This window comes from Micromonospora sp. AKA38 (genome assembly GCF_027925725.1).
GTDB lineage: Bacteria > Actinomycetota > Actinomycetes > Mycobacteriales > Micromonosporaceae > Micromonospora.
This window is the reverse complement of record NZ_BNEI01000010.1, coordinates 171606-229276: the sequence shown is the minus strand read 5'-3', so window position 1 is coordinate 229276 and position 57671 is coordinate 171606. Positions and strand designations below refer to the sequence as shown.

The following is a 57671-nucleotide window of genomic DNA, read 5'->3' as shown; positions in this document are numbered from 1 at the left end:
GGCCAGGTTCTGGCTGCGGACGCCGAACGCGTCCATGTCCGCGCGGGACACGTCGTACACCTGGGCCAGGTTCTCCGCGGTCTGCCCCATGGCGAGGTAGATGTCCGGCAGCCGGCCGGCCTCCCGCGGATCGGTCCACACCTCGGCGCCGGCCTGCGTGCGGGCCTGCGAGCGCTCGCGTGCCTCGGCGAAGCGCGGGTTCTCCCAACCGCCGCCGACCAGCGCCTGCGCCTCCGACGGCAGCGTGTCCGAGTTGCCCCGGGCGTACCGGGAGACCATCTCCACACCGGCGGAGACGAACACGTCGCCCTCACCGGCCCGGATCGCGTGCATCGCCATCCGGGTGGTCTGGAGCGAGGAGGCGCAGTAGCGGGTCAGCGTGGCGCCGGGCAGCCCGTCCAGGCCCAGCAGCGTGGCGACCACCCGGGCCATGTTGAAGCCCTGCTCACCGCCGGGCAGACCGCACCCGAGGTAGAGGTCGTCGATGGTGGTGGGATCGAGCGCCGGCACCTTGTCGAGGGCGGCCTGGACGATGGTGGCGGCGAGATCGTCCGGGCGGACCTCGCGCAGGGAACCCTTGAACGCGCGGCCGATGGGGGACCGGGCGGTGGCGACGATGACGGCGTCGCGGGGCGACTCAATCGGCATGAACCAACGTTAACCCGCGGGTAACTTGCGGTGGAAGCCGCGCCCCGGGCGGGAAATGTCACCCCGCCGGCGGCCGGCGGTGGTGCCGGAACGCGACCGCGGCGGCGGCCTCGACGGCCGGGAGCAGTGCGTGCGCCCAGACCCGGTAGCCGTCCGCGGAGGGGTGGAAGCCATCGTGGCAGAGCGTGCCGGCGTCGGCCCGGAACACCGGGCCGGTCTCGGTGCCCAGGTCGACGACGGTGCCGCCGGCGTCCAGCACGGCCGCCGTCTGGGCCCGCGCCATCCGCCGCCCGGACCAGCCGAGCACCTGACGCAGCGGAGCGGCGACGGCGCGTACCGCGCCGAGGTCGGGGCAGGTGCCGACGACGACCTCGATGTGGGCCTCGCGCAGCCGGCGGACCGCCGAGCCGAGGTAGGCCGCCGCGTCGGCCGGACGGCCCATGGCGGTGGCGTCGTTCGCCCCGATCAGCACCACCGCCACGTCGGGCCGCTCGCCGAGCAGCGCGCGGGCCACCTGCGTGGCCAGGTCGGTGGCGCGGGACCCGGAGACACCGACGCTGGACAGGTGCACCCGCCGGCCGGTCGGCCCCTCGGCGAGCAGGTGGGCGAGCTGGCCGCCGATGGTCTCCTCGAACCGGTCGACGCCCACCCCGATCGCCGACGAGTCGCCGAGCAGCACCAGCCGCAGCGGCGGCGCGTCGGCCCGGCCGACCGTGGCGCGCAGCACCAGACCCAGCTCGGGCTGGGCGTACTCCCGGCTGCGGGCGGCGATGGCCTGGCCGGCGAGGACCGCCGCGCCACCCACCGTGCCGGCCAGCAGCGACAGCGCCGCGGCCCGGCCCCACCGGGCCGCCGTCCCGTTCCGTCCGCTCATGCCGGCACCCTGCTTCGCTCGCTCATGCCATTCCCTCCAGCGTGGCCGAGTCGGTGGCGGTGCCGCTGGGCGGCATCGCGCCGACGCCGAAGAAAGCTCGCCGGCGGAGCTGCGCCCACCGCCCGCCCGGCCCGCGGTCGCGGCCCCGGAGCTGGGCGCCGCTGACCTCCGTGCCGGCGTGCCGGGCCGCCTCGTGGGCCGCCTCCGGAAGCGACCGTACGCCTTCCAGCCCGGTGCGCGAAGGACGGCGTTCCGGCACCGCGCCCAACGCGGAGAGCACGGTGGGCAGCAGCGCCGCCGCGGCCATCGCGTACCCCTCCGCGGAGGGGTGGAACCGGTCCCAGGCGAACATCCGACCGGGCTCGGCGGCGAACCGCGGCCCCAGCAGGTCACCGAGGGAGACCGTCCGGCCGCCCGCCTCCACCACGGCCACCGTCTGGGCGGCCGCGAGCTGGCGGCTCCAGCGTCGGGCCAGCCAACGCAGCGGCGGCTGGATCGGCCGGATCGTGCCCAGGTCGGGGCAGGTGCCGACGACCACCTCGCAACCGGCGGCGCGCAGCGTGCGGACCGCGTCGACCAGGTAGCGCACGGCCAACACCGGCGGGGTGCGGTTGGTGACGTCGTTGCCGCCGACCAGCACCACGGCCACGTCCGGTGCGACCTCCAGGGCGGACTCGACCTGCGGCTTCAGCCCGGCCGACAGCGCGCCCACCACGGCGAACCGGTGCAGCCGGACCGGGCGGTGCAGCCGGCGGGACAGCCCGGTGGCCAGCAGCGAGCCGGGCGTCTCCCGGCGCCGGTGCACGCCGTAGCCGGCCGCGGAGGAGTCGCCCAGGATGACCATGGTGATCGGCTGGCCGGGGAACCGCGCGCCGTAGACGCCGTCGCAGCGTGGTGGCGGCGCCTCGGCCATCGGGATGGTGCGGCGGGCCTGCCGGGCCTGGCCGAGCAGCACTCCACCGGTGGCAGCCGTGGCCGCCACCGTGGCGCCCGTGCCGATCGCCGCGAGGCGGGCGATCTGCCGGGCGCGTCGCCAGCGGGCCGGCGCGACGGAACCGACGTCCCCCATGAACCGACAGTATCGCGCCGGTACGACGACCGCTGTCCTTGATCGGGCGGCTGGGAGCCGGCCGTTCTGGGTACCGGTGGGGGTGGGCTTGCCCCGGGGCCGCACCCTGGTCGGGCGAAGAGAGGCGGAATCATGGGGAAGACGTTGAAGCGCAGCGCCGCGTTCGCCGCGTTGGCCCGGGCGTTGGCGGCCGGGGCGCGGGGCGGGCCGTCGCTGGGTGCCCGGCTGGCGGCGCTGCCGCGCATGATCCGGGCCACCGGGCGGGGGGAGTACGACGGCGGGCTGCGCCTGGCGTTGATGGCCGGCGCGGCGGCGTACGTCGTCTCCCCGATCGACCTGCTGCCGGAGATCCCGCTGGCGATCTTCGGGCTGGCCGACGACGCCGTCATGGTCACCTGGCTGGCCGGCAGCGTGCTCGCCGAGACCGAACGGTTCCTGGAGTGGGAGGCACGCCGCAGCTCCGTCATCCCGGGGCAGGTGGCCCCCTGACGGCACGTACGCTGGGCGGCGAACCGGCTGACCGGCCGCCCTCCGACGGCGGCGCTACGAAGGGCACAACGAGGTGCGGTACTACGACAACGTCGTCGAGCTGATCGGCAACACCCCGCTGGTTCGCCTGCGCAACGTCACCGAGGGCATCCAGGCGACCGTGCTGGCGAAGGTGGAATACGTCAACCCGGGCGGTTCGGTCAAGGACCGGATCGCGCTGCGCATGGTGGAGGACGCCGAGAAGGCGGGCATCCTCGGGCCGGGCGGCACGATCGTGGAGCCGACCAGCGGCAACACCGGCGTCGGGCTGGCCCTGGTGGCCCAGCTCCGGGGCTACCGCTGCGTGTTCGTCTGCCCGGACAAGGTCAGCCAGGACAAGCAGGACGTGCTGCGGGCGTACGGCGCCGAGGTGGTGGTCTGCCCGACCGCCGTCGCGCCGGAGGACCCGCGCTCCTACTACAACGTCTCCGACCGGCTGGCCCGGGAGATCCCCGGCGCGTGGAAGCCCAACCAGTACAGCAACCCGGCCAACCCGCGCTCGCACTACGAGACGACCGGCCCGGAGCTGTGGCGGCAGACCGACGGGAAGATCACCCACTTCGTCGCCGGCGTCGGCACCGGCGGCACCATCTCCGGCATCGGTCGCTATCTCAAGGAGGCGTCCGAGGGCCGGGTGAAGGTGATCGGCGCGGACCCGGAGGGCTCGGTCTACTCCGGCGGCACCGGCCGGCCCTACCTGGTCGAGGGCGTCGGCGAGGACTTCTGGCCGGAGACGTACGACCGGTCCGTCGCCGACGAGATCGTCGAGGTGTCCGACAAGCAGTCCTTCGAGATGACCCGCCGGCTGGCCCGTGAGGAGGGGCTGCTGGTCGGCGGCTCCTGCGGCATGGCGGTGGTGGGCGCGCTGGAGGTGGCCCGCAAGGCCGGCCCGGACGACGTGGTGGTGGTGCTGCTGCCGGACGGTGGCCGGGGCTACCTCTCGAAGATCTTCAACGACCGCTGGATGGCCCGGTACGGCTTCCTGGACGACGCCGGCGCCGAGCCGACCGTGGCCGACGCGCTCGGCGGCAAGCCGGGTGGCCTGCCCGAGCTGGTGCACGTGCACCCGACCGAGACGGTCCGTGACGCCATCGACTACATGCGCGAGTACGGCGTCTCCCAGCTTCCGGTGCTCAAGGCGGAGCCGCCGGTGGTGACCGGCGAGGTGGCCGGCTCGATCGCCGAGCGGGACCTGCTCGACGCGCTCTTCACCGGCCAGGCCCACCTGCACGACACGATCGAGCGGCACATGGGCGAGCCGCTGCCGATGATCGGCGGCGGGCAGCCGGTCAGCGAGGCGGTGACGCTGCTGGAGAAGGCCGACGCGGCGCTCGTGCTGGTCGACGGCAAGCCCAAGGGTGTGCTGACCCGGCAGGACCTGCTGGCCCACCTCGGCGCGCGCTGAGCGGGGTGCGGGGCCCCGGCGACGGGGCCCCTCACACCTCCCGCGCGTAGCGGAGCCGGGCGACCGACCGGGGGCCGATCCGGTCGGTGCTCCGGGTGCCGGTGGCGTGCCAGCCGCCGCGCTCGTAGAAGCGGCGCGCGGACGCGTTGTCGGCCAGCACCCACAACGCCGCCCGGGTCCACCCACGGGCGCGCGCCGCGTCCAGCGCGTCCAGCATCAGCGCCCGGCCGGTGCCCCGGCCCCGCTCGTCCGGGTCGAGATGCAGGGCGTGGAGCAGCCCGGTCGCCGGGTCACCCTCGTCGTCCGGCCCGAGATAGCTGAAGCCCACCAGCCGTCCGTCCCGCTCGGCCACGGTCATCCGGTGGTCCGTTCCCTCCCAGGTCAACCGTTCCACCCAGTAGCGGCCCATCGCCTCGGGGGTGGGATCCGTCAGCGCCTCGGGGGGCAGGAACGACGAGTACGCCGCCACCCGGGAGCGCTGGTGCAGGGCGCCGACCGCCAGCAGGTCGGTCTCGGTCGCGGGGCGTAGGGAGACGGTCACCCGGGCGACGGTACCCGCCGGGGCGGCACCGGCACCGTCTGGAGGTCCTCGGCGATCACCAGGTCGCCGGCGAAGTGCTCGCGGGCCTCGTCGTGGAAGCGGCGCGGGTCGGCGTACCGCTGGGAGAAGTGGGTGAGCACGAGCGTGCGTACCCCCGACTCGGTGGCCACCCGCGCGGCCTGGCCGGCGGTGAGGTGGCCGACCTCGGCGGCGAGCGCGGCCTCCGACGCCAGGAACGTCGACTCGATGACCAGCAGGTCGGCGTGCTCGGCCAGCGCGTACACGCCGTCGCAGAGCCCGGTGTCCATCACGAACGCGAACCGCTGCCCCGGTCGGGTGACGCTCACCTCGTCGGAGGTGACGCGGCGTCCGTCGACGTCCAGGTGGCCCTCGCGGAGCAGTCTGCCCACCGCCGGACCGACGATGCCGTACGCGGACAGCCGCTCCGGCAGCATCCGGCAGCCGTCCGGCTCGACGAGCCGGTAGCCGTACGTCTCGACGGGGTGGCGCAGCCGGCGGGCCTCCAGCGTGCCGACGCCCAGCGTGATCCGTTGCCCGTCGGCGTCGATCGGCTCGACGGCCAGCTCGGCGGTCTCGTGGAAGCTGGACGCGTGCCGCAGCCGGGCGAAGTAGTCGGCGCCGCCGGCCGGGAAGTGCACGGCCACCGGGTGCGGCACGCGGTCCAGCGAGAGGCGCTGGATCATGCCGGGTAGCCCGAGGCAGTGGTCGCCGTGGAAGTGGGTGACGCAGATCCGGGTCAGGTCGGTGGCGGTCACGCCGGTGTGCAGCATCTGGCGTTGGCTGCCCTCGCCCGGGTCGAAGAGGATCACCTCGTCGTCCCAGCGCAGCAGGTAACCGTTGTGGTTGCGGGCCCGGGTGGGGGCCTGACTGGCCGTGCCGAGCACCACCAGCTCACGCATCGACACCGCATCCTCCGGCTGACATGGAACGACCCCCGGGGCTTCCGCGCTCGCGCGCGGGCCGGCTGGACTGGGCCGGCACCCCGGGGGTCGGGTGGCTGTCGTGGTTTCGCCGCACCGCTGCCACACGGTCTCGACGATCGTGCTGTCCGCCTCGCGGCGGACGATGTTTCACTGTCGAGGACAGCGGCTAGCGGACAGCCACCTCACGAGTCCGATTGCTATACAAGTCTGGACCACCTCCTTTCCCGTGTACCGCCACGCTATCCACTTCCCGGCGGCATCGGCAACGAATTTCGATCACAGACGTTCACTCCACGCCGATCGGGCCCTCGCGCGGGCCGTCCTCGTGCGCCGGCTGCACCGCCAGCGACGGGAAGTCGGCCAGGTCGCCCTCCGGCTCGGCGTCCCACTCCGGGAAGACCAGCGGGCTCTGGAGGTAGAGGCAGAGCAGTTGGGTGAGGTGGTGGAGGCCGTCGAGGTGGGTCCGCTCGTGGCCGTGGGTGGCGTCCACGCCGAAGCCGAGCAGCGCCACCCGGGCGTGCGCACCGGCCTCGACCGCGGACGCCGCGTCCGAGCGGTAGTAGTCGAAGACGTCGCGGACCAGGTCGACGCCGTGCTCCTTGGCGATGGCGGCCAGGTTGCGGGTCAGGTGGTAGTCGAACGGCCCGACCCCGTCGCCCATGGCCAGCGTGGCGGCGGTCTCCCGGGACTGCTGGCCGGGTGCGACCACCGCCGCGTCCACCGAGACGATCTCCGCCACGTCCGGGTCGAGCCCGTGGCTGGCGCCGTGGCCGATCTCCTCGGTGACGGTGACCAGCAGGTGCGCGGTGACCGCCGGTGTCACCTCGGCGTCGACCATCGCCTTGAACGCGGTCAGCACCGCGGCCACCCCGGCCTTGTCGTCCAGGTGCCGGGACTTGACGTACCCGGTCGGGGTGATGGTCGGGTTGGGCAGCAGCGCGACGAAGTCCCCGGCGTCGATGCCGAGCGCCCGCAGGTCGGCCTCGTCGTGCACCGGCTCGTCGACCCGGACCTCGACCAGTTCCCAGCCGACGCCCTGGAGGTCGACCGCCTCGTTGTAGCGGTGCCCGCTCGCCTTCAGCGGCAGCACCTGGCCGGTGACCACCCGGTCCAGGTCGTCGGTGAAGATCCGCACGTGGGCGCCCTCGGCGAAGCGGGCGCTGTGCGTGCCGATCGGGTTGATCTCCAGCCGCCCGTTCTCCTTGAGCCGCTTCACCATGCCGCCGATGGTGTCGGTGTGCACCACGACGGCCCGGTCCGCGCCGGTCGGCCGGGGCCCGGGCAGGCAGGCGCTCAGCGCCCCGCGCCGGGTCAGCGTGGAGCTGATCCCGAGCGCGGAGAGCCGTTCGCCCACGTACTGCTGGATGTGGTCGGTGCGCCCGGACGGGCTGGGGATCTCCAGCAGTTCCACCAGCACCTGGCGCAGGTATTCGAGGTCGAGCTTGAGCGGTTGGGGTTTGCGTGCGGTCATGCCCCTGAGCCTGCCGCACCGGCCGGCGACCAGAGTCGCTGCGGTGCCCGCGTGCCCGGGAAGAGGAGGTCGACGAAGCGTTCGGCGGTCGGCTGCGGCTCGTGGTTGGCCAGCCCCGGCCGTTCGTTGGCCTCGATGAACACGTGCTCCGGGGCGTCCGGCGCGGGCACCAGCAGGTCCAGCCCGGTGACCGGGATGTCCAGCGCCCGGCTGGCCGTCACGCACGCCTCGGCGATCACCGGGTGCAGCTCGGCGGTCACGTCGTGGATGGTGCCGCCGGTGTGCAGGTTGGCCGTCCGGCGGACCGCCAGCACCTGACCCTCCGGCAGCACGTCGTGCATCTGGTAGCCGGCCTCGGCCACCACCTCGCGGGTCATGTCGTCGATCGGGATCCGGGACTCGCCACCGGTGGCGGCGGCCCGGCGGCGGCTCTGCCGCCCGATCAGCTCGGTGACGTCGTGCACGCCGTCGCCGGTGATCTGCGCCGGCCGGCGGACCGCGGCGGCCACCACCTCGTGGTCGATCACCACCACCCGCAGGTCCTCGCCCGCGCGCAGCTCCTCGATCAGCACGTCCGGGCAGAACCGCCGGGCCAGCTCGACGGCCGCGGTCAGCGCCTCCGGCGTCCGGACGCCGACGGTGATCCCGTTGCCCTGCTCGCCGCGTGCCGGCTTGACCACCACCGGGCCGACGTCGGCCAGGAACGCCAGGTCGTCGGGCTCCCCGGTGGCGGTGCGCCCACGCGGCACGGACAGGCCCGCCTCGGTGAGGATGCGCCGGGTCACCCGCTTGTCGTCGCAGCGGCTCATCGCCACCGCCGAGGTCAGCTCCGACAGCGACTCGCGGGTGTGGATGGTCCGGCCGCCGCTGGTCAGCTTCAACTCACCCCAGTGCGGGTCGGTCACCTCCACCCGGATGCCGCGCCGCATCGCCTCGTCCGCGACGATCTTCGCGTACGGGTTCAGCTCGTCGTAACCCGCGGGCATGGCCGGCAGGAACAGCCGCTCGTTGATCGGGTTCTTCCGCTTCACGCAGAGCGTGCCGGTGCGGTGGAAGCCGAGCCGCTCGTAGAGCCGGATCGCGCCCGAGTTCTCCGCCAGCACGGACAGGTCCACGTACGCCCGGCCGCGCGCGTCGAGCTGGTCGGCGAGCGCGGTCAGCAGCGCCTGGCCGGTGCCGGGCGGCGCGGTGTTGAAGTCCACCGTCAGGCACCAGAGGCTGGCGCCCTGCTCCGGGTCGGCGAAGACCGCGACATGGTCCACGCCGGTGATGGTGCCGACCACCTCGCCGGCCGCGTCCTCGGCGACCAGGTGCAGGAACCGGTCGGTGGCGGCGTTGTCCACCAGCACCTCGACCGGGGCGGTGACCATGCCGTTGCGGGCGTAGATCCGGTTCACCGCGTCCGCGTCGTCGGCGTCGCGCAGCGGCCGGACGGTCAACCCGGGGATGTCCTCGCCCTCGGTGGCGGCCGGCCGGTGCTCGCCCAGCGGCAGCCGGTAGGTCAGCGACGGGTCGATGAACAGCTCGTCCGGCAGCCGGGAGACCAGCACGTGCGGGTCACGCAGGTAGATGCAGATGTCCCGGGCGCCGTTGGCCTCGGAGCGCAGCACGTCGGCGACGTGCACCTGGTCGGTGAAGGTCTGGCCGAAGACCAGCCGGCCCCAGCCGCAGTCCAGCACCACGCCGGAGGCGTCGGTGGCCACGGCGGTGGACGGCAGCGCCGGCTCCGGCGTACCGGGGGCGACCGGGTCACCGCCCGGGCCGGTGCGTTCGCGACGCCGGCCCAGCACCCGTTCCCGGTCGGTGCGAGCCGTGCCGGTGGCGAGGGTGTCGGTCACGGTCAGTCGATTCCGTGGCTCTGGAGCCACATTTCCAGAAGTCCCAGTTGCCACAGCTTGTTTCCGTTCAACGGGGTCAGTTCGGCGTTCGGGTCGACGAGCAGCGCGTCGACGTAGTCGGCGCGGAACAGGTCACGGCGGCGCGCCTCGGGGGCGCTGAGCGCGTCGCGTACCCGGTCGAGGAGCTTGCCCTCCAGATGGGTGAGGCCCGGGACCGGGAAGTAGCCCTTCGGCCGGTCGATGACCTCGTGCGGCAGCACCCGGCGGCCGATCTCCTTGAGCACGCCCTTGCCGCCCTGGGCCAGCTTCAGCTCCGGCGGGCAGCTCGCGGCCAGCTCGACGAACTCGTGGTCGAGGAACGGCACCCGGGCCTCCAGCCCGTGCGCCATGGTCATGTTGTCGACCCGCTTCACCGGGTCGTCGGTCAGCATGACCTGCGTGTCGATCCGCAGGCCGGCGTCGACCGCGGTCTGCGCGCCCGGCCGGCCCAGGTGCGCGGCGACGAACTCGCGCGCCGGGTCGCCGTCGGCCATCCAGTCGGGGTTGAGCACCCGGGCCAGTCCGGCCGCGTCGCGGTCGAAGAACGCCTTCGCGTACGTGTCGAGCGCCGCCTCGCGGTCCACCCCGGCCAGCGGCGGGTACCAGTGGTAGCCGCCCAGGATCTCGTCCGCGCCCTGGCCCGACTGGACCACCTTCACGTGCCGCGCGACCTCCTGGCTGAGCAGCCAGAACGCCACGCAGTCGTGGCTGACCATGGGCTCGCTCATGGCCGCCACGGCGGCCTCCAGCGGCGGCAGCAGGTCGCCGGTGGGGACCCGGATCTGGTGGTGGTCGGTGCCGAACGTCTTCGCCACCAGGTCGGAGTAGACGAACTCGTCGCCCTCCCGGCCGCCCACCGCGTCGAAGCCGATGGAGAACGTGGCCAGGCCGGAGCGGGCCTGCCCCTCGCCGGCCAGCAGCGCGACCACCAGGCTGGAGTCGAGGCCGCCGGAGAGCAGCACACCCACCGGCACGTCGGCCACCATCCGGCGGCGTACCGCGGTGGTGAGCGAGTCGAGCAGCGCGTCCTGCCAGTCCCGCTCGGACCAGCCGGCCCGCTCGGTAGCCCGGCCGAACGTCGGGTCCCAGTAGACCCGCTCGCGGGTGGTGCCGTCCGCCTCGTACACCCGGACGGTGGCCGGCGGCAGCTTGGTGACGCCGGCGAGAATGGTCCGCGGCGGCGGCACGATGCTGTGGAAACTGAGGTAGTGGGCGAGCGCCACCCGGTCGATGGTGGTGTCGACGCCGCCACCGGCCAGCAGCGCCGGCAGGGTGGAGGCGAAGCGCACCACGCCAGGGCTCTCGGCCAGGTACAGCGGCTTGATGCCGAGCCGGTCCCGGGCCAGCACCAGGCGGCCGGTGTCCCGTTCGCTGATCGCCACCGCGAACATGCCGACCAGGTGGTCGACGAAGTCGAGCCCCCACTCGGCGTACGCCTTGACCACGACCTCGCTGTCCCCGGCGGAGAAGAAGCGGTGCCCCTTGGCCTGCAACTCGGCGCGCAGCTCGCGGTAGTTGTAGATGCAGCCGTTGAAGACCCCGGTGAGGCCCGCGGCGGCGTCCACGATGGGTTGGCCGCTGGCCGCGGACAAGTCGATGATCTTCAGGCGCCGGTGTCCCAGCGCGGTCGGGCCCTGCGACCAGATGCCGCTGTCGTCGGGCCCTCGGTCACTCATCGTGGCCGCCATCCGTTCCACGGCCGAGACGTCGGCCCGTGAACCGTCACGACGGAACTCTCCCGCAAGTCCGCACATACGAGCCAATGCTGCCAGAGCTTGTTGCAGTTCGCCTGTTGAGACGATGACGAACGTGTGACAGCTTGCTACGATGCGCCGTCACCGACGGTGGTTGCCTGTCATGGTTTCGGTTCCTGCCCGCGCGGGACGGATGCCGGAAATGCGCCGAGCCCACGGTGTGACGAACCCCGCAGGCCGGTTTCCATCTTGCCTGGCTTCCGGTGTCTTCGGTCGGGTCGGTGCTGCTGGTGGTAGTCCTCGGAGAAGGAGTGCCGATGCCGCCAGGCGGCAAATTCAGCCGAGAATCTGGCGACGCCAGTCGGCAAAGCGCTCCCGCATGGCCGCCAAGTCAGCGGATGGGAAGCCGTAGCGGTCGAATTGTTGGCCACGGCATCATCCGGGTGCAGAACCGGCCCGACCGCCAAGGTCACCGGCGGATGTGCGCGCCAATCCGCTGACATCTCGAGTTTGCCTGCAGGAACGAATCCCGAGAATGCCATGCGGTGAAGAGGTCGACGTCACCGCTCATCCGGTTGCCCATGCCATGAGCGCTGACCGCGTACCCGCCGGCCAGCGCGAAGCCGAAGCGACCCGCAGCCCCGAGGGCGATCTCGGTGATCCTCCGGTGGCGGGACAGCATCGGTCTCAGGCGGCCGAACGACGACTGTCGCGGAGGGCCGGGAACCGGCTTTCCCACGTTCGGCGGACAGAGAGAGGAAGCCACATGGTCGGCCAGAGGCGGACCAGCATTTCCTGATCCAGGTATGTTGCGAGGTCCTCTGCGCTCGTCGCCTCGTTGAGCACCGCGCGATAGAGGTCTCTGATCCGGCCCGGTTGCGCCAGGTCGTACCTGCTGTTTCCCGACCACTTCAAGTGCCTGGGCAGGCTGACGACCCCTTGGGTCGGTCCGCAGAGAGCCTCCAGGCGGTCGGGCACGATGACCGGCTTGGCGTACCCGCTGGGGCGGGCTTCGCTCTCGCCGTTCATCGTGCCCTCCTCGTCGTCGGATCCAGATTAGCGAGCGGGCCTAGCTCCCGGTGCGGGCCACGCCGACCGGGCAGCTCAGCCCGTTGGGCCCGTGGTTGCAGTAGCCGTTCGGGTTCTTCGTCGGCGCCAAATACTGCTGGTGGTAGTCCTCGGCGAAGAAGTAGTCGCCCAGCGGCGTGATCTCCGTGGTGATCTCACCCTTGCCGGCGCGCGCCACGATCGGCGCGAACGCGTCCCGCGACGCCGTGGCGGCGGCGAGCTGCTCGTCGGTGGTGGTGTAGATCGCGGAGCGGTACTGGGTGCCCACGTCGTTGCCCTGGCGCATGCCCTGGGTCGGGTCGTGGTTCTCCCAGAAGACCTTGAGCAGGTCCTCGTAGCTGATCGTCGACGGGTCGTAGACCACCTGGACCACCTCGGCGTGCCCGGTCATGCCCGAGCAGACCTCCTCGTACGTCGGGTTGGTGGTGTACCCGCCCGCGTAGCCGGCCGACGTGGTGAGCACGCCGGGCAGCGTCCAGAACAGGCGCTCGGCGCCCCAGAAGCAGCCCATGCCGAAGACGGCGACCTGCGCGCCCTCCGGGAACGGGCCCTTCAGCGAGGACGGCAGCACCTCGTGCCGGTCGGCGATCGGCATGGCGAGCGGGCGGCCCGGCAGGGCCTGGTCGGGAGTGATCATCTCGGCCTTCATGCGGCGGAGGAACACGGTGGGTCTCCTCTCGTGGCTTTCCCAGCGTGTAACAGCGCCGGTCCCCGGTTCCTTACCCGTTCGGGCGACCGTCAGGCGGGACGGCCGCGCCGGTAACGGCTCTTCGTGTAGTCGTTCACCCACTTCTGGCTGCTTCGCCACGTGCCGTCGTCCGCCTTGACGGCTCTCAGTCGACCTCTTATGGCGGCAACACGAAGGGCGTTCTCGGTCAGGTCGGCCGTGGCCAACGCGGGAAGCGGCAGCAACTTCACCGGACCGGCCACCGCGGGCATGACGAAGCGGTAGAGGTTCGCGGTGACGCTGCGGGCGATCAGCTCTCCCAACAGCCCGGGGTCGCCGACGTCGGCCCGGCGCATGGCGCGTAGATAGGCATCCCGGTCCCGCTTGTAGATGATGGCGGGCGGATAACCCAGTCTGCCGAGAAGGAGGCTCAGCACCAGGCGGCCTGTTCGGCCGTTTCCGTCGAGGAACGGATGAATGGCTTCAAAGTCGTTGTGAACCACCGCCAGCCGTTCGGCAAGGGGCGTATCCGTCTTCGCTCGCAGTTCCGCGACACGGTCGAGCCAACTCCGGATCCGCGCATCGACCTCCGGCCAGGACGGCGGCTTCATCCCGCCGGGGAAGCGTGCGATCTCGTGCCGTCGGAAGTTGCCGGGCCCTTCGAGGTCGGTGGCGTGCGGGTGCGGGTCCACCGTCCAGACCGGGGTCATCGCGACGTGGTGGATGTGCCGTACCTCCTGAAGTGAGAGCAGTGCTTCGGACTGCCACTCACCGGGCTCCAACGCTTGGCCGTAAACCCATCGGGCCGCGTCGGCGTAGCCCCGGACCTCCATGTAGTCCCGCAGCGGTTTGGCCCCGACGGCGCGACCCTCGTCGAGAAGCTTCTCGACCTCCTGGAGAACGAGGGTGTTCCCCTCGATGGCGGTGCTGTTGTGCGCCTCTTGGTGCCAGATCTCCGCCCAGATGTCTTCTGCCTCGGCGGGTGTCGGTAGCCCGCCCAGCCGGTCTCGCAGTTCGCGGACTGCCTCCTCCATGCGCTGGTACACGGCGGCGCGGGAAGGGCGCCCAGGGCCGGACATGACCTGCTCCAATTTTGTTCGTTTCGGGGAATCAAAACGTACCGAACAAATTTGTCGACTCCGGGGAGACTCGCCGAGCACCTGCTCCCCGGGCTGGCAGCCTCTCAGCCGCCCAGCGCAGCGGAGATCCGCCCGGCGAAGCCGGTCGCCTCGGCGTCGTCGGCGTAGCGGGTCCGGGGCCAGAAGAAGCCACGCAGCCCGTCGCCCCTGGTCCGGGGCACCACGTGGGTATGTAGGTGCGGGACGGACTGGGACACCTTGTTGTTCATCGCCACGAACGTCCCACCGGAGCCCAGACCGGTCTCCACCGCCGCCGCGATCCGCTGCACCAGCCGGAAGTAGCCGGGCAGCGCGTCGCCCGGCAGGTCGGTCAGCGCCACCAGGTGGGTGCGGGGCACCACCAGCACGTGTCCCTTGAACACCGGCCGGGTGTCGAGGAACGCCACCCCGTCCGGCTCGTCCGTCACCACGAAGCCCGGTACCTCACCGGCCACGATCCCGCAGAACACGCACCCAGCCATCCGCCCAGGCTAGGCCCACCCCACCGGTCCCGCCCGGCGTGCCCACCCCCGTCCCACGGTGTCGATCATGAAGTTGGCGGCGGCACTCCGGACCCCGACCACCGTCAACTTCATGGTCAACGCGGGTGGGTTGGTCAGGGCCGGTCCAGGTAGCTGTCCCAGTCGTCGTCGGGGATGCCGTTGGGGCCGGTCTCGCCGTTGGCAAGGCGCGTCCGGATGTCCGCCTCCCAGCGCAACGCCCACGTGCGCAGTTCGTCGACCTGGGGCTCCGTGAGGCCGTATGAACGGAAAGTTCGGATGTCCCGCTCAATCACGCCACCCAACCGATCGGCCAACTCATCCAGCGAGAAGCCCACGGTGTGGTGGGCGCCGAGGCGCTCCAGCTCGGACCACGCGAGTCGCCCGTTCGCGGCGCGGACATCTATGTAATCCCGGTGGGCGGCGCGGTCATGCAGCGCGCGGACCTTGAGCCCGACAGCGTCCTCGAAGGCCAGCACCGGGCCCAGAGCCATTCGGGCGGGTGGCGCGAGCGCCTCCTTGAGCAGGTCGACCTCGCATGACGACACATCGTCCGAGATCAGCAGGCGAGCCATCCGAGGTGTCGACTCGATGATCCGAGCGGAGAAGCCGGCTGCGACGTAAGCGGCGGCGAGGCGGTCCGTCACGGCAGGGAGCGGCATCGCGACGGCCGTGGCGAAGTCGATGTCCTGGGAGGGCCGGTTGACCAGGTCGTGGGCCCATATGGCGTAGCCCCCCGCGAGCATCAAACCCAGGTCGTCGCCAGCGGCAAAACCGATCTCCAGCAGACGACGGTGCAGCTCGTCCATTATTCGGCGGCGAGGGCGGGCAGTCGTCGCTCCCAGAGCCGCGTCACCCGGCGCGCGGTCAGCCGCCGGATGCGGGGCCAGTCCTGGCGGAGTAGCGCGGCGTTGACGTAGTTGACGATGTCGCCACGTTGGCCGCAGTCGAGCAGCAAGCAGTAGAAGGTCAGTCGTTCGTGCGCATCGCCGATGTCGTAATCGGTCGGACCCGACCAGGCCAGCCGCACGGGCAGGCTGACCCGACCCGATCGCGGACCGGCCAGCATCTCCATCGACGCGGGGATCCGATCGACGACGCCGTGCAGGCGCGAGGGCAGCGCTTCGGTCGAACTCACCGGCCCAGTATGGCCGACCGGGCGACGACCTCCCGGTTGTGACCCGCGCCGGGTTCCCGGCGGCCGAACGGAGCGGCGGACTAACGTCTCGGGCATGAGTCACGGCTTCGAGACGCTCGCCATCCACGCCGGCCAGGACCCGGAGGCCCGCACCGGCGCGGTGATCCCTCCGATCTACCAGACCAGCACGTACGCCCAGGACGCGGTCGGCGCGCCCCGTGAGGGCTACGAGTACAGCCGCTCCGGCAACCCCACCCGGGACGCGTTGCAGGAGTGCCTGGCCGCGCTGGAGGGCGGCCCGATCGGGCTCGCCTTCGCCAGCGGCCTGGCCGCCGAGGACACGCTGCTGCGGACCGTCTGCAAGCCGGGCGACCACGTGGTGATCCCGGACGACGCGTACGGCGGCACCTACCGGCTGTTCGCGAAGGTGGCCGAGCGCTGGGGCCTGGACTACACCCCGGCGAAGGTCTCCGACCCGGCCGCGGTCCGGGCCGCGATCCGGCCCGGCGTGACCCGGATCGTCTGGGTGGAGACGCCGACGAACCCGCTGCTCGGCATCGCCGACATCGCCGCCCTGGCCGCCGTGGCGCACGACGCCGACGCGTTGCTGGTGGTCGACAACACGTTCGCCTCGCCGTACCTGCAACAGCCGATCGCGTTCGGCGCGGACGTGGTGGTGCACTCCACCACGAAGTACGTCGGCGGGCACTCCGACGTGGTCGGCGGCGCGCTGGTCGCGGCGGACCGCGGGCTCGGCGAGGAGTTGCGCTACCACCAGAACGCGATGGGCGCGGTCAACGGCCCGTTCGACGCCTGGCTCACGCTGCGCGGCATCAAGACCCTCGGGGTACGGATGGACCGGCACTGCGACAACGCCGAGCGGATCGCCGCCTTCCTGGACGGCAACGCGAAGGTCGCCCAGGTGCTCTACCCGGGCCTGCCGTCGCACCCGGGTCACGAGGTGGCCGCCAAGCAGATGCGCCGGTTCGGTGGCATGATCTCGTTCCGCGCGGCGGGCGGTGAGGAGCACGCCGTGGAGATCTGCAACCGGGCCCGGCTGTTCGTGCTCGCCGAGTCGCTCGGCGGGGTGGAGTCCCTGATCGAGCACCCGGGCCGGATGACACACGCCAGCGCTGCCGGCTCGCCGCTTGAAGTTCCCGGCGATCTCGTGCGACTGTCTGTCGGCATCGAGACGGTCGACGACCTGCTCGCCGATCTGGAGCAGGCACTGGGCTGACCGCTGGACGGGAGGGTGGCAGTGCCGGACATCTTGCCGACGACCTGGGTCGGGGCGACCGCGAAGCAGATCGCCCGCGCGGTACGCCGCGGCGACGTCTCCGCCACCCAGGTGGTGGCCGACCACCTCGACCACGTGTCACGGGTCGACGCCGAGCTGGCCGCGTTCCGCACGGTCCGTGGCGGCGAGGCGATCACCGAGGCGGAGAAGGTCGACGAGCAGGAGGAACTGGCCGACCTGCCGCTGGCCGGGGTGCCGGTGGCGGTCAAGGAGAACACGCCGGTGGCCGGCCTGCCCACCTGGAACGGGTCGGCCGCGATGCGTACCCCGGTGGCGGAGGCCGACCACGAGGTGGTCCGGCGGCTGCGCGGCGCGGGCGCGGTGATCCTCGGGGTGACCCGGATGCCGGAACTCGGCCTCTGGGCCCTCACCGACGACGACACCGGCGTGACCCGCAACCCCTGGGACCGGACGCGTACCCCCGGCGGCTCCTCCGGCGGCGCCGCCGCCGCGGTGGCCGCCGGGTTGGTGCCGATGGCGCACGGCAACGACGGCCTCGGCTCGATCCGCATCCCGGCGGCCTGCTGCGGTCTGGTCGGGCTCAAGCCCGGCCGGGGCGTGGTGCCCTGCCAGCTCGGCGCGGACGACTGGTTCGGTCTCACCGAGCACGGCATGCTGACCGGGACGGTGGCGGACGCGGTGGTCGGCTTCTCGGTGCTGGCCGGCCGCCGGCCGGACAAGCTGGTCCCGCCGCCGCGGCTGCGGGTGGGCGTCTCGCTGCGCTCGCCGGTCCGGGGCGTCTCGCCGGACGCGCCGAACCGGGACGCGGTGGCCGCCGCCGGCCGGCTGCTGGCCGCCGCCGGGCACGACACCGTCCCGGCCGACCCGGTCTACCCGACCCGGCTGGGCCTCCAGGGCATCGCCACCTGGTTCGCGGCGGCCGCCGCCGACGTGCGGGCCGCCGGTGTGGCGCCACGCCAGCTCCAGCGGCGCAGCCGCCGGCACGTCGCGCTCGGCGAGTGGGCGCAGCGCCGGGGGTACGTCAGGGAGGCCGACCGGGCCGCCTGGCGCGAACGGTCGGTGCACTTCTTCGACGACCAGTCGGTCGACCTGCTGCTCACCCCCGCGCTGGCCGGGCCGCCGCCGGAGGCAGCCGGCTGGTCCGGCCGCTCCTGGCTGGCGAACATGTCGACGAACATCCGGTACGCCCCGTACGCCGCGCCGTGGAACATCGCCGGCCTGCCGTCGATCGTGGTGCCGGTCGGGCGTCGCCCGGACGGGCTGCCGGTCGGGGTGCAGTTCGTCGGCCCGCCCGGCTCCGAACTGCTGCTGCTCGGGGTGGCCGGCCAGTTCGAGATGCAGGCGCCGTGGCAGCGGCACGCCCCCGGCTATCCCCGCGTCGGAACGGGGTCACCGGCCGTCGCATGATCGTCTAACGTGTGCGCGTCCCTGTCGCGCGCACTCCTCCGGACGGTCCCGATGCACTGCCAGACCTGCGGGGACGCCACCTCGCCCGCCTTCGACGAGTGCCAGCGCTGCGGCACCCGCCACGGCCAGCCCCCGGTCCTGCCCGGCGTGCCCACGTACCCGGTCCGGGGCCTGGGGTCGGCCCTCTGTGTCGCGGTCGGCGCGACCGCCGCGCTGTTCACGCTCTCCGCGCTCTTCCCGCTGCTCGGCGTCCGCCTGGCCCGCTCGGCCGCCGAGCAGCTCGACCGGGACGTGCTGCTCGGCGCGGTGCTCGCCGAGGTCCTGCTCACCCTGCCGTTCATCCTGGCCGTGCTGGTGGCCGCCACGCTGGTGGTGATCTGGACGTGGCGGGTGCGCAAGAACCTGGACGCCTTCTCCGGCGCCGCGCCGACGCAGAGCCCCGCCTGGGCGATCGCCGGCTGGCTGGTGCCGTTCGCCAACTTCGTCGTGCCGGCCCGGGTGGTGGCCGAGGTGGCGCGGTTCAGCCTGTGGCGCCGCCGCACGCCGTGGCTGGTGCCGCTCTGGTGGGCGGCCTGGCTGGTCTTCTCCATCGGGGAGCGGGTGGTGGCGCAGCTGGAGGAGCAGCGGTACGAGCGGCTGACCGAGTGGCCGCGCAGCGAGGCCGAGTTCGCCACGTACGTCACGTTCTACCGGGAGTCGCTCGCGCCCCGCCTGCTGCCGGTGCTCGCCTGCCTGGTCGCCGCGATCTCTTTCGTCGTGCTGGTTCGCCGGGTCTCCGTCGCCCAGCAGGACCGGATCGCGCGGGCCCGACCGGCGTTCCCGGGCTGGCCCGGTCAACCCGGCTGGCCGGGACATTCCGGCTGGTCAGGGCAGTCCGGTCAGGCTGGCCGGCCCGGTTGGCCGGCGGCCGGGGCGGCCGGCCCCGCGCCTGTCGTGGGGCCCGCGCCCGGTGCGCCCGTGGCGACGTCGCCGCAGCTTCCGCCCGGTGCGGGTGGCACGATCGGGGCATGACGGAACTGGTCGGTCTCGCCGACGTACAGGCCGCGCGGGAGCTGCTCGCCGGCGTCACCCGGACCACCCCGCTGGAGCCGTTCCGGCCGCTCAGCGCCGCGTTCGGTGGGCCGGTCATGCTCAAGTGCGAGAACATGCAGCGCGCCGGGTCGTACAAGGTGCGCGGCGCGTACGTACGGATCTCCCGGCTCTCGGCGCAGGACCGGGCCCGGGGCGTGGTGGCGGCCAGCGCCGGCAACCACGCCCAGGGCGTGGCGCTCGCCGCCGGCCTGCTCGGCGCGGAGGCCACCGTCTTCATGCCGGTGAACGCGCCGCTGCCGAAGGTCTCCGCGACCAAGGGGTACGGCGCCCGCATCGAACTGGTCGGCACCACTGTCGACGAGGCGCTGGTCGCGGCGCAGACGTTCGCGGAGCGGACCGGCGCGGTGTTCATCCACCCGTTCGACCATCCGGACGTCATCGCCGGTCAGGGCACGGTGGCGTTGGAGATCCTCGAACAGTGCCCGGACGTGCGCACCATCGTGACCGGGGTGGGTGGCGGCGGCCTCGTCTCCGGGATCGCGGTGGTGGCCAAGGCGCTGCGCCCGGACATCCGGGTGATCGGGGTGCAGGCGGCGAGCGCCGCCGCCTTCCCGCCCTCGCTGCGGGCCGGCGAGCCGGTGCGGCTGCCCGCCTTCTCGACGATCGCCGACGGCATCGCCGTGGGGCGTCCCGGCGAACTGACGTTCACCCACGTCCAGCGGCTGGTCGACGACGTGGTCACGGTCTCCGAGGAGGACATCTCACGGGCGTTGCTGACGCTGATGGAGCGCGGCAAGCAGGTGGTGGAGCCGGCCGGCGCGGTCGGCGTGGCGGCGCTGCTGGCGGCCGTCGTGGAGGTGGAGTCGCCGGTGGTGGCGGTGCTCTCCGGCGGCAACATCGACCCGTTGCTGATGCTCCGGATGATCGAGCACGGGCTGGCGGCGACCGGGCGTTTCCTGCGCATCACGGTGCGCTGCACGGACCGGCCCGGGCAGCTCGCCTCGCTGCTGGGTGAGATCGCCGGGCACCGGGCGAACGTGGTGGACGTGGTGCACCAGCGGGCGAACCCGCACCTGCGGCTCGGGGAGGTGGAGGTGGCGCTCTCGGTGGAGACCCGCGGGGTGACGCACTCGGACAAGCTGATCAGCGCGTTGCGGGCCAGCGGCTACCAGGTGGATCTGGTCGGCGCCGTGTGAGATCGCGAACGCCCCGGCCGGATGATCCGGTCGGGGCGTTCGAGTGGAGTGGCTCGGGTCCGAGGAGCCTGTCAGCCTCGGTCGGGTCGGACCCGAGCCGGCCGGCGCGGGTCCGCCAGCGGGATCAGCCGGAGTACGGCTCGAAGGACACCACCGTCACCTTGATGTCGGCGCCGCTCGGCGCCGTGTAGGTGCAGGTCTGGCCGGCCTTGCCACCGAGGATCGCCTTGCCGAGCGCGGACTCGGGGCTGTAGACGGTCAGCTCGGTGGTGGAGGCGATCTCGCGGGAGCCGAGCAGGAAGGTCTCGGTGTCGTCGGCGTCGTCGTCGAAGTAGATCGTCACGACCATGCCGGGCGACACCGCGTCGGCATCCGGTGCCTCACCGACCTTGGCGGTGCGGAGCAGCTCCTTCAGGTAGAGGATGCGTCCCTCGGCCTTGCCCTGCTCCTCGCGGGCGGCGTGGTAGCCACCGTTCTCCCGCAGGTCGCCCTCCTCGCGCCGGGCGTTGATCTCGGCGGCGATGACCGGCCGGTTGGCGATCAGCTCGTCGAGCTCGCCCTGCAGGCGGTCGTACGCGTCCTGGGACAGCCAGGTGGCGGGCGCCTCGTTTCCGTTGGTGGACACAGGCGATCTCCTCGGTTGGTGCGGACTGGCTGACAGGTGAACTACCAAGCTACCAGTGCCGTGCCCGTCCGGGTGCGCTCGATCACCCGGGGTGCCGGCGGCGGGACCCACCCGGGTGCGAGGTCCGGCGGCTCGCCGGTGCTCCGGCTCAGGCCGGTCGGCAGCGCAACACCTCACCGATGAACGGCCGGGCGCTGGTCGGCACCTCCTGGCTGGCCCGGACGTGCCGCTGGCCGGGCCCGGCGGTCACGGTGGCCTCGACGTGGCCCACCTCGGCGCCGTCGTGCGAGCGGGCCCGCAGCAGGCAGGTGGCCGCGCCGCCCGGCGGCACGGTGACCCGGAAGTCGACCACCACCCGGGAGTCGGTGATCCCGGTGTAACTGATCATCTCGCCCCGGTACTCCGGGTCGCCGTACTGGGTGTAGAGCTTCGCGGCAGCCAACCCGAGCACGGCCAGCACGACCGCCACGGTCAGCGCGAGCAGAAGCGGCCGGCGGCGACCCGGCTCCCGGCGGCGGCCGTAGCGGCCGGGCGGGAAGACCGGCGTACCCGGTACGACTGTGGCGTGCGTCTCGCTCACCGGCGGGTATCTCCTGGCGTTGTTGTCGGCGGCATCGGCAAGAATGGCAGGGTCCATCTTCCCAGCCCGGCGCTGAGCCAAGGATGGCAGGTCGGCCCCGACCGGTCCGAGTGGTCCCGGCCACTCCGACGGGGTGCCGGCCGGCCAGCACGGGGGCTTTCGCGGGCGCGGGGGGAGATTCCGGCAGGTCAGCCGGTCGGCCCGGGTGGGTCGGCCGGTGGGCACAGACGAGGAGCGCCCAAGGTGGCAGAGCAGCTGCGTCTCATGGCGGTGCACGCCCATCCCGACGACGAGTCGAGCAAGGGCGCCGCCACCATGGCGAAATACGTCGCCGAGGGGGTGGAGGTGCTGGTCGTCACGTGCACCGGCGGCGAGCGGGGCAGCGTGCTGAACCCCAAGATGGACCGGCCGGACGTGTGGGCCAACATCGGCGACATCCGCCGGGCCGAGATGGACGCCGCCCGCGCCATCCTCGGCGTCGAGCAGGCATGGCTCGGCTTCGTCGACTCCGGGCTGCCCGAGGGCGACCCGTTGCCGCCGCTGCCGGAGGGATGCTTCGCCCTCCAGGAGGTGGAGGCCGCCGCCGCGCCACTGGTGCGGCTGATGCGGCAGTTCCGCCCGCACGTGGTCACCACGTACGACGAGGAGGGCGGCTACCCGCACCCGGACCACATCATGACCCACAAGGTCACCGTGGCCGCGTTCGAGGCGGCCGGCGACCCGGAGCGCCACCAGGAGCTGGGCGAGCCCTGGCAGCCGCTCAAGCTCTACTACGACGTGGGCTTCTCCCGCGCCAAGATCATGAGCCTGCACGAGGCGATGCTCGCCGCCGGCCGCGAGTCGCCGTACGGGGAGTGGATGAAGCGCTGGGAGGACCGCCCCGACAAGGGCGACCGGATCACCACCCGGGTCGACTGCGCCGCCTACTTCCCGGTCCGCGACGACGCGCTGCGCGCCCACGCCACCCAGATCGACCCGGACGGGTTCTGGTTCCAGGTGCCGATGGACCTCCAGCAGCGCGCCTGGCCCACGGAGGACTTCCAACTCGCCCGTTCGCTGGTGGACAGCCCGCTCCCCGAGTCGGACCTCTTCGCCGGCGTGCGCGAGACGTGCCGTGCCCACTGACGTCGGCGCGGGCTACCCTGGTCGTCAGCCGCACATCGGAGGAACACCATGCTGACCACCGCCCAGGTGCTCGCGGAGAACAACTTCGGTGACACCCGCACGGGTGGTCTGGCCGGTCCGATGGGCCTCTTCCTCATCGTCGCGCTGGCCACCGTCACCGTCCTGCTGATCCGCAACATGAACGCCCGGCTGCGCCGGCTGCCGGACCGCTTCCCGCACCAGGCCGAGCCGGGACGGGTCGACGCGGCGGTCGTCGATCCGACAGGGGGGACTGTCGAGCAGGATTCACCGACGAATACTCCCAACGGCTCCCAGCAGCACCGCAACAGCTGAACACCACGTGAATCACGCCCAAGTCGGTCGTCGACCCCTGTTGCGACCACCGGCTTTGGCTTAGCCTTCCGCCGGGGGGACCGTCAGGCCCCGGACCCTGCGCGGAAGGGGGGCGTCGATGTCGAGGACAGTCACGGGCCCCGACCGTGCCCCGATCCCGGGCCGTCCCGGGGCGGGGCCGTGACCTCCGAACCGGCCGACCGTCCCCCCGACCGGCTCGGCCTGCGCGGCACCCCGTTGAGCGTCGTGCTGCTGACCGCCGCGGTCGCGGTCACCGCGCTGCTGGCCGCGGTGCTCGGTCTCGCCGTACCGGCGCACCTGCCGGTCGATGACCCGCTGCCCGGGCCGGCGCGGTTCGGCCTCGCCGCGGTCACGTTCGCCGTCGCCCAGCTCGCCCGCCTGCGCTTCCGCACCGCGGCCGGCATGGTCAGCATCACCTGGGGCGAGGCCGCGCTCGTGGTCTGCCTCTGGCTGGTGCCCGCCGGCTGGCTCCCGGGCGCGGCGCTGCTCGGCGCCGGCGCCGCCTGGACCACCATGTCGCTCGTCGCCGACCGCCGCCCGGTGCTGGAACTGGTCCGCATCGCCGGCTCGCTCACCGCCGCCACGGCGCTGGCCGGGGCCGTCGCGAGCGCGCTCGGCCGGCCGCTGCTCGCCGCGCCGACCCCCGAGCTGGCCCTGGCGCTGGGCGCCGGCGCGGTCACCTACCTGCTCACCACCGCCTGGCTGGGCGCCGCCACGATCGCCCTGCGGCACGGCATCCCGATCGGGCCGCCGCTGCTGGCCGCGCTCCGCGGCAAGCTGCCCATGTTCGTCGGCAACGTCGCGGTCGGCCTGGTGGTGGTCGCGCTGCTCGAACTCGACGCGCGCTGGCTGCTGCTCCTGCCGCCCCCGCTGTGGCTGCTGCAACAGACCTACCGGCACCGGCTCCGGGCCGACCAGGAACGGCGGACCTGGCGGGCGTTCGCCGAGGCCACCGCCGCGCTCAACCAGCTCGACGAACGCGGCGTCGCGACCGCCGCGGTGACCGGCGCGCTCACCCTGTTCGGGGCCGAGCTGGTCGAGGTGGACGTGGCGCGCGGGGAGGGGCACTGGCGCCGCTACCGGGCCGACCTCGGCGGTCAGGTGCGGGACGTCGAGGTGGACCCGACCGCGGAAGCCGGCACCGGCGAGCACGAGCTGGTCCGGCGGCTCGCCGTCGGCACCGTCGAGGTGGGCCGGCTGCGGGTGCGCTTCGCCCGGTCCGCCCCGCCCAGCCCCGCCGAACGTGACGGGGTGGCCGCGTTCTCCGACGCCCTGGCCGCCGCGCTGCACGACGCCGCGACCCACCGCGAGCTGCGGCTGGTCACCGCCCGGTCGTCGTACGAGGCGGTGCACGACCAGCTCACCGGGCTGCTCAACCGGGCGGCGCTGCTGGCCCGGGGCGACCAGGCGCTGCGGCAGCGTCCGCACGACCACCCGGTGGCCCTGCTCCTGCTGGACGTGAACCAGTTCAAGGAGGTCAACGACACGCTGGGGCACGCCGCCGGCGACGAGCTGCTGCGGCTGACCGCCAACCGGCTGGCCGTGCTGACCCGGCCGGGCGACCTGCTCGGGCGGCTCGGCGGCGACGAGTTCGCGCTGCTGCTGACCTCGGTCCCGGTGATCGACGACCGGACGGCCCCGCTGACGTACGCGCTGCGTCAGGCCCGGGAGGTCGCCGAGCGGCTCGCCGCCCCGACCGAGGTGGCCGGCGTGCGGATGTCGGTCGAGGTGGCGGTCGGCGTGGTGGCGGCCGACGCGGGCGCCGCCGACCTGACCGAGCTGCTGCGGCGTGCCGACATCGCGATGTACCAGGCCAAGGAGGGCGGCGGCAGCGTCGCCGCGTACGACAGCTCGCGGGACGCGGCGAGCACCGACCACCTGGCGTTGCTCGCGGAGCTGCGCGAGGCGCTGGCCGCCGACGACCAGCTGGTGCTCGCGTTGCAGCCGGCGGTCGACCTGGCCACCGGCGCGCCGACCGGGGTGGAGGCGTTGATCCGGTGGCGGCATCCGCGCCGGGGCTGGCTGGGACCGTCCGACTTCATCCGGCCGGTGGAGAACAGCGAGCAGCTCGGCAGCTTCACCCGCTACGTGCTGGACAAGGCGCTGGCGGTGGCCGCCGGGTGGGCGCGTGAAGGGCTGGACGTCCCGATCTCGGTGAACCTGTCGGCGCGCAGCCTGCTCGACCCGAGGTTGCCCGCCGAGATCGAGGAGGCGCTGCGCCGGCACCAGGTTCCGCCGCGCCGGCTGGTCCTGGAGATCACCGAGACGGTGGTGATGAGCGAGCTGGAGGTCATCGACGAGGTGCTGGCCACGCTCCGGGCGATGGGCGTGCAGCTCGCCGTGGACGACTTCGGCACCGGCTTCTCGTCGTTGACGTTCCTGACCCGGATCGCGGTCGACGAGTTGAAGGTGGACCGCTCCTTCGTGATCCGGATGGCGGACTCGCCGGAGGCGGCGGCGATCGTGCGTACCACCGTCGGGCTCGCCCACGAGCTGGGCCTGCGGGTGGTGGCCGAGGGCGTGGAGACCGCCGAGCAGCGCACCGCGCTGGCGGAGCTGGGCTGCACCGCCGCCCAGGGCTACCACTTCTTCAAGCCGATGCCGGCGGACAAGATCGGCGCGGTGCTCGGCTCGCTGCGCGACACGGCCCGCGGCAACGTCTTCCCGCTGCGCGCCGACGGCGCCTCCTGACCCCACCCCCACCTGCCTCTGCCGCAGATTCACGGAAAGCGTGGCCATCCGGGCCCGGACAGCCACGCTTTCCGTGCAACAGGGGCCTCACTCAGGGGTCAGCCTCGGGGGAGGACGTCGTCGAGGACGGTGGGGAGACCGGACCAGTCGGCGGAGGCGATGGTGGCGTGCGCGCGGGCGAGCTGGGCGACCCGGGCCGCCGCCGCGTCGGCGTCACCGGCCCCGACGGCCGGCGGGACGTTCTGCGCGTCGGTCATCACCAGCAGGTAGTGGTTCGTGTCGTACCAGGCGGTGTCGATGCCGCCGGTGACGTACGCCGAGGCGTCGCCGTCGAAGACGACGAACCACTGGCGCAGGGCCGGGTCCGCGTAGCGGGCGCGGGGGTCGCCGGCCTGGGCGCGGTGCACGGCCGGGAACGCGCGGGCGGTGTCCAGTGTGCCGGCCGCCGCCAGGCCGGCCAGGTGGCGCGCGTACTCCACGTCGGTCCAGAGGGTGTCGGTCGGGTTGCCCTCCTCGACGGTGCCGGGGATCAGTTCCACGATCACCTTGCCGGCGAGCTGCCCCCGGGTGGGCCAGGCGTCGGCGCGGGCGGCGGCGTCCAGGCCGGGGTGGCCGCCGAGCAGGTCGGCGGGGCGGAACACCCGGTCGCCGAGGCGGGCGGCGAGCACCGCGTCGAGCTGGGCCGGCCCCTGCCCGGTACGGCTGCTGAAGCCGGTCTTGAGTTCCAGCTTGAGGATCACCGGGCCGGCGTCGGGGTGGGCGCCCAGCCAGAGCCGGATGTCGTCCAGGCAGTGCTCCAGGTTCTTGTTCCGGGTGCCGGTGTAGAGCTGGGCCGCGCTGGTGGCGGCCACGCAGTTGTTGTCGTTGCCGAGCGGGTTGCTGTGGCTGACCCGCCACTGCCGGGTGAGCACGTCCGGCCAGACGTCCAGTTCGATCAGCCCGGGTCGGGCGTCGAGCGCCTGGGCGAGGTAGGTGTAGGTGCCGCGCTCGTACGTGTTGTGGATGCCGACGGCGGTGGTGGCGGACCACCGGGTCTCCGGTGGCACCGCGGCGGACGCGGCGGCGGGGGTCAGCGCGGCGCCGGTGAGGGCGGCGAGGGCGAGCAGGGCGAGCAGGACGGGGGGTCTGCGCATGGACCGTCTCCTTCGGACGTGCCGGCGGTGGGCGACGCCGGACATGCGCCGATTCAAATAGACCAGGATGAATAAAGGAAGGACGTTTCGTGGCGGGCCGTCGGGCTGCCGACATCCCGCCGGTGCGGGGCAGCGCGGGACCGCTGGTCGGCCCTAGTCTGCTGGCACGGTGGACGCGACCGGCGTCCCCGCTGACCCGGCCGGCCACTCGCGGCGCGCGGGCACCGCGCGCTCGCTATGGTCGGATGGTGAATCGACTCGCCGAGGCCACCTCGCCCTATCTGCTCCAGCACGCCGACAACCCGGTCGACTGGTGGCCCTGGTGTGACGAGGCGTTCGCCGAGGCGAAGCGGCGTGACGTGCCGGTGCTCATCTCGGTCGGCTACGCCGCCTGCCACTGGTGCCACGTGATGGCCCACGAGTCGTTCGAGAACGAGGCCGTGGCCCGGCTCATGAACGACGACTTCGTCTGCGTCAAGGTCGACCGCGAGGAACGGCCCGACGTCGACGCCGTCTACATGACCGCCACCCAGGCGATGACCGGCCAGGGCGGCTGGCCGATGACGGTCTTCGCCACCCCGGACGGCACCCCGTTCTTCTGCGGCACCTACTTCCCCCGGGCCAACTTCCTCCGGCTGCTCGGCTCGGTCGCCGCCGCCTGGCGGGACCAGCGCGAGGAGGTGCTGCGGCAGGGGGCCGCCGTGGTCGAGGCGATCGGCGGCGCCCAGGCCGTCGGCGGCGTGACCGCCCCGCTCACCGCCGAGCTGCTCGACGGCGCCGCCGCCCAGCTCGCGAAGGAGTACGACGAGACGAACGGCGGCTTCGGCGGCGCCCCGAAGTTTCCGCCGCACATGAACCTGCTCTTCCTGCTCCGGCACCACCGGCGGACCGGGTCGGCGCGCAGCCTGGAGATCGTCCGGCACACCGCCGAGGCGATGGCCCGCGGTGGCCTGAACGACCAGCTCGCCGGCGGCTTCGCCCGCTACTCGGTGGACGGCCACTGGACCGTGCCGCACTTCGAGAAGATGCTCTACGACAACGCGCTGCTGCTGCGCGTCTACACCCAGCTCTGGCGGGTCACCGGCGACAGGCTGGCCCGCCGGGTGGCCCGCGACACCGCCCGGTTCCTCGCCGACGAGCTGCACCGGGCCGGCGAGGGCTTCGCCTCGGCGCTGGACGCGGACACCGAGGGCGTCGAGGGGCTCACCTACGTCTGGACGCCGGACCAGCTCGTCGAGGTGCTGGGCGAGGAGGACAGCCGGTTCGCCGCCGACCTGTTCACCGTCACCCCCGACGGCACCTTCGAGGAGGGCGCCAGCGTGCTGCGGCTGGCCCGGGACGTGGACGATGCCGATCCGGCCGTCCGGGCCCGCTGGCGGGACGTGGCGGGCCGACTGCTGCACGCCCGCGACACCCGCCCCCAACCGGCCCGCGACGACAAGGTGGTGGCCGCCTGGAACGGCTTGGCGATCACCGCCATCGCGGAGTTCCAGCAGGTCGCCGCGCTCTACGCGGCACCGGAGGACGAGGACGCGAACCTGCTGGAGGGTGTGGTTATCGTCGCCGACGGGGCGATGCGCGACGCCGCCGAGCACCTGGCCGCCGTGCACCTGGTGGACGGCCGGCTGCGCCGGGTGTCCCGGGACGGGGTGGTGGGCGCGCCGGCCGGGGTGCTGGAGGACTACGGCTGCGTCGCGGAGGCGTTCTGCGCGCTGCACCAGCTCACCGGCGAGGGGCGCTGGCTGGCGCTGGCCGGTGAGCTGCTCGACGTGGCGCTGGCCCGGTTCGCGGCGCCGGACGGCGGCTTCTACGACACCGCCGACGACGCCGAACGCCTGGTCACCCGGCCGGCCGACCCGACCGACAACGCGACCCCGTCCGGCCGGTCGGCGATCGTCGCGGCGCTTGTCGCGTACGCGGCGTTGACCGGGGAGACCCGCTACCGGGAGGCCGCCGAGGCGACCCTGTCGACCGTCGCGCCGATCGTGGACCGGCACGCCCGGTTCACCGGCTACGCCGCCACGGTGGGCGAGGCGCTGCTCTCCGGGCCGTACGAGATCGCGGTGGCGACCGACGATCCGACGGGTGACCCGCTGGTGGCCGCCGCGCACCGGCACGCCCCGCCCGGCGCGGTGGTGGTCGCCGGCGCCCCGGATCAGCCCGGCGTGCCGCTGCTGGCCGGCCGGCCCCTGCTCGACGGGCGGCCGACCGCGTACGTCTGCCGGGGGTTCGTCTGCCAGCGGCCGGTGACCTCGGTCGAGGAGCTGGTCGCCCAGCTCGGCTGAGTCCCCGGCGGCGGGCCGCCCTCACGGTCGGGCCCGGTGCCGGCCCGGTTAGGCTGGCGGCGCTATGGACTCCCGGACCGGACTCCCCGTCGTGGGCATGGTGGGTGGCGGCCAACTGGCCCGGATGACCCACCAGGCCGCCATCGCCCTCGGCCAGTCGCTGCGCGTGCTGGCACTCGCCCCGGACGACGGCGCGGCGCTCGTCGCCGCCGACGTCCAGTACGGCGACCACACCGACCTGACCGCGCTACGCACGTTCGCGAAGGGCTGCGACGTGGTCACGTTCGACCACGAGCACGTGCCGAACGATCACATCCGTGCGCTGGCCGCGGAGGGCGTCAAGCTGTTCCCGCCGGCCGAGGCGCTGGTGCACGCGCAGGACAAGCGGGTGATGCGGGAGCGGCTCGCCGAGCTGGGCGCGCCGAACCCGGCCTGGCGTCCGGTGGAGTCGCCGGCCGACCTGGTCGGGTTCGGCGAGCAGACCGGCTGGCCGGTGGTGCTCAAGGCCGCCCGGGGCGGCTACGACGGCCGGGGCGTCTGGCTGGTGGACGACGCCGACCAGGCCGCCGAGCTGGCCGCCACGCTGCTCGACGGCGGCACGCCGCTGCTGGTCGAGGAACGGGTGGCGCTGCGTCGGGAGCTGGCCGTGCAGGTCGCCCGGTCGCCGTTCGGACAGGTGGCCGCGTACCCGGTGGTGGAGACCGTGCAGCGCGACGGCATCTGCGTCGAGGTGCTGGCGCCCGCGCCCGACCTGCCGGAGGAACGGGCGGTGGCCGCGCAGCAGCTCGCCATCGACTTGGCCACCGCGCTCGGCGTGGTCGGGTTGCTCGCGGTGGAGCTGTTCGACACGCCCTCCGGGCTGGTGGTCAACGAGCTGGCCATGCGTCCGCACAACTCCGGCCACTGGACGATCGAGGGTGCGCGCACCTCCCAGTTCGAGCAGCACCTGCGCGCGGTGCTGGACTACCCGATGGGGGACACGTCGCTCGCCGCGCCGGTGGTGGTGATGGCGAACGTGCTCGGCGGGGAGCCGGGCGGGATCTCGATCGACGAGCGGCTGCACCACCTGTTCGCGGCCGAGCCGGGCGCCAAGGTCCACCTCTACGGCAAGCAGGTCCGACCGGGCCGCAAGATCGGGCACGTCACGGTGCTCGGCACGGACCTGGCCGACGTGCGGGCCCGGGCCGCCCGGGCGGCGCGGTGGCTTCAGGAGGGAACAGCATGAGTACGGTCGGGCTGATCATGGGCAGCGACTCGGACTGGCCGACCATGCGGGCCGCCGCCGAGGCGCTCGACGAGTTCGGCGTGCCGCACGAGGTCGGGGTGGTCTCCGCGCACCGCACCCCGCTCAAGATGATCGAGTACGGTCGGTCCGCCGCCGGGCGGGGCATCCGGGTGATCATCGCGGGTGCGGGTGGGGCCGCCCACCTGCCCGGCATGGTCGCCTCGGTCACCCCGCTGCCGGTGATCGGCGTGCCGGTGCCGCTGAAGTACCTGGACGGCATGGACTCACTGCTGTCCATCGTGCAGATGCCGGCCGGCGTGCCGGTCGCGACGGTGTCGATCGGCAACGCCCGCAACGCCGGGCTGCTCGCGGTCCGCATCCTGGGCGCCGCCGACCCGGCGTTGCGCGACCGGATGGCCGCCTACCAGGCGAGCCTGGAGGACCTGGTCGCCGAGAAGGAGGCGGCGCTCCGCGCCTCGCTGGCCTGACCGGCACCGATTTCACTCTCCGTGTTTTCGTGGCGGAATGACGGAGCGTGATCGGCCGTTGGGAGGCCGTTTGGTAGTCGCGGCGCCTTTGCTCTGCAGCCTTCCGCGCACCACCTGCTCTGAGATGCGCATTGGTACCGATGCGTATTACTGGGTCCGACAGTCGCGGTCGCGCTGGGTCACTGATGCGCCAGTGGCTGCAGAGCAAAGGGCGTGGGGGTGAGTCACTCCGGCAGCCGACCCGCTACCGAAGGTGACCGGTAGTCGGGTTTGGAGGGTCGGTTCATCCGGCCGCCGGTGGGGTGGCTGCCCGAGCACGTGCCGCGCGGTGCGCTCACCGCATGCCGCGCAGCGCCGTCTGTAGACGCTCCTGGGCGCGGCGGCGGCGCTCGTTGCTGGCCCCGAGCACCAGCAGCACGATGCCGACCGGGATCAGCACCAGCCACGGGCCGAGACTGAACAGCGCGTGCACCGCGGCGACGGCGGTCACCGTCGCGCCCACGATCACCGGCGCCTGCTGCCGGCTCATCGAGCCGAAGATCAGCACCGCCACGGCCCCGAGCAGCAGCAATACCTGGCGCAGCATGCTGGAGTCGGTGGCCACCACGATCGCCAGCGTGGGCAGGAACGCGGTCACCAGCGCCGGCCCGTACGCCACCCAGCTCGACATGTCCGGCCGGTGCCGCAGTTGCAGCACGCCGACCAGCAGGGCCAACGCGGCGAACGGCAGAGTGTACGCCTCCGGAAGCGCCACGTCGGCCACCCACATCAGGATCCACCAGGCGGTGATCTCGCAGGCCACCACCGCCCAGAACAGCAGGTTCCGCTCGAACGGGCGACGCCCCGGCCGGCTGGCCGCCACCCCGAGCACCGCACCCCAGGCGGCCAGCAACGCGGCGATGTGCCGGGGCGAGTCGAACGCCAGGGCCAGCGCGATGAGCGCCGCAGCGTACCCGCTCCACTCGACGGTGGCCGCCTCCCGGTACGCCTCGGGCCGGCGCAGCCGGGGCAGCGTGGCGGCGAACACCTGCAACGCCGCACCCACCGCCAGCACGCCGAACGCCGACCACACCGCGGCGAGCCCGGCCACCAACCCCAGCGTGAGCACGAAGAGCTGCGCCATCAGCGAGGCGAACAGCCAGCCGAGGATGCGGGCCCGTTGGGTGGTGCCGAAGAACGCGGCGACCGCGCCCACCCCGACCGCGCTCCCCAACGTGATCAGGGTGAGGTCGCGGGTGGCGAGCGCGCCGGCCAGCCCGGCGCCACCGGCGGCCAGCCCGATGACGAAGACCAGCACCCGGGCGACCCGGATCGAGCGACCCGGCTCGGCCAACGCCGGCGGCGGGGTCAGCGCCAACCCCAGCACCGAGATGGTGAACACCACCAGCCCCGCCTCCGCGGTCACCGGCCACCCCTGGCCGAGCGCCACCGGCGCGATCAGCAGCGTGAGGGCCGCCCCGGGCAGGATCACCGGCACCGCCCGGGAGCGGCGACCGCCGCTGAACCCGGTCGCGGCCAGCGCCGCGGTCGCGGTGAGCAGCAGCGCGGTGAGCACGTGGGTCGGGTCCACCGCGTCCGGCGGCGGGGTGAGCAGCTCCGGGGGCGGCCCCTGCCACACCCGGCCCAGCACCACGAACGTCGAGAACAGCGCCACCACCAGCGTGGGCGCCAGCGTGACGAGCGCCAGCGCGGTGGGCAGCGCCGCCGCGGCCAACGCGCCGGCCGCCGGGCTGACCCGCCACCGAAGCTCGGTGGGGCGGTCCGGGTCCCGGCGCAGCGCCCCGTTCAGCAGCACCGACCACCGGCGTACCGGTCGGGCCGAGCCGACCGGCGGGACGGTGGCCGCCCGGATCAGCTCGGCGAGCACACCGAGCAGCGCGGCGGCGGCGGCGAACACCCCGGCGGGCAGATGGACGACGAGGGCGGTGGCCGCCGTGACGGTGCCCGCACCGACCACTGCCACGCTGGCGTATGGCAGGTACTGCGGCACCTGCCGGCGGACCGCCGCGACCACCGCCAGGCCGAGGCTGGCCGCGGCCAGGGCGGCGGTGAGCACCACCTGCGCGGGACGGCCGAACTCGACCGACAGCGCGGCCACCGCGCCGGGCAGGGCGAGCAGGGCCGACCCGGCCGCCGCGCCGCCCACCTGGACCAGGTGCGGCGGCATGCCCTCGGTGCGGACGTCCTCCACCAGCGCCGGCGCGAACGACCGGGCCAGGGCCGCCACCGTCACCCCGATCAACGCGATGCTGCTCAACGCCAACGCGGTGGTCCAGGGCCGGACCAGCCCGGCGCCGGTGGCGTGCAACGCCACCACACCGGCCACGGTGGCCCGGGACAGCGCGGCCCTCGGGTCCGTCGAGGCCACCGCCGCCATCCCGAAGACCGCGGCCACCATGGTGCCGACCAGCACCGGTGACCACCAGGGCAGGTCGAACGCGGCCGGCGCGCCCACGGTGGCGAGCACCGCGCACACGCCCGACACGTCGTACTTCCAGGGCGGCGGCAGCAGGACGGCGGCGGTCGCCGCCAGCAACGCCAGCGCGACCGGCGCCTGCCAGGTCGTCCCGCCGGTCGGCGCGGCCGGCCAGCCGCTCAGGTCACCGGCCCAGATCGGGCCGGGGGTGGCCAGCACGCCGACGCCGCCGCGCAGCGCGCTCCAGGCGGCGACGAGACCGATCAGGGTGCCGCCGGCGGCGATGCCGAGGATCGGGCCGCGCCGCCACTCCTCCGGCAGCGCCCGGGCCGCGACGGCCACCACCAGCACCAGCGCGGCGGCCACCATGAGCTGGCCGCCCGGCGCGAGCACCGCGGCGATCCGCACCAGCGTGGCGACAAGCGCCACCGTGGTGGCGGCGAGCGCCAGGTCGGAGCCGTCGAGCGACATGTCGGCGCGGCGTCGGGCGTCGATCCGGGGCGCCGCCGCCAGCAGCGCGGCGGCGATCAGCAGCAGCCCGCCCACCCAGGCGTCCGCCGAGGTGGCGCCGGGCGCGAAGAGCCCGGCGGCGGCGACGGCCACCGCGCCGAGCACGGTGCCGAGCGCGTGCGGCATGCTCAGCTGCCGCTGCGCCACCTGGACCAGGGCGGCGTAGGCGAGCGTCACGCAGACGGCGAGGAAGCTCGCCGCGAGGATCGGCACGGTGATCTCGCGCAGGTTGGCCGGGGTGGGCGCCGGCGGGGTCGGCACGGTGGCGGCGACGAACGCGGCCACCGCGCCGGGCAGGGCGAACGCCGCGCCGCCGGCCGCCCAGGCGCAGACCGGGTCCGTCGCGGCGGCGGCGATCCGGACCCGGGGCGCGAGCGAGACCAACGCCCCGGCCAGGAAGAGCAGGGTCAGCGCGGCGGCGGTGAGCGCGGGTCGGGCGAGCGTGGCGCCGGCGCCGGTCAGCCCCAGCCCGGCCGCGGTCACCGCGTGCGCCACCGCGGCCCGTTCCGTGCCGGCGGTGAGCCCGAGCACCCCGATGGCGACGGCGGTCACCAGCATCGGCCAGCAGGCCGCCGCCCAGCCCAGACCGAGCGAGGCCGGCACGGCGAGCGCGGTGAGCGCGGCACCGACCACCGCGAACTCGCGCCGGATCGTGGTGGGCAGCGCGACCACCGCGGCGACGGTGAGCAGCAGGGCGGCGGCGGCGAGCTGCCAGCCGGTCGGGCCGACCGCCCGGGCCAGCTCGGCGTGCCAGCCGCTCAGGTCGGCGGACCAGGCGGGCAGCGACGCCCGGACCGGGGCCAGCCCGGCGCGCAACGCGCCACCGGCGACCACCAGGCCGCTGACCGTCAACGCCGCCGCGGAGGCGAGCTGCGGGCCCCGGCGGGCCGTCTCCGGCATGGCCCGGACGGCGAGGCCGGTGAGCGCGATGACCGCGGCGATCAGCAGCAGGGACCGGCCGGGCAGCGCCACCGAGGCGACCCGCCCGAGCGCGCCGATGACCGCGAGCGTGAGAATGCCGGCGCCCAGGTCGGGCAGTGGCGGCCGGCGCAGCGCCAACGTGCCGGCCAGCGCCGTCAGCGCGGCGAGCAGCAGCACCGCGCCCGCGCCGGCGGCGACCGGCACGGTGGCGGCGCGCAGCAGGGCGGTGACCGCGTACGCCAGGGCGAGCGCCACCGCCGCGCCGTGCAGCAGCCAGGTCAGCTCGCGCAACCACGGCACCGGCCGGGCCGGCGCGGCGGTGGCCGGACCGGCCGGCGGCTCGCCGCCGAGCACCTCGCCGGACTCCTCCGGCGCCGACTCGGGCCGGTCGTCGTCGGCGCGCTGCCGGGACGCGGCGGGTGCCGGCGGAGCGCTGCGGGGCAGGTCCGCCCGGACCGGCCGTTCGCGCACCACCGGGGAGCGGGCCAGCGCCAGGTCCAGCACGGCCACCAGGGTGAGCACCAGCGCCCAGCCGGTCGGGCCGGTCACCCGCTCGTACGCCAGCAGCGGCAGCACCGGCTGGGCGGCCAGCACGGTGGCGAAGCGGGGCGCGCGCAGCCCGGTGCCGTACGCGTACCCGACCGCGACCACGGTGGTGACCAGGAAGATCGCGCCGGCGAACGCGGCGCCCGAGGTGCCGCCGCCGATCCGGTCCACGGCCCAGACCGCGTACCCGGCCAACGGCACCAGCAGCATGCCGACCGCGGCGATCGTCTCGGCGGTCGAGGTGAGCCCGCGGCGGGCCAGCACCGGCGGGGCGAGCAGCATCAGCACGGTCGCGACCAGCAGCACGCCGAGCCGGGCGAGCGCGTCCATCGAGCTGGTGGCGACCGCCGCGAACACCACCGCCGCGACGCCGAGCAGCAGCGCGCCCAGCCCGAGCGGGATGTTCTGCACCTCGCGCGAGGACGCCTCCGGCGGGTGCTCCGGATCGTCCGCGTCGAGCCACTGCGGCCGGCCGCGGGGCGGCGACGGGGGAAGGTCGTCCGGTCCGGGCGGCGGGGTGCCCTGCCGGGGCACCCGGGGTGGCGCCCCGGTGGCGGCGGTGGGCGGCCGGCGCCCCGGCCGTCGCCGCAGCACCCGGCGGGGCCGGGTGGCCTGCTTGACCCGTTCCTCACCGGCGTGCGCCAGGATGTCCCGCTGGAAGAGCGCGGCCTGCATCTTGGCGGCGATCTGCCGTTGCTCACGGGCGATCTCGGCGTCCCGGGCCTTCATCTCGGCGATCGACCGTTCGATGTCGGCCAGGTGCCCGGCCCACTGGGGCTGCTCCGCGCCGCAGTGCGGACAGACGGCGGCGGGCTTGATCTCCCGCCCGCACGAGGCGCACCTGAAGCTCTCCACGACCGTCTCCCGTCCGCCTGTGCCCTCGCACTGTGGACCTCCCAGAGGCAGCATGCCTTGAGCGGGCCGGGATTTCGACAGTTGCCGGCGCGTTCCGGACAACAAAAAGGACCGGCCGGCCGGGGAGGCTGCTCCCCGGCCGGCCGGCCCGGCGTCGATCGGTCAGGGACGGCCCAGGCCGCGGTACTCCCAGCCGGCCTGCGTCCACAGTGTCGAATCGAGGCAGTTGCGCCCGTCGACGACCCGCCGGCCGTTGGCCAGCTCGCCCAGGGCCACCGGGTCGGCGTTGCGGAACTCGGCCCACTCGGTGAGCACGCAGACCAGGTCGGCGCCCTGGACGGCGTCGTTCATGGTCTCCTCGTAGGCCAGGCCGGGCACCGCGCGGCGCGCGTTCTCGATCCCCTGCGGGTCGAAGACGTGCACGTCGGCGCCGGCCTTGCCGAGCAGCGCGGCCACCGCGAGGGCGGGGGCGTCGCGTACGTCGTCGGTGTTGGGCTTGAAGGTCGCGCCGAGCACCGCGATCCGGGTGCCGGAGAGGTCCGGGCCGGCCGGGCCGGAGCGGCGGTTGAGCAACTCGGCGGCGAGCTGCACCACCCGGGTACGCCGACGCAGGTTGATCAGGTCGACCTCGTGCAGGAAGCGGAGCGCCTCGCCGGCGCCGAGCTCCTGGGCGCGGGCCTGGAAGGCACGGATGTCCTTGGGCAGGCACGCGCCGCCGAAGCCGAGCCCGGCCTGGAGGAAGCGGTTGCCGATCCGGGGGTCGTACCCGATGGAGCGGGCGAGCTGGGTGACGTCGCCGCCGGCGGCCTCGCAGACCTCGGCCATCGCGTTGATGAAGGAGATCTTGGTGGCCAGGAACGCGTTGGCGGCGACCTTGACCAGCTCGGCGGTGGCGAAGTCGGTGACCACCAGCGGGACCTCGCGGTCCTCGGTGGCGGCCAGGTCGAAGACGCCCTTGTGGGCGGCGAAGAGCATGCCGTTGGCCCACTCGCTCTTGACGCCGACCACGATCCGGTTGGGGCGCAGCACGTCGTCGACGGCGAAGCCCTCCTGGAGGAACTCCGGGCTCCACGCCACCTCGACGCCCAGGTCGGCCGGCGTGTGCTTGCCGACGAGCTGCTCCACCCACTCGGCGGTGCCCACCGGCACGGTGGACTTGCCGACGATCAGCGCCTTGCGGGTCAGGTGCTGGGCCAGGCTGGTCACCGACGCCTCGACGTACGACAGGTCGGCGCCCATGCCGTCGGCGCGCTGCGGGGTGCCGACGCAGATGAAGTGCACGTCGCCGAAGTCGGCGGTCTCGGAGATGTCGGTGCTGAACCGCAGTCGGCCGGCGGCCAGGTTGCGCCGGAGCAGCTCGTCGAGGCCGGGCTCGTGGATCGGCACCTCACCGGCGTTCAGCTTGGCGATCTTGTCGGCGTCGACGTCGAAGCCGAGCACCTCGTAGCCCAGCTCGGCGTAGCAGATGGCGTACGTCGCACCGAGGTAACCGGTGCCGAGGAAGGTCACCCGGGGCCGGGCCGCGCCGGAGGGCGGGGTCACCGCGGCGATGGCGGGCATCGGCTGGGAGTTCGGGTACGGGATCGTCACGCCTGTCTTCTCCGCTCGCACTGGCGGCGCATCCTCGCGTCGCATTCTGCAGGGGCGCCTAGGCCGGGCACCGAGGGAAACTGATTCTGGTGTGAGGGTAGTGGGTCGGGTTGCCGCCGCCCGGGCGCGAGCCTACCCGCCGGTAAGGTCCGGTCGAGGCCCGGTGGCTATTCTTCAGTCTGCGGCAGTCGGCGGCCCCCGGGCGGCCCGGACTGCGCATGATAGCGGTGAAAGGGGAGGGCCGACATGGCCGCAGAGCAGTCGTTCGACGTCTACCGGTTGCCGGAGGAGCACGAGGCGATCCGGGAGGCGGTCCGTGAGGTCTGTGCGGCCAAGGTGGCGCCGCACGCCGCTGAGGCGGACGAGACAGGTGAGTTCCCGAAGGCGTCCTACGACGCGCTGCGGGCGGCCGACTTCCACGCCCCGCACGTCCCGGTGGAATACGGCGGCGCCGGCGCGGACGCGCTGGCCACGGCCATCGTGATCGAGGAGGTGGCGCGGGCGTGCGCCTCGTCCTCGCTGATCCCGGCCGTCAACAAGCTGGGCACCATGCCGCTGCTGTTGGCCGGCTCCGAGGAGCTGAAGCGCCGGTACCTGACGCCGGTGGCCTCGGGTGACGCGATGTTCTCCTACTGCCTCTCCGAGCCGGAGGCGGGCAGTGACGCGGCGTCGATGACCACGCGGGCGGTGCGTGACGGTGACCACTGGGTGCTCAACGGCGTGAAGCGGTGGATCACCAACGCGGGCGTCTCCGAGTACTACACCGTCTTCGCGGTGACCGACGCCACGGCCCGGTCGCGGGGCATCTCGGCGTTCGTGGTGGAGAAGTCCGACCCGGGGGTGAGCTTCGGCGCCCCGGAGAAGAAGCTCGGCATCAAGGGCTCGCCGACCCGCGAGGTCTACTTCGACAACGTCCGGATCCCGGCCGACCGGATGATCGGCGCCGAGGGCACCGGCTTCGCCACCGCGATGAAGACGCTGGACCACACCCGGGTCACCATCGCCGCCCAGGCGATCGGCATCGCCCAGGGCGCGCTGGACTACGCCAAGGGCTACATCCAGGAGCGCAAGCAGTTCGGCAAGGCGATCGCCGAGTTCCAGGGCATCCAGTTCATGCTCGCCGACATGGGCATGAAGCTGGAGGCGGCCCGGCAGCTCACGTACGCCGCCGCCGGCAAGTCCGAGCGGGGCGACGCGGACCTGACCTACTTCGGCGCGGCCGCCAAGTGCTTCGCCTCGGACGCCGCCATGGAGATCACCACCGACGCGGTCCAGTTGCTCGGCGGCTACGGCTACACCCGCGACTACCCGCTCGAGCGGATGATGCGCGACGCCAAGATCACCCAGATCTACGAGGGCACCAACCAGGTGCAGCGCATCGTCATGGCCCGCCAGCTCCTCAAGGACTGACCGGCGGGGCCGGGCGGGGCCGTCGGCGTCGCCCGGCCCGGCCCGTGCCGATCGGCCCGGCCCGCCGGCCGGACCAGCCGTCGACCACGTCGTCGAGCTGGTCGACGAGCAGCCGTCCGTACCCGGTCAGCCCGTCGGCGGTCCGGAGCAGGTCGGCCACCTCCCGGCAGGCTCCCCGGAGCCGGGCGAACTCGGCGTGCGCCAGGTGGCGGCCGGTGGTCGTACCGAAGCGCCGTTCCCGACGCCAGAACTCGCCGACCGCCACGTGGGCGTAGAGGCCCTGCACGAGCGCCGGCAGCGGACGGGCGCCGGCCCGCCACGGCACCGGGTGACGGGCCGGCTCCGCCGCCTCGACGAGCGGGAAGAGGTGGTCCAGGGCGGCCAGCTTGTTGTGCGCCAGCTCGTGCACGAGGGCCGCGGCGGTGGGGCCGGCCGCCCCGGGGCCGTCGGACAGGGCGACGCACCCCACCGCGGCGGGGAACGTGCCGCTGATCAGCGGGGCGGTCAGCTCGTCGGGTGTCCCCCCGCTGGTCACCGCCGCCCACGGCCGGCCGGCCGCGTCCCGGGCCAGCGGCATCACCATGGAGATCGCCTCGGTCAGCTCGGTGGCGGCCCGGCGGTGCCGGGTGGCCAGCAGCCGCCAGCCCGGGGACAGCCGGGCCGCCCAGCGGGCGGCCCGGACCGCGTCGACAGGTGCGACGGCGGCCGGGCAGGCCAGCGACCGGAGATCGTCCAGGTGCAGCCGGGGGCCGTGCCCGTCGGCCCGTAGCCGGGGCACCGGGTGCCAGGCCGGCGTCGGGCCGCCGCCCGCCGCCCCGGTCGTCCGGGGGCACAGCCCCGGGCCGGTCACCGGCACGCCGTCGAGCGTCAGCGTGCGGCGCGCCCCGTCCACGGTCAGCTCCGCCAGACCGGCCCCGCCGCCGGGGCCGCGGTGGACCCGGCCCAGGCCGGGCAGCGCCACCGTCACCGCGCCGGAGGAGCTTGTCGGGAAGCTGACACGGGCCCGCCCGCCGGCCCGCATCGCCGCCGCGGCCACCACCGCGCCCAGGGTCGCCGGGTCGTTGGCGGACCCCCGGTCGCCGTGCCCCAGGGCCCGCAGCGTGCCCGCCGCCCAGACGCTCACGGTGGGGTAGCCGAGCACCACGCGGGTGGGCCCGGGAGCCGACCGCCGCAGCTCGCCGAGGAGCTGCCAGGCGTCGTTGACCAGCGGCGCGTGCGGGTGTCCGAGGTCCGTGGCGAGCACCACGGCCGAGCGCAGCACGAGCAGATTCCGACTCACCGGCACCGCGAGCAACCGCCGGACCACCTCCCGGCCGCCACCGCCCCGGGCGAGCGCCCGGAACGTGCCGACGGGCATCTCGTACCGGCCCGTCGGCACCCGCGGCCTCCCCAGACCAGTCGGCGGCCCACCGCGACGACGGTGGACATCGATGAAGGCTACGATATGTTACTGCCGGAACGCTGGCTGTGCCGTGCGGAGTGGTGGTGTCGATGGATCGAAGGTTGGGCCGGAGATGTCGGAACGGGTGAGCGGTGGCGACCGGCCACTGATATCCCAACTGCTCGATGTGGCGGAACTCGACCCGGCCGACCTCGACGCCATCCCGCGCCGGCAGTTGCACCGGTCCCTGCGGCGGCTGATCGACGAGAGCGGCGACCCGACCGCCGAGTTCCTCTGGTTCGGCAACCAGGCCGACAATCCGGGCGCGCGGCGGTGGTGGACGACGTCCGACACCGGGTCCGACGGGGGGACGGCATGACGATCGACGGGTTTCCGGACGCCCCGGCGCGCGGCACGTCCGCGTCCCGGCCCGAGCCGGGGGCGACCGAGACCAGGGTGACCGCCTTCGTCGCCGCGGAGAGCCTGACCGGGCGCACCAACGTGACAAGCAACGTGGCCTGGCTGCTGGCGCGCGCCGGCCGCCGGGTGCTCGTGGTGGACGCCGGCCGGGGGGCGGTCCGGGTGCACGAGCACCTCAGCCCCTTCTACAGCGGGGAGTCGCCCCTCACCGACCACCTGCCGCGCGGGCTGACCGACCTGATGTTCGCGCTGCCCGGGTTCACCACCGGGCAGCCCACCCTGCGGCGCTACGCCGCCCCCGCCGGTCACCTCGACGTGGTGTGGGTGCCCGAGTCGGCGACCTGGCCGCCGGTGACCGAGATCGGCGGTGGGCTGGGCGGCACGATCCGCAGTGAACTGCGCCGGCAGTTGCGGTTCATCGAGTACGACGACGTCCTGCTCGACCCCGCCGACTTCTCCGAGACGGTCGCCCAGTGGCTGGCCGTCCTCTGCGACGCGCTCGTCGTCTGCTTCCCCTACCGGGCGCCCCGGCTCGCCGACGCCGCCGCCGTGGCCCGCCAGGTGCACCGCGGCGCTCCCGCCGGAATCCGGATCATCGCCGCCACCACGCAGTCGGCCCCCGCCGACGCGGTGGCCGCCCGCCGGCACGCCGACGAGGTGGCGTCGAGCTTCCGCGGCGCCCTGGACGAGCCGGCGGTGGGCGTCGACTTCTGGCAGGTCGCCCTCCCCGGCGGCCCGGAGGGCCAGCCGCTCGCCCCGCTGCTGGAGGAGTCCCCGCACCGCGCGTCGGTGCTGGCGGCGTACGGCCAGTTGCTGAGCCTGCTGACGCAGGGTGAGCTGGACCGGGCCGAGCCGGAGGCGGAGCCGGTCCGGGCGCGCTACCGGTTCGGGCTCAGCCGGCCGCTCGCCGAGAACGGCGGCGAGCTGTTCGTGGCCACCCCGGAACGACAGCGGCCGTGGGCCGACTGGCTGAGCGCCGAGCTGACCGAACTCGACATCCGGGTCCGGCCCTGGCGCCCACGCGGTCCGGCCCCCGACGGGCCGGCCACCGTGCTGGCGGTCGCCCCGGACCCCACCGCGCACCGGGCGGGCGGGCCCGGCGTCGAGGACGACGACGAGGCGTGGCTCGACGCGCTGACCGGGGAGGTGGCGGCGCGGCCCGGCACGGAGCTGCTGGTGCTGCGTACCGTCCCGGCCGGTCCACCCCCGGCCGGTCGACCGGTGGACCTCTTCGACTGCGACGAGCCGGAGGCACGCCGACGCCTGCGCGCCGCGCTGGGCCTGGCCGCGCTCAAGCCCTCGCCGCTGGACCGGCCCTGGCGGGTGGGCTTCCCGGGCCGGGACGACCAGTCCCGCAAGACGTTCGGCCTGCCCGACCGGCCGCGGCTGTTCGTCGGCCGGGACCGGGAGCTGAGCGAGCTGCGCGACGCGCTGCTGGCGAACCCGGGCGGCCAACCGGTGTGGGTACGCGGCCCGCTGGCCGCCGGCAAGAGCACGCTGGCCCGCGAGTACGTGGCCCGGTTCCACCGCGACTACCGCCTGGTCGTCTGGATCCCGGCGGGCAGCCGGCACGCGGTGCGTACCGCGCTCGCGGCGCTCGCCGACGCGCTCGGGGTCGAGCCGAGCGGCAACGCCGTCCACGAGATGCTTGCCGAGCTGCGCAAGCGCGGCGACCAGTGGCTGCTGGTCTACGACGGGGTCGGTGACCCGGCGGACCTGGTCGGGCTGCTGCCCTCCGGCCGCGGGCACGTCGTGGTCACCGGCGGCACCGGGGACCAGCCGGTCTACGGCCCCTCGGTGGCCGTCGACGGGCTGCGCCGCGACGACGCGACCGGGCTGCTCATCCGGCAGGTGCCCGGGTTGTCCGCCGCCCCGGCCGCCGCGGTCGTCGACGCGGTGGGCACGTTCCCGCTGGACCTGCGGCTGGCGTCGGGGCTGCTGGGCCAGGCCGGCATCCTGCTCGACAAGCGGGAGGCGGTCACCGGGTCGCGTGGCCCGGACGCGGCGGTGCCGGCCTTCCTGGAGGCGATCCGGCCCACCGGCGACGGGGCGTCCCCCACCCGGCGGATCGTCCGGGTGGCGTTGCGGCTGATGGACGAGGAGTTCAGCGGCCGGGTCGCGGTGATGCTGACGGAGATGTACGCCTTCGCCGCGCCGATCGGCATGTCGCTCGCGCTGGTCCAGTCCCGGCGGATGCGCGGGCAGGTCGCCGCCGACCTGACCGACGAGGACGCGGCCCTGCTGCGCGCCGACGGGTGGGAGATGGACCGGGCGCTGGCGCTGGGGATGCGGTTCCGGCTGTTCGACGTCGCCTGGGGCCGCGACGGGACGGTCCGGATGCACCCCGCCGTGCAGGCCACCGTGCTGGCCGACATGACCGCCGGGAAGCACGCCGCGCGCCGCAGGCGGTTCCTGCTCGCCCTGGCCGGGGCGGCGCCCCGGACCATCGCGGCGGCCTCCGCGCTGCGGCACGAGCTGCACCAGCACCTGCTCAGCTCCGGCGCACTGGACGCGGACGGCCCGGACGACGTCCGCCGGCTGGTGGTCGAGCAGCTCGAACACCTCATCGCCCGGGGCGAGGACGAGGCCGCCGAGGCGCACCGGCTCTGGCGGCCGGTGCTGGACCGCTGGCTGGCCGCGTACGGCTGGCAGGACCGGATCACGCTGCGGTTGGCGACCCGCCTCGCCGACGTCACCCGGTCCCTGGGCCACAGCGACGAGTCGTTGACGCTGAGCCGGCAGGTGCTGCGGGAGAGCACGGTCCTGCTCGGTCACGACCATCCGCGGGTCCTCGTCACCCGCCGGGGTCTCGCCGGTGACCTGCGCGGGCTCGGCCGGTTCCGGCCGGCGCTCATCGAGGACCAGGCCACCTGGCGGGGCTTCCGGGACCAGTTCGGCAACTCCCACCCGGAGACGCTGGTCGCGGCGCACAACCTGGCCCAGTCGTACTACCTGGCCGGGCGCACCGACGAGGCGGTCCGGGTGGCCCGGGAGACGCTGGCCCGCCGCCGACGGCTCTTCGCCGACGACCATCCCGACACCCTGGAGCTCGCCAGCGACCTCGGTCGCTACCTGGGTGACCTGGGCGACCTCGCCAGCGCGCGGAAGCTGCTCCAGGAGGCGTACCAGGAGCGGTTGCCGGCCGGCCGCAACGGCGAGGAGGACACGCTGCTGCTGCGGATCATCCGCCACCTGGCGGTCATCGCCCGCCGGCAGGAGGAGCTCACCCGGGCCAAGGAACTGAACAGCCGCGCCTACCTGGCGTTGCGACGGCTGCTCAGCGAGGACAATCCGCGTACCCAGTCCTGCCGGCTCAGTCTCGCCGTCGACTACCACCTCGGCGGGGAGAGCGAACACGCGGTGCGGCTGGCGGACGAGAGCCTGGCCGGCTACCGGCGCGACCTCCCGCCCGAGCATCCGTTCACCCAGGTCTGCCTGAGCCTGCGCGGGGTGCTGCTGCGCGGCGTCGGCGACCTCGAAGAGGCGGTGTCCGCCGGGCGTCAGGCCGCCACCGGACTGGCGGCCACCCTCGGCGAGTCGCACCCGTGGACGCTCGGCGGTCAGGTCAACCTGGCCGGCAGCCTGGCGGCGGCGCAGCGGACCACCGAGGCGGAGCGGTTGCTGCGCGGTGTCCTCGACGAGGGCCGCCACTTCCTCGGGCTCCAACATCCGTACCTGCGCGCCACCCGGCGGCTCCTGGCCGCGTTGGTGACCGACGGCGAGATCAGCGGTGGCATCCCGTACGGCCCCGCGAAGCTCGACTTCGTCGACATGGAGGTCCCGGCGACATGAGCGCCCCCATCCCCGCCGACGAGGCCGCCGGGCCGTCCGGCGTCGACGGACGGATCGACGTGATGCTCGCCGACCACGTCCGGGAGCGGCCGGCCATGGTGGACGCGTGCGAGCGGCTGATGCGGAGCCTGCCCGGGATGCTCCACCTCGCCCGGTACCGCACCGGGGTCTGCGACTTCGCCCTGGACGCCCCGGCGCCGGTGGCCGGCGCCCACGAGCTGGACGCCGACGAGCGGCAGCTCGTCGACCGGGACGTGGTGCACGCGATGACCACCCTGGGCGGGGTGTTGCGCCCGGCGCGCAGCGGCGACCTGATCCGGGTGGTGCTGCACACCGCGCGGGGCGCGCTCTTCGCCCTGCAACTGAGCCGGGAACAGCACCTCGTCGGTGTGGTCCGGGTGGAGGATCCGGCGGACGAGCCGCCGCCCCGACAGCCGACGATCCGGGCCGCCGACATCGGCCTGTCCCGGCTGGCCAACGCGGAGCACACGGCCGTCGGCGAGCAGCCCACCAACTACGGCGGCTGGCTCACCCCGGTCAGCACCGCGTCGGGACCGCCCGGCCCGTCCGGTTCGCCCGCCGTCGAGGCCCGGCCCCGGACCTGGGTACGCGACGAGTCGTACGCCGGGTTGGCGGCCCGCTGCGCCGGGCAGGTTCACGCCGAGGGCCTGCACTACGTGGCGGTGTGCCGACCGGGCCGGCTGGAGGCCACCGCGGACGTGCTCGACGACCCGCGGCTGGGCGACTTCTTCGCGGACGCGTCCCCGGCCCGGCGGCGGGCCTTCTACGGCCACCTCGCCCAGCGGGTGGACGAGCTGCTGCGCGCCGTGGTGCGGTCCGCGCACCCGGCGATCGGCTCCCGGGTGCGCCGGCTGGTGCTCGACGTCGAGCAGGGCGCGTTCTACTGCTATCCGGTGGGGCTGGACCGCTACCTGCTCGCCGTCACGCTCGACCAGGACCGGGTGGCGGAGGGGGACGAGAAGGCGGCGGTGTTCGGCGCCGAGCTGGCCGGGTGAGCGCGCCGCCGGGCGGGGCGGGGCCGGCTCCCGCCGACCGCCGGGCCCGGGTGGTCGAGGCGGTGCTGCCGTCGCTGCGCCGCACCGCGCTGTTCGTGCTGGTCGCCACCGCCGGTTGGGCGTTGGCGGCCGGGCGGGGCTGGACCGACGTCCACCGGTCAGCCGGTTACCTGACGGTGGCCACCGCGCTGCTGGCGGTCGGCCTGTTCGCCAGCACCCACGGCATCGACCTCGCGGCGGCCCGGCGGAACCTGCGGCTGGTGCTGCTGGCGGTCACCGTCGGCGTGCTGGTCAAGGCGGCGCTGATCTCGGCGGTGATGTACCTCGCGTTCGGTCGGCCGGCGTTCCTGGTCCTCGGGGTGGCGGTCGCCCAGATCGACCCGTTGTCGTTCGCGGCGACCCGGCTGCGCTCCCGGATGTCCGGGCAGGCGCAGTCGATCCTGTCCGCGTGGGCGTCGTTCGACGACCCGGTCACCGTGCTGCTGACCGTGTACGCCGCCGCCTGGGTGGTCCCCGCGCTGCCCGGCGATCCGGCCGGCCCGACGACGGCGGAGCTGGGTGGGTTCACGCTCTCCCTGGTGCGGAACGCGCTGCTCGCCGCCGTGGCCGCGGTGGCCTGGTGGGGTACGCGGGCCCTGCACCGGCGGGCGGTCACCCGCGCCCGGTGGGTCGGCCGGGCGGTGACCGTCGGTCAGCTCGTGGTCCTGCTCGGGCTCGCGACGCTGGCGGTCACCCAGTTCCTGCTGCTCGGGCTCGCCGTGGCCGGGCTGTTCTACCGCCCGCCGATCGGGCCGGCGCTCGACCTGCTGACCCGCTGGGCGTTCCTGGCCGCCACGTTCGCGCTCGGGCTGGTGCTGGTCGGTGGCGTGGACCCGGTACCGGGCGTGGTGCTGGGGCTGGCCGCCGTGGCGGCGCACGTGGTGGTGGCGTCCGTGATCGGTGCCCGGCTCCCCGCCGCCGACCGCCTCGACGTGCTGCTCGGCCAGCAGAACGGCATCACCGCCGTCATCCTGGCGCTGGTGCTGGAACGGCAGTTCGTCGGCACGGTCGCCGTGGTGGCGCCGGCGATCCTCGTCGTCAACCTGGTGCACGCGTTGACGAACGGCCTGCGTGAGGCGTCCGGCCGGGGTGGTCCGGGGACGGCCCCGGCCGGGCCGGCGCCGGCGGTCAGGCCGCGTCGTCGGTCAGGGCGGTCACCAGCTCCCGACGCACCCGCGCACTGAAGTCGGTCAGCACGTCGCTCGCCGTCTCCGACCGGCGGACGTCGTCGTCCACGAGGTCCCGCGCGCCGCGGAGCTGCCGCACGGGCAGGTATTCGTGCACGGCGTCGAAGATCTGGCACATCTCGTTCAGCCGGTCCCACTGGAAGGGGGCGGGACCGCCGGGGCGCTGGCGGGCCGCACGGTACCACTCCGCCACGGCCAGCCCGAACGCCTCGACGAGCGCGTTCAGCAGCGTGGCGACGCCGACCGCCGACTGGACCTCCGGGGTCCGGACCCGGGCCCGGACCGCCTGCCGCGCGCCCCGGCCGCCCTCGTCCTCGACGAACGCCCGCCGGAACAGCACGCCGACCGGCGTCCGCAGGTCCACCACGGCGAAGGCGCGGTCGAACAGCTCGGTCACCGACGTCGGCAGGTCGGCGAGGTCGTCGCCGTTTCGGCGGTCGCCGGGCGGGACCGGCCAGCGTTGCAGCTCGCGCAGCTCCCGGCGGATGGCCGCCAGGTGCTCGTCGTTCTGGGCCCGCAGGTCGCTGAGCGAACCGTTGAGCAGGCCGAGCAGGTGCTGGGTGGCCGACTGGCGGCGATCCAGCCGGGCCATGTGCGGCGCCAACGGCACCAGCGCCCCGTCGGCCGGGTAACGCTCCTCGATCCGCCCGGTCATCGACGTCACCTCGGCGGCGAGCTGGTCGGCGAACGACCGGGGGCGGTAGAGCAGCGGCTCCCGGCCGACGGCCTCGCGGATCCGGGGGAGGAAGCGCTCGGGCACCGGCTCCAGCACGACGAGCAGCAGTTCGCAGTCGCGGTACGCGTGGCTGATCCGGGCCCGGGTCTCCACCCGGGCGGCGTCGCTCTCCTCCAGCAGCGGACCGGAGACCAGGATGCCGCAGCCGGCGTCGTCGCGACCGGCCGGGATCCAGTAGTCGATGCGGCTGTCCGGGTCGTCGATGGGGAAGAAGTCCGGCCGGGAGTTCTCGTGCCCGGTGCTCACCAGCACCCGCCGGATCTCGGCCAGGATGTTCTGCGCGCCGACGCCCCCGTACAGTTCGCGGGCGGCCTCCCGGACCATGCCGGCGGTGACCTGGCCGCCCTGGTCGCGGGCCCGGCGCCAGAGCCGGTGACAGAGCGAGATGATGCCCCGGGGGACGCCGTTGGCCAGCTCGACGAGCTGCCCGACGGTCGCCTCGCTGAACGGCTCCAGCCGGCCCCGCTGCCGCCGCAGCACGTAGTCGAGCACGTCGGCCGGGCTGAGCGGGGTCATCGTGATCTGCTCGCCGCTGCGGTCCCGCACGTCGCGGCGCAGCGTGCTGAGCAGGTCGGGCAGCCCGGCGAGCAGGAGGAACGTGTTGGAGGCGGCGAAGACCCGCAGCATCTCCTTGAACGCGTCGAGGGCTTCGTCCTCCCGCCGGCCGGCGGCGGTGAGCAGCTGGTCCAACTCGTCGATGACCAGGACGAACGGGTTCGGGCCGTAGCCGATCAGCAGCGCGAAGACGCCCATCGCCTGGAGCGCGGTGGCCTCGCTGCCGGTGAGCGTGCCGGTGATCCCCCGCTCGCGGAGCACGTCGGCCGGCGGCCGACCGGCGATCCACTCCCAGACCGGGTCCTCGAACCCGCCGCGCAGCAGCAGCGTCAGCGCGCGGGCGAACTCGGCGTTCTCGGTGACCTTCCGCAGCCGGTCGCGCAACTGCCCGAGCAGTTGGCTCTCCATCATGTTGAACGTGTCCACCACGGCGACCGGGTCCAGGGTGCCGGCGAGCAGTTGCTCGGCCAGGGGTTCGGTGACCCGGGACCGGCGCAGCTCGACGGCGAGGATGTCGGCGTACAGGCCGCGGACGCGCCGGTGCACCACCTCCCGGCGGTCGGCGAGCTTGTCGGCGAAGGTCCGGTACAGCGAGACGAACGTGTCCGGCGGGGCGGTCAGGTAGATCGACTGGAGGTCGCCGTCGAGGCGCTCGGTGGCGTGTCGGACCAGGTAGGACGCCAGGTGGGTCTTGCCGGTGCCGTAGTCGCCCACCACGGCGACCACCCGACCGGCCGGCGTCTGCGGAGCGTCGTGCAGCGCGTCGAGGTAGCCGTTCATCGCGTCGGTGGCCCGGCGGACCGCCGCGGTGGGAATGGTGTAGACGGTCGACCCGGTGTCGGCGACCTGCGCCACGGCGCTCGACGGATAGGGGTTCGCCTCGCCGATCGGGGCCGGGTCGTACGCGTCCATCAAGGCTGCTCCCTGAGGCGGCGGGCTTCTCTCATGAAGTGTCGGGCCAGATCCTGCCAGGTCACCTGGTTGGGTCGCTCATCTTGCACACGTAGTGTCTCGTAAACGCCGAAGAGTAACCATTGCATCTCGCGGATCGTTGCCAATCTGCCGTCGTCTATGTACTCCTCCAGTGCGGTATCCGCCAGCGGAGGCAGCAGCCCGGGTGTCAGCCGGCCGAGCCGGTCGGCGGCGAAACGGGCCGCGTGCCGGTGGTCGAAGCCGTCGACCTCCAGGTGGACGGTGTTGCGACCCAGCACGTCCCGGTCCCGGCGGTCCAGCGCGCTGGTGGTCTCGGCGAAGAAGACCATCCGCCGGGGCGCCCGCGCGGCGTAGTAGTGCAGCTCCTCGATCAGCTCCACCGGCGGCAGCAGCACGATCAGCGCCTGGTCGGTGTCCAGGCAGCCGGGCAGGTTGCGGTACGCGTCGTCGGGCCGGTCGCGCATCTCGTACGCCAGGTTGTGGCGCAGCAGTTGCAGCTCGTTCAGCTTGTCGAGCAGCGCCCGGCAGGTGTGCTCCCGCCGGGTGGGGATCGGGTCGTTCTCGTGGGCCTCCTGGCGCAGGTTGACCACCTCCGCCCGCAGCCCGTCCCGGCCGAGCCGATCGCGCAGCCAGTGCGCGCAGCGGTTGACCAGCGCGGTCTTCCCGCACCCCCGCTCGCCCCGGACCAGCACCAGCCGCCCCTCGTGGTGCAGGTGGGCGACGTCGGCGAACCGGCCCTGACACTGCTCGAAGGACGCCTCGGTGTTGTCCACCGGGACGTAGTAGTTGACGTGTTCGGCGTACCAGAGCGGGTTGAGCGGGTCGGTGCTGCCCAACCTGGGCACCGCGAACGGGTTCGGCGGATGACCCGGCGCCGGCGGCGGCGCGTCGGGCGGCTGGGGGTTCACCGTACGGCCGCCGGGGTGCGGCCCGGGACCAGCCCGGGATTCTCCACCGCCTGGGCCACCTGCTCCACCTGCGCCTCCAGCCGGCTCAGTTCCGTGCGTTGCCCGCGCACCCAGTCGGCGCGCCGGGGATCGTCCGCCGCGCCGCCGCGCGGCACGTCGTGCAGCGGGCCCGCGGACGAGTCGAGCGTGTCACCCAGCCGGCGGGCCAGCCGCCAACGCGGATGCGCGCCGGTCACCGTGTGCAGTCGGCTGGCCAGCTCCCGGCGCCGGGCCCGGAGATCGTCCACCCCCGGGAACGGGCCCGGGGTGACCCGTTCCACGTGCGACAGCAGGGACTCGACGGCCAGCGCGTACTCCCGGGTCGCCGCGCGCAGCGCGTCCGCCTCCGTCCGCCGGGTGCCGGCGGTGGCCGACCGGCGGCTGAACCAGCCGGCCAGCGTGGCGCTGGCGGCGGCCAGCAGGATCGACGGGAGGAGGGTGGCCCAGGGCGACGGCGGCGGCGTGCCGGCGCCGGCCCGGTCCAACCGGGCGGCGGCCGTCAGCGCCCGGCAGGTGCGGTCGAAGTCGGCCCGCCGGTCGGCCTGCCACTGCTCCGGGCTGCCCTGGCGGCCGGACCAGCTCAGTTGCCCCGCGGCCGGGCCGGGGGTGGCGAGGCCGAGCGCGCGGGCGGCGTCCACCAGGCCCGGACGGTGGGCCGCCGACAGGCACCAGACCCGGGTGGCGTCGTCGACCGGGGGATCACCCCGGGTGGCCAGGCGGACGCCGGTGACCAGGAGCGCCGACGCCAGGACGACGGTGGCCACGCCGACGGCCCGTCGCGTCCTGACGGAAGGCATCGGCATAACGGCTGACTGTAGTGACAGTCACTCGTGCGTGGGTACCGCGGTCGGGGTCCGAGATCCGACTCGGCCGATGCGTCGGCGGCCCCGGAGGGGGTGGGCCGACCGGGGACCGGCGGCCCACCCCGGGGTGGTCAGCGGAGGTCGTCGGGGCTGTCCGGGCGGGTGCCGGCGCGCGGTGGCGCCGACCAGGGTGACTCGCCGCCGGTGCGGCGGGGCAGAGGTTCGGTGGGGGATTCGGGATAGGCCAGCGTGAGCGGGGCGGTGTCCGGGTCCTTCGCCGGGCCCGGCGCGGACCAGCCGGTGAGCGCGGGCTCGGGCTCGGCCGGAGTGCCGGCCGGGGTCAGCTCCGCCCCGGCTCCCTCCGGCGCGGGCCGGCGACGCCAGCGTCCACCGCTGAACACGGCCATCAGCAGTAGCAGGCCGATGAGGAACAGCGTGCCGTTGTCCAGCGGCTGGCGCAGCGGCAGCGGGTCGCCGAGCAGCTTCAGGTCGCCGGGGATCCGGTCCCGCACGGTGAAGGGCGCGACGAACAGCCCCACGTACGGGGCCGCGAGCAGCAGCCCCGCCACCAGCGGGCCGAGCGGCGAGAAACGCAGCGTGCCGAGCAGGCCGAGCAGGATGCCGGCGACGCCCAGGTAGACGGCCGGTTCGATCAGGTTGGGGGTGCTGTACGTACCGATCTCCACCCAGCGGTTGACGGTCCGCCCAGATCCGTCCTGACCGAGGGTGACGAGCACCCAGGTGACGGGTGCCACCACCAACCCGGCGAGGAAGCTCCAGAGATGTCGCATCCGCGCACCGTACCGTTTCCGGCATGACAGATCATCCCGCGGTCCCGTCGGGTAAGCCGACCTCGTACTCCCGCGTCACGCTGAGTCGCATCATGACCGCCGTCGATGTCAATCTGTACGGGACCGTGCACGGTGGGGTACTGATGAAGTTCGTCGACGACGTGGCCGGCGCGGCGGCGGCCCGGCACAGCGGCGGCACCGCGGTCACCGCCTCCATCGACGAGATCGTCTTCTCCGAGCCGGTCCGGGTGGGTGACCTCGTGCACGCCCACGCCCAGGTCAACTGGACCGGCAGCACCTCGATGGAGGTGGGGGTGCGGGTGGTCGCCGAACGCTGGGACTCGGCCGAGGACGAGCCGGTCCGGGTCGCCACCGCGTACCTGGTCTTCGTGGGTGTGGACGTCGGCGGCGCGCCCCGCCCGGTCCGCCCGGTGCTGCCCGAGACGCCCGACGACGAGCGCCGCTTCCGGGAGGCGGAGATCCGGCGCGCCCACCGGCTGGCCCGTCGGCGCGCCATCCAACTCCACCGCGAGGTGAAAGGAGGGGCCCCCGCCTAACGCCTCCGGTAGAGGAAACGCCCCCGCTTGCCGCGCGATCCACATGGGGTGGGGGTGCGGGGTGTGGGGTGGGCACGCCCCGTGGGCGGCACCGGGTGCGGAGAATGGCGGTACGAGGTAGGGCAAGATGGCGCCACGGCCCATGCACAGTGTCGTGCCGGGCCCCAGGGGAGGGTGGAACGTGTCTGACGTGCTGTGGACGCCCCCGGCCGACGTGCGCGAGCGGTCCCGGATCGGTGACTACCTGCGCTGGCTGGCCGAGCACCGCGGGCTGGAGTTCGCCGACTACGACGCGCTGTGGCAGTGGTCGGTGACCGATCTGACCGGGTTCTGGTCCTCGATCTGGGACTACTTCGGCGTGCTTGCACACACGCCCCCGACCGCAACACTGGCCGGGAGGTCCATGCCCGGCGCCCGCTGGTTCCCCGGCGCGACGCTCAACTACGCGGAGAACGTGCTGCGCATGCCGGGGCTCGGCGACGACGACCCGGCGGTCATCGCGCACGGACAGACCCGCGCCCCGGAGACGCTCACCGCGGCGCAGCTCCGCGAGCGGGTCCGCCGGGTGGCCGCCGGCCTGCGCCGGCTCGGCGTCGGCCCCGGCGACCGGGTGGCCGCGTACGCGCCGAACATCCCGGAGACGTACGTCCTGCTGCTCGCCACCGCCAGCCTGGGCGCGATCTTCTCCTCCTGCGCGCCGGAGTTCGGCACCCGCAGCGTCACCGACCGCTGGCAGCAGATCGAGCCCACGGTGCTGGTCGCGGTGGACGGCTACCGGTACGGCGACAAGCCGATCGACAGGCGCGCCGAGGTGGCCGCGATCCGGGCCGCGTTGCCGTCGTTGCGGCACACCGTCGCCGTCGGGTACCTCGATCCGGCCGGCCCGGCCCCGGACGGCGCGATGACCTGGGCGGAGCTGGCGGCGGAGACCGACGAGCCGCTGGCCTTCGCCCCGGTCGCCTTCGACCACCCGCTGTACGTGCTGTACTCCTCCGGCACCACCGGCCTGCCGAAGCCGATCGTGCACGGCCACGGCGGCATCCTGCTGGAACACCTGAAGATGCTGGCGCTGCACCACGACCTGGGCCCGTCCGACCGGTTCTTCTGGTTCACCACCACCGGCTGGATGATGTGGAACTTCCTGGTCTCCGGGCCGGCGGTGGGCGCGGCGATCGTGTTGTTCGACGGCAATCCGGGCCATCCGGACCTGGGCGCGCTGTGGCGGCTGGCGGCGGAGACCGGCACCACCTACTTCGGCACCTCGGCCCCGTTCCTGCTGGCCTCCCGCAAGGCCGGGCTGGTGCCGCAGGAGATCGCCGACCTGTCCGCGCTGCGCGGCCTCGGCTCGACCGGCGCGCCGCTGCCCGCCGAGGGCTTCACCTGGGTGTACGAGAACGTCAGCGACCACCTCCAGCTCCAGTCGCTCTCCGGCGGCACGGACGTCTGCACCGGGTTCGTCGGCGGCGTGCCGCTGCTGCCGGTGCACGCCGGTGAGATCGCCTGCCGGGCGCTCGGCGCGAAGGTGGAGGCCCGGTCCGCCGACGGGTCGGCGGTGGTCGGCCAGCTCGGCGAGCTGGTGATCACCGAGCCGATGCCGAGCATGCCGGTCGGGTTCTGGAACGACCCGGACGGCGCCCGCTACCGCGAGGCGTACTTCGAGGTCTATCCGGGGGTGTGGCGGCACGGCGACTGGATCACGGTGAACGAACGCGGCGGCTGCGTCATCACCGGCCGCTCGGACGCCACGCTGAACCGGGGCGGCGTGCGCCTCGGCACGGCCGAGTTCTACTCCGTGGTGGAGGGGCTCGACGAGGTGGTCGACTCGGTGGTGGTGCACCTGGAGGACGACGAGGGCGGCGCCGGGGAGCTGCTGCTGTTCGTGGTGCTCGCCGACGGCCTGGAGCTGGACGACGACATGCGGAGGAAGATCTGCCGCGAGCTGCGGACCGCCCTGTCGCCCCGGCACGTGCCGGACGAGATCCACCAGGTCCGCGCGGTCCCGCGCACGCTGAGCGCGAAGAAGCTGGAGGTCCCGGTCAAGAAGATCCTCACCGGCACCCCGGTCGACGCGGCGGCGGCCAAGGGCGCCCTGGCCAACCCCGAGTCCCTGACGGCCTTCGCCGCCCTGGCCCAACAGCGCGCCTCCTGACCCCACCCCGCCCCCACCCCACCTCGTCGATCTTGCACTTGTTGCCCTGGCAAAAAGGGGTGAATGCCTCAACCCAGGGGCGGCAACTGCAAGATCGACGAGGTGGGGTGGGGTCAGGGGAGGGTGTGGGTGGTTCGTTCCGTCTCGGCGCGGGCGGGCAGGTGGGTCGGGGTGGGGTGGGCGCAGGCGACCACCGTGGCGCCTGCCGTCAGCGGGGCCAGCAGCCAGTCGACCGGGTCGGGATGCCGGGTCACGTCGACCAGCAGGCGGTCGCCGGGGGCGAGGCCCAGCTCCGTGGCGCGGGCCTCCGCGCGGGCCAGCAGCGCCGCGTCCCCCGCGCCACCCGAGGGGTACGCGGTGAAGTGGTCGCCGTGCCCGCGTACCGCCGACACGAAGTCGGTGCAGCCGGCCGGCACCTGCCGCATCGGCAGCGCGAACGGGTCCAGCGCCAGCGCGTAACGCTCGCCGGCCGGCCAGCGGGCCGCCTCGTCGACCCGGTCGACGGCGGTGAACAGCACCTCCACCGGACCCGGCGCGTCGACCACGGTCAACGCCGCCGACCAGCAGCCGAGCAGCACCGCGGCGGTCTGCCAGTGCGGCGGCAGCAACACGCCGGCCATCTCGTCCGGTGCGGTGCCGACCTCGTCCACGAGCAGGTTGGCGGTCTTGGCCACCCAGTTCGCCAGCGTCGCGCCGGACAGCTCGGTGCGTTCGCCGGTGGCGTCGTCGTACCAGGTCAGCAGCGGTCGGGTGGGGTCGGACGCGGTCGCGTCGGCGAAGACGCGGGCAATGTTGTCGGCCATCGGAGCGAACGATACGCGCCCGAACCGCGTACTCGATGACGACGACAAGTCGGCGTACCGTCGGGTCGCAGTCAGCGTCGGACGGCCCGCGCGGCGTAGGCTTGCCGACAGTGTTCTTCCCCACAACCGTGCCACCTGAGGAGTCGCCCCGTGACCGCCGGTCGCCCGCCCCGCGTTCTCATCGACGCCACGAGTGTCCCCGCCGATCGCGGCGGCGTCGGTCGATACGTCGACGGCCTGCTCGGCGCGCTCGGCCGGGTCTGCGGCGACGGCGTCGACCTGGCGGTGGTGAGTCTCCGCACCGACCTGGAGCGCTACACCCGGATGCTGCCCGGGGCCGAGATCGTCCCGGCGCCGGCGGCGGTGGCGCACCGGCCCGCGCGGCTCGCCTGGGAGCAGACCGGCCTGCCGCTGCTGGCCCAGCAGGTCGGCGCGGAGGTGCTGCACTCGCCGTTCTACACCTGTCCGCTTCGGGCCGGGTGTCCGGTGACGGTCACCGTGCACGACGCGACGTTCTTCACCGAGCCGGAGCACTACGACAAGTCGCGCCGGACGTTCTTCCGCAGCGCGATCAAGACCTCGCTGCGTCGCGCCGCCCGGGTGATCGTGCCGAGCAAGGCCACCCGGGACGAGTTGATCCGGCTGCTGGACGCCGACCCGACCCGGATCGACGTCGCCTACCACGGTGTCGACCAGGCCGCCTTCCACGCGCCGGGCGACGAGGAGAAGGCCCGGGTCCGGGCCCGGTTGGGTCTCGGTGACAACAGCTACATCGCGTTCCTCGGCGCCAAGGAGCCGCGCAAGAACGTGCCCAACCTGATCCGCGGTTGGGCCCGGGCGGTGGCCGACCGGCCGAACCCGCCGGTGCTGGTGGTGGCCGGCGGCCAGGGGCACGACGACGACATCGACCGCGCGGTCGCCGAGGTCCCGTCGCACCTACGGCTGCTGCGCCCCGGCTACCTGCGCTACGCCGACCTGCCGGGCTTCCTCGGCGGCGCCCTGGTGGCCGCCTACCCGTCCTACGGCGAGGGCTTCGGGCTGCCGATCCTGGAGGCGATGGCGTGCGCCGCGCCGGTGCTCACCACGCCGCGGCTCTCCCTGCCCGAGGTGGGCGGCGACGCGGTGGCGTACACCAGCGAGGACCCGGATCAGATCGCCGCCGACCTGGGTGCCCTGCTGGACGACGAGCAGCGGCGGCTGTCGCTGGCCAAGGCCGGCTTCGACCGGGCCAAGGAGTTCACCTGGGAGTCCAGCGCCGAGGTGCACATCGCCGCCTGGCGGCGGGCCCGCGCCTGACCGGCGGGCGGCGCGCCGCCTCGTCCGCCGTGGCGGCTCGCCCGCTTCGGGCATGATGTGCTGATGTTCTACGCCGTCATCCCGGCGGGCGGCAGCGGCACAAGGTTGTGGCCGCTGTCCCGCGCCGGCCATCCCAAGTTCCTCCACCCGCTGACCGGCACCTCCGCCTCGCTGTTGCAGGCCACGGTGGGCCGGTTGGGGCCGCTGACCACACCGGAACGCACACTGGTGGTCACCGGGGCCGCGCACGCCGCGGCGGTGGCCCGGCAACTGGCTGGCCTGCCGGAGGAGAACATCCTGGTCGAGCCGTCGCCACGGGACTCCTGCGCGGCCATCGCGCTGGCCGCCGCGGTGATCGCCGGCCGCGCCCCGGACGCGGTGATGGGCGCGTTCGCCGCCGACCACCTGATCGCCGACCCGGCCGGCTGGGCCGAGGTGGTGCGGCAGGCGATCCACGGGGCCGAGCAGGGGTTGCTGATGACGGTGGGCATCACCCCGACCCGCCCGGAGACCGGCTACGGCTACCTGGAGACCGGTGACCCGGTCGGCGCCGGGCCGCTGCGCCCGGTGCACGAGTTCAAGGAGAAGCCCGCGGCCGAGGTGGCCGAGGGGTACCTCCGTTCCGGCCGGCACCTCTGGAACGCCGGCATGTTCGTCTGGCGGGTGGACGTCTTCCTGGCCGAGCTGGCCCGCCAGCAGCCGGCGCTGCACGCCGGGATCACCGCGATCGCGGCGGCCTGGGGCAACCCCGAGCAGGACGACGTGCTCGGCACGGTCTGGCCGACGCTTCCGAAGATCTCGGTCGACTACGCGGTGATGGAGGGCGCGGCGACCGCCGGCCGGGTGGCGACCGTGCCCGGCGACTTCGGCTGGAACGACGTCGGTGACTTCCACACGCTCAGCGAGGTGTTGCCGACCGACGCCGCCGGCAACGTGGTGCTCGGCGGGGACGCGAAGCCGGGCGTGCTGCTGCACGACACCACCGGCACCGTGGTGGTGCCGCACTCCGGCCGTCTGGTCGCCACCGTCGGCGTGCGTGACCTGATCGTGGTGGACACCCCGGACGCGCTGCTGGTC

Annotated in this window: 46 protein-coding genes and 1 pseudogene (2 of these 47 cut by a window edge); 21 read left to right on the top strand and 26 right to left on the bottom strand. The window is 74.0% G+C overall.

Annotated features, from left to right (window positions below; translation table 11 throughout):
• The 3 genes in view from TPA0908_RS31480 to TPA0908_RS31470 are tightly spaced (at most 58 nt apart) and all read right to left on the bottom strand, a layout consistent with a single transcriptional unit that may run on beyond the window.
• Window positions 1–648, bottom strand: partial view of an acetyl-CoA C-acetyltransferase gene (locus tag TPA0908_RS31480; RefSeq protein ID WP_281944160.1) — the 5' portion only. 615 nt of this gene lie to the left of the window's left edge; only the first 648 of its 1263 coding nucleotides appear in the window; it begins with the start codon at window positions 646–648; its stop codon lies beyond the left edge, outside the window.
• A gap of 58 nt (window positions 649–706) precedes the next feature.
• Window positions 707–1522, bottom strand: coding sequence for an SGNH/GDSL hydrolase family protein (locus TPA0908_RS31475; protein ID WP_281944158.1), 816 nt, complete (start codon window positions 1520–1522; stop codon window positions 707–709).
• Between the two features lie 22 nt (window positions 1523–1544).
• Complete coding sequence (locus TPA0908_RS31470) at window positions 1545–2591, bottom strand: SGNH/GDSL hydrolase family protein (RefSeq protein WP_281944155.1); 1047 nt, start codon at window positions 2589–2591, stop codon at window positions 1545–1547.
• A 132-nt stretch (window positions 2592–2723) separates the two neighbouring features.
• On the opposite strand from TPA0908_RS31470, the gene TPA0908_RS31465 reads away from it, so the two are divergent.
• Both TPA0908_RS31465 and TPA0908_RS31460 read left to right on the top strand, forming a co-directional pair.
• Complete coding sequence (locus tag TPA0908_RS31465; RefSeq protein ID WP_281944153.1) at window positions 2724–3080, top strand: YkvA family protein; 357 nt, start codon at window positions 2724–2726, stop codon at window positions 3078–3080.
• Between the two features lie 73 nt (window positions 3081–3153).
• Window positions 3154–4524 (top strand): cystathionine beta-synthase, encoded by a 1371-nt coding sequence (locus TPA0908_RS31460; protein WP_107162303.1) that lies wholly within the window; start codon window positions 3154–3156, stop codon window positions 4522–4524.
• A 31-nt stretch (window positions 4525–4555) separates the two neighbouring features.
• Here TPA0908_RS31460 and TPA0908_RS31455 read toward each other — a convergent pair whose 3' ends face one another.
• The 12 genes and pseudogenes from TPA0908_RS31455 to TPA0908_RS31400 form a co-directional block, all read right to left on the bottom strand.
• Entirely contained in the window at window positions 4556–5065 is a 510-nt protein-coding gene (locus TPA0908_RS31455) for a GNAT family N-acetyltransferase (protein ID WP_281944150.1), read from the bottom strand.
• Complete coding sequence (locus TPA0908_RS31450; RefSeq protein WP_281944147.1) at window positions 5062–5991, bottom strand: ribonuclease Z; 930 nt, start codon at window positions 5989–5991, stop codon at window positions 5062–5064. The genes TPA0908_RS31455 and TPA0908_RS31450 overlap by 4 nt, the downstream gene beginning before the upstream one ends.
• Before the next feature lie 304 nt (window positions 5992–6295).
• The gene (locus TPA0908_RS31445; RefSeq protein ID WP_281944145.1) at window positions 6296–7480 is read right to left on the bottom strand and encodes an osmoprotectant NAGGN system M42 family peptidase; all 1185 of its coding nucleotides are present in this window, start codon (window positions 7478–7480) and stop codon (window positions 6296–6298) included.
• Window positions 7477–9318 carry an N-acetylglutaminylglutamine synthetase gene (ngg, locus tag TPA0908_RS31440; RefSeq protein WP_281944143.1) on the bottom strand — a complete coding sequence of 614 codons (1842 nt, stop codon included), beginning with the start codon at window positions 9316–9318 and terminating at the stop codon, window positions 7477–7479. Before ngg ends, TPA0908_RS31445 begins: the two co-directional genes overlap by 4 nt.
• Window positions 9319–9320: 2 nt before the next feature.
• Window positions 9321–11111 carry an N-acetylglutaminylglutamine amidotransferase gene (locus tag TPA0908_RS31435; RefSeq protein WP_281944141.1) on the bottom strand — a complete coding sequence of 597 codons (1791 nt, stop codon included), beginning with the start codon at window positions 11109–11111 and terminating at the stop codon, window positions 9321–9323.
• A gap of 350 nt (window positions 11112–11461) precedes the next feature.
• Window positions 11462–11733 (bottom strand): annotated as a pseudogene (locus TPA0908_RS31430) (nucleotidyl transferase AbiEii/AbiGii toxin family protein); the annotation flags it as partial.
• A gap of 5 nt (window positions 11734–11738) precedes the next feature.
• Window positions 11739–12080 carry a hypothetical protein gene (locus TPA0908_RS31425; RefSeq protein ID WP_281944137.1) on the bottom strand — a complete coding sequence of 114 codons (342 nt, stop codon included), beginning with the start codon at window positions 12078–12080 and terminating at the stop codon, window positions 11739–11741.
• A gap of 40 nt (window positions 12081–12120) precedes the next feature.
• The gene (gene msrA / locus TPA0908_RS31420) at window positions 12121–12783 is read right to left on the bottom strand and encodes a peptide-methionine (S)-S-oxide reductase MsrA (RefSeq protein WP_281944135.1); all 663 of its coding nucleotides are present in this window, start codon (window positions 12781–12783) and stop codon (window positions 12121–12123) included.
• A gap of 74 nt (window positions 12784–12857) precedes the next feature.
• Window positions 12858–13832, bottom strand: a complete 975-nt coding sequence (locus tag TPA0908_RS31415; RefSeq protein ID WP_281944133.1) for a Fic family protein — start codon at window positions 13830–13832, stop codon at window positions 12858–12860.
• Window positions 13833–13969: 137 nt separating this feature from the next.
• Entirely contained in the window at window positions 13970–14386 is a 417-nt protein-coding gene (locus TPA0908_RS31410) for an HIT family protein (protein ID WP_281944131.1), read from the bottom strand.
• 134 nt (window positions 14387–14520) lie between these two features.
• Entirely contained in the window at window positions 14521–15213 is a 693-nt protein-coding gene (locus TPA0908_RS31405; RefSeq protein ID WP_281944129.1) for a nucleotidyl transferase AbiEii/AbiGii toxin family protein, read from the bottom strand.
• Entirely contained in the window at window positions 15213–15542 is a 330-nt protein-coding gene (locus TPA0908_RS31400) for a hypothetical protein (RefSeq protein WP_281944127.1), read from the bottom strand. Before TPA0908_RS31400 ends, TPA0908_RS31405 begins: the two co-directional genes overlap by 1 nt.
• Window positions 15543–15636: 94 nt before the next feature.
• Between TPA0908_RS31400 and TPA0908_RS31395 the strand changes: the two genes are divergently transcribed.
• The 4 genes from TPA0908_RS31395 to ilvA are packed head-to-tail and all read left to right on the top strand — an operon-like array spanning window position 15637 to window position 20435.
• Window positions 15637–16779 (top strand): cystathionine gamma-synthase, encoded by a 1143-nt coding sequence (locus TPA0908_RS31395; protein WP_281944125.1) that lies wholly within the window; start codon window positions 15637–15639, stop codon window positions 16777–16779.
• Window positions 16780–16794: 15 nt separating this feature from the next.
• The gene (locus tag TPA0908_RS31390; protein WP_281944123.1) at window positions 16795–18207 is read left to right on the top strand and encodes an amidase; all 1413 of its coding nucleotides are present in this window, start codon (window positions 16795–16797) and stop codon (window positions 18205–18207) included.
• 51 nt (window positions 18208–18258) lie between these two features.
• Window positions 18259–19218: a DUF4328 domain-containing protein gene (locus TPA0908_RS31385; protein WP_281944121.1), complete on the top strand. Its 960-nt coding sequence runs from the start codon at window positions 18259–18261 to the stop codon at window positions 19216–19218.
• Entirely contained in the window at window positions 19215–20435 is a 1221-nt protein-coding gene (gene ilvA, locus TPA0908_RS31380; RefSeq protein ID WP_281944119.1) for a threonine ammonia-lyase, read from the top strand. Before TPA0908_RS31385 ends, ilvA begins: the two co-directional genes overlap by 4 nt.
• A gap of 124 nt (window positions 20436–20559) precedes the next feature.
• Here ilvA and greA read toward each other — a convergent pair whose 3' ends face one another.
• Window positions 20560–21060: a transcription elongation factor GreA gene (greA, locus tag TPA0908_RS31375; RefSeq protein ID WP_107162318.1), complete on the bottom strand. Its 501-nt coding sequence runs from the start codon at window positions 21058–21060 to the stop codon at window positions 20560–20562.
• Window positions 21061–21208: 148 nt separating this feature from the next.
• A complete protein-coding gene (locus TPA0908_RS31370) occupies window positions 21209–21640 on the bottom strand; it encodes a DUF4307 domain-containing protein (RefSeq protein ID WP_281944115.1) in 432 nt (143 codons plus the stop codon).
• A 243-nt stretch (window positions 21641–21883) separates the two neighbouring features.
• Between TPA0908_RS31370 and mca the strand changes: the two genes are divergently transcribed.
• The 3 genes from mca (at window position 21884) to TPA0908_RS31355 (ending at window position 25810) form a co-directional block, all read left to right on the top strand.
• Window positions 21884–22765, top strand: a complete 882-nt coding sequence (mca, locus tag TPA0908_RS31365; RefSeq protein WP_281944113.1) for a mycothiol conjugate amidase Mca — start codon at window positions 21884–21886, stop codon at window positions 22763–22765.
• Window positions 22766–22813: 48 nt separating this feature from the next.
• Complete coding sequence (locus tag TPA0908_RS31360) at window positions 22814–23098, top strand: hypothetical protein (protein ID WP_281944111.1); 285 nt, start codon at window positions 22814–22816, stop codon at window positions 23096–23098.
• Between the two features lie 222 nt (window positions 23099–23320).
• Complete coding sequence (locus tag TPA0908_RS31355) at window positions 23321–25810, top strand: putative bifunctional diguanylate cyclase/phosphodiesterase (protein WP_281944200.1); 2490 nt, start codon at window positions 23321–23323, stop codon at window positions 25808–25810.
• Window positions 25811–25908: 98 nt separating this feature from the next.
• Here the strand turns inward: TPA0908_RS31355 and TPA0908_RS31350 are convergent, their stop codons facing one another.
• A complete protein-coding gene (locus TPA0908_RS31350) occupies window positions 25909–26943 on the bottom strand; it encodes a phosphatidylinositol-specific phospholipase C domain-containing protein (RefSeq protein WP_281944109.1) in 1035 nt (344 codons plus the stop codon).
• Window positions 26944–27191: 248 nt separating this feature from the next.
• Here TPA0908_RS31350 and TPA0908_RS31345 point away from each other — a divergent pair, with 248 nt between their 5' ends.
• The 3 genes from TPA0908_RS31345 to purE all read left to right on the top strand — a co-directional run bounded on the left by TPA0908_RS31345 (window position 27192) and on the right by purE (window position 30941).
• Window positions 27192–29228 carry a thioredoxin domain-containing protein gene (locus TPA0908_RS31345; RefSeq protein ID WP_281944107.1) on the top strand — a complete coding sequence of 679 codons (2037 nt, stop codon included), beginning with the start codon at window positions 27192–27194 and terminating at the stop codon, window positions 29226–29228.
• A gap of 64 nt (window positions 29229–29292) precedes the next feature.
• Window positions 29293–30453 carry a 5-(carboxyamino)imidazole ribonucleotide synthase gene (locus tag TPA0908_RS31340; RefSeq protein ID WP_281944105.1) on the top strand — a complete coding sequence of 387 codons (1161 nt, stop codon included), beginning with the start codon at window positions 29293–29295 and terminating at the stop codon, window positions 30451–30453.
• A complete protein-coding gene (gene purE / locus TPA0908_RS31335; RefSeq protein WP_281944104.1) occupies window positions 30450–30941 on the top strand; it encodes a 5-(carboxyamino)imidazole ribonucleotide mutase in 492 nt (163 codons plus the stop codon). Before TPA0908_RS31340 ends, purE begins: the two co-directional genes overlap by 4 nt.
• 334 nt (window positions 30942–31275) lie before the next feature.
• On the opposite strand, the gene TPA0908_RS31330 is transcribed toward purE, so the two are convergent.
• Window positions 31276–36189, bottom strand: coding sequence for an SCO7613 C-terminal domain-containing membrane protein (locus tag TPA0908_RS31330; protein WP_281944103.1), 4914 nt, complete (start codon window positions 36187–36189; stop codon window positions 31276–31278).
• Between the two features lie 162 nt (window positions 36190–36351).
• Window positions 36352–37779 (bottom strand): UDP-glucose dehydrogenase family protein, encoded by a 1428-nt coding sequence (locus TPA0908_RS31325; RefSeq protein WP_281944101.1) that lies wholly within the window; start codon window positions 37777–37779, stop codon window positions 36352–36354.
• A gap of 246 nt (window positions 37780–38025) precedes the next feature.
• Here TPA0908_RS31325 and TPA0908_RS31320 point away from each other — a divergent pair, with 246 nt between their 5' ends.
• A complete protein-coding gene (locus TPA0908_RS31320; protein ID WP_281944099.1) occupies window positions 38026–39189 on the top strand; it encodes an acyl-CoA dehydrogenase family protein in 1164 nt (387 codons plus the stop codon).
• On the opposite strand, the gene TPA0908_RS31315 is transcribed toward TPA0908_RS31320, so the two are convergent.
• Window positions 39179–40567: an aKG-HExxH-type peptide beta-hydroxylase gene (locus TPA0908_RS31315; protein WP_281944098.1), complete on the bottom strand. Its 1389-nt coding sequence runs from the start codon at window positions 40565–40567 to the stop codon at window positions 39179–39181. The two genes, TPA0908_RS31320 and TPA0908_RS31315, sit on opposite strands and share 11 nt — an antisense overlap.
• A gap of 136 nt (window positions 40568–40703) precedes the next feature.
• Between TPA0908_RS31315 and TPA0908_RS31310 the strand changes: the two genes are divergently transcribed.
• The 4 genes from TPA0908_RS31310 to TPA0908_RS31295 are packed head-to-tail and all read left to right on the top strand — an operon-like array spanning window position 40704 to window position 47021.
• Window positions 40704–40949, top strand: coding sequence for a hypothetical protein (locus tag TPA0908_RS31310; protein WP_281944097.1), 246 nt, complete (start codon window positions 40704–40706; stop codon window positions 40947–40949).
• On the top strand, window positions 40946–44782 hold the full coding sequence (fxsT, locus tag TPA0908_RS31305; protein WP_281944095.1) for an FxSxx-COOH system tetratricopeptide repeat protein: 3837 nt from the start codon (window positions 40946–40948) through the stop codon (window positions 44780–44782). The genes TPA0908_RS31310 and fxsT overlap by 4 nt, the downstream gene beginning before the upstream one ends.
• Window positions 44779–45798 (top strand): hypothetical protein, encoded by a 1020-nt coding sequence (locus tag TPA0908_RS31300; protein WP_281944093.1) that lies wholly within the window; start codon window positions 44779–44781, stop codon window positions 45796–45798. The genes fxsT and TPA0908_RS31300 overlap by 4 nt, the downstream gene beginning before the upstream one ends.
• Window positions 45795–47021 (top strand): cation:proton antiporter, encoded by a 1227-nt coding sequence (locus TPA0908_RS31295; protein ID WP_281944091.1) that lies wholly within the window; start codon window positions 45795–45797, stop codon window positions 47019–47021. Before TPA0908_RS31300 ends, TPA0908_RS31295 begins: the two co-directional genes overlap by 4 nt.
• On the opposite strand, the gene TPA0908_RS31290 is transcribed toward TPA0908_RS31295, so the two are convergent.
• The 4 genes from TPA0908_RS31290 to TPA0908_RS31275 form a co-directional block, all read right to left on the bottom strand.
• Complete coding sequence (locus TPA0908_RS31290; RefSeq protein WP_281944090.1) at window positions 46966–49227, bottom strand: AAA family ATPase; 2262 nt, start codon at window positions 49225–49227, stop codon at window positions 46966–46968. The two genes, TPA0908_RS31295 and TPA0908_RS31290, sit on opposite strands and share 56 nt — an antisense overlap.
• On the bottom strand, window positions 49227–50084 hold the full coding sequence (locus TPA0908_RS31285; protein ID WP_281944087.1) for a tetraspanin family protein: 858 nt from the start codon (window positions 50082–50084) through the stop codon (window positions 49227–49229). The genes TPA0908_RS31290 and TPA0908_RS31285 overlap by 1 nt, the downstream gene beginning before the upstream one ends.
• A 68-nt stretch (window positions 50085–50152) precedes the next feature.
• Window positions 50153–50992, bottom strand: coding sequence for a hypothetical protein (locus TPA0908_RS31280; protein WP_281944085.1), 840 nt, complete (start codon window positions 50990–50992; stop codon window positions 50153–50155).
• A gap of 137 nt (window positions 50993–51129) precedes the next feature.
• Window positions 51130–51789 (bottom strand): hypothetical protein, encoded by a 660-nt coding sequence (locus TPA0908_RS31275; protein WP_281944083.1) that lies wholly within the window; start codon window positions 51787–51789, stop codon window positions 51130–51132.
• A 23-nt stretch (window positions 51790–51812) separates the two neighbouring features.
• Here TPA0908_RS31275 and TPA0908_RS31270 point away from each other — a divergent pair, with 23 nt between their 5' ends.
• Both TPA0908_RS31270 and TPA0908_RS31265 read left to right on the top strand, forming a co-directional pair.
• Window positions 51813–52346 (top strand): acyl-CoA thioesterase, encoded by a 534-nt coding sequence (locus tag TPA0908_RS31270; RefSeq protein WP_281944081.1) that lies wholly within the window; start codon window positions 51813–51815, stop codon window positions 52344–52346.
• 181 nt (window positions 52347–52527) lie between these two features.
• On the top strand, window positions 52528–54495 hold the full coding sequence (locus TPA0908_RS31265; protein WP_281944079.1) for an acetoacetate--CoA ligase: 1968 nt from the start codon (window positions 52528–52530) through the stop codon (window positions 54493–54495).
• Between the two features lie 113 nt (window positions 54496–54608).
• On the opposite strand, the gene TPA0908_RS31260 is transcribed toward TPA0908_RS31265, so the two are convergent.
• On the bottom strand, window positions 54609–55298 hold the full coding sequence (locus tag TPA0908_RS31260; protein ID WP_281944077.1) for a TIGR03089 family protein: 690 nt from the start codon (window positions 55296–55298) through the stop codon (window positions 54609–54611).
• Between the two features lie 150 nt (window positions 55299–55448).
• On the opposite strand from TPA0908_RS31260, the gene TPA0908_RS31255 reads away from it, so the two are divergent.
• Together TPA0908_RS31255 and TPA0908_RS31250 are read left to right on the top strand one after the other, a co-directional pair.
• Window positions 55449–56594 (top strand): glycosyltransferase family 4 protein, encoded by a 1146-nt coding sequence (locus TPA0908_RS31255; protein ID WP_107157768.1) that lies wholly within the window; start codon window positions 55449–55451, stop codon window positions 56592–56594.
• A gap of 63 nt (window positions 56595–56657) precedes the next feature.
• Window positions 56658–57671 carry the 5' portion of a mannose-1-phosphate guanylyltransferase gene (locus TPA0908_RS31250; protein WP_281944074.1) on the top strand. The gene runs 78 nt beyond the window's last position, so 1014 of the gene's 1092 nt are visible here — the first part of the coding sequence; it begins with the start codon at window positions 56658–56660; the stop codon falls past the right edge of the window.

Bases quoted from the DNA above. Each gene is read 5' to 3' on its own strand.
- TPA0908_RS31465 (WP_281944153.1), top strand. From the start codon at position 2,724: ATGGGGAAGACGTTGAAGCGCAGCGCCGCGTTCGCCGCGTTGGCCCGG.
- TPA0908_RS31405 (WP_281944129.1), bottom strand. From the start codon at position 15,213: ATGGACGAGCTGCACCGTCGTCTGCTGGAGATCGGTTTTGCCGCTGGC.
- TPA0908_RS31360 (WP_281944111.1), top strand. From the start codon at position 22,814: ATGCTGACCACCGCCCAGGTGCTCGCGGAGAACAACTTCGGTGACACC.
- TPA0908_RS31395 (WP_281944125.1), top strand. From the start codon at position 15,637: ATGAGTCACGGCTTCGAGACGCTCGCCATCCACGCCGGCCAGGACCCG.
- TPA0908_RS31435 (WP_281944141.1), bottom strand. From the start codon at position 11,111: ATGTGCGGACTTGCGGGAGAGTTCCGTCGTGACGGTTCACGGGCCGAC.
- TPA0908_RS31445 (WP_281944145.1), bottom strand. From the start codon at position 7,480: ATGACCGCACGCAAACCCCAACCGCTCAAGCTCGACCTCGAATACCTG.
- TPA0908_RS31275 (WP_281944083.1), bottom strand. From the start codon at position 51,789: ATGCGACATCTCTGGAGCTTCCTCGCCGGGTTGGTGGTGGCACCCGTC.
- TPA0908_RS31340 (WP_281944105.1), top strand. From the start codon at position 29,293: ATGGACTCCCGGACCGGACTCCCCGTCGTGGGCATGGTGGGTGGCGGC.
- TPA0908_RS31260 (WP_281944077.1), bottom strand. From the start codon at position 55,298: ATGGCCGACAACATTGCCCGCGTCTTCGCCGACGCGACCGCGTCCGAC.
- TPA0908_RS31270 (WP_281944081.1), top strand. From the start codon at position 51,813: ATGACAGATCATCCCGCGGTCCCGTCGGGTAAGCCGACCTCGTACTCC.
- TPA0908_RS31470 (WP_281944155.1), bottom strand. From the start codon at position 2,591: ATGGGGGACGTCGGTTCCGTCGCGCCGGCCCGCTGGCGACGCGCCCGG.
- TPA0908_RS31280 (WP_281944085.1), bottom strand. From the start codon at position 50,992: ATGCCTTCCGTCAGGACGCGACGGGCCGTCGGCGTGGCCACCGTCGTC.
- TPA0908_RS31320 (WP_281944099.1), top strand. From the start codon at position 38,026: ATGGCCGCAGAGCAGTCGTTCGACGTCTACCGGTTGCCGGAGGAGCAC.
- TPA0908_RS31310 (WP_281944097.1), top strand. From the start codon at position 40,704: ATGTCGGAACGGGTGAGCGGTGGCGACCGGCCACTGATATCCCAACTG.
- purE (WP_281944104.1), top strand. From the start codon at position 30,450: ATGAGTACGGTCGGGCTGATCATGGGCAGCGACTCGGACTGGCCGACC.
- TPA0908_RS31425 (WP_281944137.1), bottom strand. From the start codon at position 12,080: ATGAACGGCGAGAGCGAAGCCCGCCCCAGCGGGTACGCCAAGCCGGTC.
- TPA0908_RS31385 (WP_281944121.1), top strand. From the start codon at position 18,259: ATGCACTGCCAGACCTGCGGGGACGCCACCTCGCCCGCCTTCGACGAG.
- TPA0908_RS31475 (WP_281944158.1), bottom strand. From the start codon at position 1,522: ATGAGCGGACGGAACGGGACGGCGGCCCGGTGGGGCCGGGCCGCGGCG.
- ilvA (WP_281944119.1), top strand. From the start codon at position 19,215: ATGACGGAACTGGTCGGTCTCGCCGACGTACAGGCCGCGCGGGAGCTG.
- TPA0908_RS31290 (WP_281944090.1), bottom strand. From the start codon at position 49,227: ATGGACGCGTACGACCCGGCCCCGATCGGCGAGGCGAACCCCTATCCG.
- fxsT (WP_281944095.1), top strand. From the start codon at position 40,946: ATGACGATCGACGGGTTTCCGGACGCCCCGGCGCGCGGCACGTCCGCG.
- TPA0908_RS31300 (WP_281944093.1), top strand. From the start codon at position 44,779: ATGAGCGCCCCCATCCCCGCCGACGAGGCCGCCGGGCCGTCCGGCGTC.
- TPA0908_RS31410 (WP_281944131.1), bottom strand. From the start codon at position 14,386: ATGGCTGGGTGCGTGTTCTGCGGGATCGTGGCCGGTGAGGTACCGGGC.
- TPA0908_RS31350 (WP_281944109.1), bottom strand. From the start codon at position 26,943: ATGCGCAGACCCCCCGTCCTGCTCGCCCTGCTCGCCCTCGCCGCCCTC.